Origin of the sequence: uncultured Alistipes sp. (genome assembly GCF_963931675.1) — a bacterium.
Lineage (GTDB): Bacteria > Bacteroidota > Bacteroidia > Bacteroidales > Rikenellaceae > Alistipes.
The window spans coordinates 1,295,358-1,353,028 of record NZ_OZ007039.1; the positions used below are offsets into that span (position 1 = coordinate 1,295,358).

At 55.1% G+C, this 57,671-nt stretch carries 44 protein-coding genes and 1 pseudogene (2 of these 45 cut by a window edge); 27 read left to right on the plus strand and 18 right to left on the minus strand.

Going from position 1 to position 57,671, the window contains the following annotated elements; translation table 11 throughout:
* The 7 genes from ABGT65_RS05595 to ABGT65_RS05625 all read left to right on the plus strand — a co-directional run.
* Positions 1-540, plus strand: the 3' portion of a protein-coding gene (locus ABGT65_RS05595; protein ID WP_214445787.1) for a hypothetical protein. Its footprint begins 120 nt before the window's first position; only the last 540 of its 660 coding nucleotides appear in the window; the start codon falls outside the window, past its left edge; the stop codon is at positions 538-540.
* A gap of 14 nt (positions 541-554) precedes the next feature.
* The gene (locus ABGT65_RS05600) at positions 555-3,170 is read left to right on the plus strand and encodes a UvrD-helicase domain-containing protein (RefSeq protein WP_214445786.1); all 2,616 of its coding nucleotides are present in this window, start codon (positions 555-557) and stop codon (positions 3,168-3,170) included.
* A 228-nt stretch (positions 3,171-3,398) separates the two neighbouring features.
* The gene (locus tag ABGT65_RS05605; protein ID WP_346700419.1) at positions 3,399-4,553 is read left to right on the plus strand and encodes a glycosyltransferase; all 1,155 of its coding nucleotides are present in this window, start codon (positions 3,399-3,401) and stop codon (positions 4,551-4,553) included.
* Positions 4,544-5,107, plus strand: a complete 564-nt coding sequence (locus tag ABGT65_RS05610; protein WP_346700421.1) for an RNA polymerase sigma factor — start codon at positions 4,544-4,546, stop codon at positions 5,105-5,107. The genes ABGT65_RS05605 and ABGT65_RS05610 overlap by 10 nt, the downstream gene beginning before the upstream one ends.
* A 48-nt stretch (positions 5,108-5,155) precedes the next feature.
* Positions 5,156-5,779, plus strand: a complete 624-nt coding sequence (rsmG, locus tag ABGT65_RS05615) for a 16S rRNA (guanine(527)-N(7))-methyltransferase RsmG (RefSeq protein WP_346703060.1) — start codon at positions 5,156-5,158, stop codon at positions 5,777-5,779.
* A 32-nt stretch (positions 5,780-5,811) separates the two neighbouring features.
* On the plus strand, positions 5,812-6,309 hold the full coding sequence (locus ABGT65_RS05620; RefSeq protein ID WP_346700422.1) for an HXXEE domain-containing protein: 498 nt from the start codon (positions 5,812-5,814) through the stop codon (positions 6,307-6,309).
* Between the two features lie 259 nt (positions 6,310-6,568).
* A complete protein-coding gene (locus ABGT65_RS05625; RefSeq protein ID WP_346700424.1) occupies positions 6,569-6,808 on the plus strand; it encodes a hypothetical protein in 240 nt (79 codons plus the stop codon).
* Between the two features lie 25 nt (positions 6,809-6,833).
* Here ABGT65_RS05625 and rlmN read toward each other — a convergent pair whose 3' ends face one another.
* Positions 6,834-7,865: a 23S rRNA (adenine(2503)-C(2))-methyltransferase RlmN gene (rlmN, locus tag ABGT65_RS05630; protein WP_346700426.1), complete on the minus strand. Its 1,032-nt coding sequence runs from the start codon at positions 7,863-7,865 to the stop codon at positions 6,834-6,836.
* A 242-nt stretch (positions 7,866-8,107) separates the two neighbouring features.
* On the opposite strand from rlmN, the gene ABGT65_RS05635 reads away from it, so the two are divergent.
* The 6 genes from ABGT65_RS05635 (at position 8,108) to ABGT65_RS05660 (ending at position 14,594) form a co-directional block, all read left to right on the plus strand.
* The gene (locus ABGT65_RS05635) at positions 8,108-8,794 is read left to right on the plus strand and encodes a TonB family protein (protein ID WP_346700428.1); all 687 of its coding nucleotides are present in this window, start codon (positions 8,108-8,110) and stop codon (positions 8,792-8,794) included.
* 132 nt (positions 8,795-8,926) lie between these two features.
* Positions 8,927-10,147 (plus strand): GTPase HflX, encoded by a 1,221-nt coding sequence (hflX, locus tag ABGT65_RS05640; RefSeq protein WP_346700429.1) that lies wholly within the window; start codon positions 8,927-8,929, stop codon positions 10,145-10,147.
* A 20-nt stretch (positions 10,148-10,167) separates the two neighbouring features.
* A complete protein-coding gene (upp, locus tag ABGT65_RS05645) occupies positions 10,168-10,824 on the plus strand; it encodes a uracil phosphoribosyltransferase (RefSeq protein WP_346700430.1) in 657 nt (218 codons plus the stop codon).
* Positions 10,825-10,830: 6 nt separating this feature from the next.
* Positions 10,831-12,672 (plus strand): sulfatase-like hydrolase/transferase, encoded by a 1,842-nt coding sequence (locus ABGT65_RS05650; protein WP_346700432.1) that lies wholly within the window; start codon positions 10,831-10,833, stop codon positions 12,670-12,672.
* Between the two features lie 76 nt (positions 12,673-12,748).
* Positions 12,749-13,675, plus strand: coding sequence for a helix-turn-helix transcriptional regulator (locus ABGT65_RS05655; protein WP_346700434.1), 927 nt, complete (start codon positions 12,749-12,751; stop codon positions 13,673-13,675).
* 7 nt (positions 13,676-13,682) lie between these two features.
* Positions 13,683-14,594 (plus strand): cation diffusion facilitator family transporter, encoded by a 912-nt coding sequence (locus ABGT65_RS05660; protein ID WP_346700436.1) that lies wholly within the window; start codon positions 13,683-13,685, stop codon positions 14,592-14,594.
* Between the two features lie 229 nt (positions 14,595-14,823).
* Here the strand turns inward: ABGT65_RS05660 and yidD are convergent, their stop codons facing one another.
* The 10 genes from yidD to ABGT65_RS05710 form a co-directional block, all read right to left on the minus strand.
* Positions 14,824-15,084 (minus strand): membrane protein insertion efficiency factor YidD, encoded by a 261-nt coding sequence (gene yidD / locus ABGT65_RS05665; RefSeq protein WP_346700437.1) that lies wholly within the window; start codon positions 15,082-15,084, stop codon positions 14,824-14,826.
* Positions 15,041-15,409, minus strand: a complete 369-nt coding sequence (locus ABGT65_RS05670; protein WP_346700439.1) for a ribonuclease P protein component — start codon at positions 15,407-15,409, stop codon at positions 15,041-15,043. The genes yidD and ABGT65_RS05670 overlap by 44 nt, the downstream gene beginning before the upstream one ends.
* 58 nt (positions 15,410-15,467) lie before the next feature.
* On the minus strand, positions 15,468-16,334 hold the full coding sequence (locus ABGT65_RS05675; RefSeq protein ID WP_346700441.1) for a uroporphyrinogen-III synthase: 867 nt from the start codon (positions 16,332-16,334) through the stop codon (positions 15,468-15,470).
* Between the two features lie 34 nt (positions 16,335-16,368).
* The gene (locus tag ABGT65_RS05680; RefSeq protein ID WP_346700442.1) at positions 16,369-17,370 is read right to left on the minus strand and encodes a DUF4271 domain-containing protein; all 1,002 of its coding nucleotides are present in this window, start codon (positions 17,368-17,370) and stop codon (positions 16,369-16,371) included.
* The gene (locus ABGT65_RS05685) at positions 17,367-18,542 is read right to left on the minus strand and encodes a HAMP domain-containing sensor histidine kinase (protein ID WP_346700444.1); all 1,176 of its coding nucleotides are present in this window, start codon (positions 18,540-18,542) and stop codon (positions 17,367-17,369) included. Before ABGT65_RS05685 ends, ABGT65_RS05680 begins: the two co-directional genes overlap by 4 nt.
* 23 nt (positions 18,543-18,565) lie before the next feature.
* Complete coding sequence (locus ABGT65_RS05690) at positions 18,566-20,224, minus strand: S41 family peptidase (RefSeq protein WP_346700446.1); 1,659 nt, start codon at positions 20,222-20,224, stop codon at positions 18,566-18,568.
* Positions 20,217-20,690, minus strand: a complete 474-nt coding sequence (locus ABGT65_RS05695; RefSeq protein WP_346700448.1) for a hypothetical protein — start codon at positions 20,688-20,690, stop codon at positions 20,217-20,219. Before ABGT65_RS05695 ends, ABGT65_RS05690 begins: the two co-directional genes overlap by 8 nt.
* A gap of 118 nt (positions 20,691-20,808) precedes the next feature.
* The gene (locus ABGT65_RS05700) at positions 20,809-21,675 is read right to left on the minus strand and encodes a 4-hydroxy-3-methylbut-2-enyl diphosphate reductase (RefSeq protein ID WP_346700449.1); all 867 of its coding nucleotides are present in this window, start codon (positions 21,673-21,675) and stop codon (positions 20,809-20,811) included.
* A gap of 189 nt (positions 21,676-21,864) precedes the next feature.
* Positions 21,865-22,581, minus strand: a complete 717-nt coding sequence (gene cmk / locus ABGT65_RS05705; RefSeq protein WP_346700451.1) for a (d)CMP kinase — start codon at positions 22,579-22,581, stop codon at positions 21,865-21,867.
* Positions 22,568-23,245 (minus strand): LysE family transporter, encoded by a 678-nt coding sequence (locus tag ABGT65_RS05710; RefSeq protein ID WP_346700453.1) that lies wholly within the window; start codon positions 23,243-23,245, stop codon positions 22,568-22,570. The genes cmk and ABGT65_RS05710 overlap by 14 nt, the downstream gene beginning before the upstream one ends.
* Before the next feature lie 496 nt (positions 23,246-23,741).
* Here ABGT65_RS05710 and ABGT65_RS05715 point away from each other — a divergent pair, with 496 nt between their 5' ends.
* The 7 genes from ABGT65_RS05715 (at position 23,742) to ABGT65_RS05745 (ending at position 35,073) form a co-directional block, all read left to right on the plus strand.
* A complete protein-coding gene (locus ABGT65_RS05715; protein ID WP_346700455.1) occupies positions 23,742-25,277 on the plus strand; it encodes an exo-alpha-sialidase in 1,536 nt (511 codons plus the stop codon).
* A gap of 499 nt (positions 25,278-25,776) precedes the next feature.
* Positions 25,777-26,988, plus strand: coding sequence for a glycoside hydrolase family 99-like domain-containing protein (locus ABGT65_RS05720; protein WP_346700457.1), 1,212 nt, complete (start codon positions 25,777-25,779; stop codon positions 26,986-26,988).
* Positions 26,989-27,019: 31 nt separating this feature from the next.
* Entirely contained in the window at positions 27,020-30,199 is a 3,180-nt protein-coding gene (locus ABGT65_RS05725; RefSeq protein ID WP_346700458.1) for a TonB-dependent receptor, read from the plus strand.
* 12 nt (positions 30,200-30,211) lie between these two features.
* Positions 30,212-32,140 carry a RagB/SusD family nutrient uptake outer membrane protein gene (locus tag ABGT65_RS05730; RefSeq protein WP_346700460.1) on the plus strand — a complete coding sequence of 643 codons (1,929 nt, stop codon included), beginning with the start codon at positions 30,212-30,214 and terminating at the stop codon, positions 32,138-32,140.
* A 52-nt stretch (positions 32,141-32,192) separates the two neighbouring features.
* Positions 32,193-33,347 (plus strand): DUF5000 domain-containing lipoprotein, encoded by a 1,155-nt coding sequence (locus tag ABGT65_RS05735; RefSeq protein WP_346700462.1) that lies wholly within the window; start codon positions 32,193-32,195, stop codon positions 33,345-33,347.
* An 18-nt stretch (positions 33,348-33,365) separates the two neighbouring features.
* Positions 33,366-34,595: a DUF4998 domain-containing protein gene (locus ABGT65_RS05740; RefSeq protein ID WP_346700464.1), complete on the plus strand. Its 1,230-nt coding sequence runs from the start codon at positions 33,366-33,368 to the stop codon at positions 34,593-34,595.
* Positions 34,596-34,767: 172 nt separating this feature from the next.
* On the plus strand, positions 34,768-35,073 hold the full coding sequence (locus ABGT65_RS05745) for a DUF3467 domain-containing protein (protein WP_346700466.1): 306 nt from the start codon (positions 34,768-34,770) through the stop codon (positions 35,071-35,073).
* Positions 35,074-35,129: 56 nt separating this feature from the next.
* On the opposite strand, the gene ABGT65_RS05750 is transcribed toward ABGT65_RS05745, so the two are convergent.
* The 7 genes and pseudogenes from ABGT65_RS05750 to ABGT65_RS05780 all read right to left on the minus strand — a co-directional run bounded on the left by ABGT65_RS05750 (position 35,130) and on the right by ABGT65_RS05780 (position 47,136).
* Positions 35,130-36,182, minus strand: coding sequence for an endonuclease/exonuclease/phosphatase family protein (locus ABGT65_RS05750; protein WP_346700468.1), 1,053 nt, complete (start codon positions 36,180-36,182; stop codon positions 35,130-35,132).
* A 52-nt stretch (positions 36,183-36,234) separates the two neighbouring features.
* A pseudogene (locus ABGT65_RS05755) lies at positions 36,235-36,363 on the minus strand (galactokinase); the annotation flags it as partial.
* Positions 36,364-36,473: 110 nt separating this feature from the next.
* On the minus strand, positions 36,474-38,426 hold the full coding sequence (locus ABGT65_RS05760; RefSeq protein ID WP_346700470.1) for a sialate O-acetylesterase: 1,953 nt from the start codon (positions 38,424-38,426) through the stop codon (positions 36,474-36,476).
* A gap of 3 nt (positions 38,427-38,429) precedes the next feature.
* Complete coding sequence (locus ABGT65_RS05765) at positions 38,430-40,826, minus strand: alpha-L-rhamnosidase C-terminal domain-containing protein (RefSeq protein WP_346700472.1); 2,397 nt, start codon at positions 40,824-40,826, stop codon at positions 38,430-38,432.
* A gap of 13 nt (positions 40,827-40,839) precedes the next feature.
* Complete coding sequence (locus ABGT65_RS05770; protein WP_346700474.1) at positions 40,840-42,846, minus strand: glycoside hydrolase family 97 protein; 2,007 nt, start codon at positions 42,844-42,846, stop codon at positions 40,840-40,842.
* Positions 42,843-44,666, minus strand: coding sequence for a sugar-binding domain-containing protein (locus ABGT65_RS05775; RefSeq protein WP_346700476.1), 1,824 nt, complete (start codon positions 44,664-44,666; stop codon positions 42,843-42,845). The genes ABGT65_RS05770 and ABGT65_RS05775 overlap by 4 nt, the downstream gene beginning before the upstream one ends.
* A gap of 7 nt (positions 44,667-44,673) precedes the next feature.
* Positions 44,674-47,136 (minus strand): glycoside hydrolase family 3 C-terminal domain-containing protein, encoded by a 2,463-nt coding sequence (locus ABGT65_RS05780; protein WP_346700478.1) that lies wholly within the window; start codon positions 47,134-47,136, stop codon positions 44,674-44,676.
* A 104-nt stretch (positions 47,137-47,240) separates the two neighbouring features.
* On the opposite strand from ABGT65_RS05780, the gene ABGT65_RS05785 reads away from it, so the two are divergent.
* The 7 genes from ABGT65_RS05785 to ABGT65_RS05815 form a co-directional block, all read left to right on the plus strand.
* Positions 47,241-47,393: a hypothetical protein gene (locus ABGT65_RS05785; RefSeq protein ID WP_346700480.1), complete on the plus strand. Its 153-nt coding sequence runs from the start codon at positions 47,241-47,243 to the stop codon at positions 47,391-47,393.
* A gap of 132 nt (positions 47,394-47,525) precedes the next feature.
* Positions 47,526-50,654 (plus strand): TonB-dependent receptor, encoded by a 3,129-nt coding sequence (locus tag ABGT65_RS05790; protein ID WP_346700482.1) that lies wholly within the window; start codon positions 47,526-47,528, stop codon positions 50,652-50,654.
* Between the two features lie 19 nt (positions 50,655-50,673).
* Positions 50,674-52,680: a RagB/SusD family nutrient uptake outer membrane protein gene (locus tag ABGT65_RS05795; protein WP_346700484.1), complete on the plus strand. Its 2,007-nt coding sequence runs from the start codon at positions 50,674-50,676 to the stop codon at positions 52,678-52,680.
* A 22-nt stretch (positions 52,681-52,702) separates the two neighbouring features.
* A complete protein-coding gene (locus ABGT65_RS05800) occupies positions 52,703-54,175 on the plus strand; it encodes a BT_3987 domain-containing protein (RefSeq protein WP_346700485.1) in 1,473 nt (490 codons plus the stop codon).
* 59 nt (positions 54,176-54,234) lie between these two features.
* On the plus strand, positions 54,235-55,299 hold the full coding sequence (locus tag ABGT65_RS05805) for a family 43 glycosylhydrolase (RefSeq protein WP_346700487.1): 1,065 nt from the start codon (positions 54,235-54,237) through the stop codon (positions 55,297-55,299).
* Positions 55,300-55,322: 23 nt separating this feature from the next.
* On the plus strand, positions 55,323-56,648 hold the full coding sequence (locus ABGT65_RS05810) for a phosphodiester glycosidase family protein (RefSeq protein ID WP_346700489.1): 1,326 nt from the start codon (positions 55,323-55,325) through the stop codon (positions 56,646-56,648).
* Positions 56,649-56,924: 276 nt separating this feature from the next.
* Positions 56,925-57,671, plus strand: the 5' end (the start) of a protein-coding gene (locus ABGT65_RS05815) for a two-component regulator propeller domain-containing protein (RefSeq protein ID WP_346700490.1). The gene runs 3,243 nt beyond the window's last position; 747 of the gene's 3,990 nt are visible here — the first part of the coding sequence; its start codon is at positions 56,925-56,927; its stop codon lies beyond the right edge, outside the window.

Below are 57,671 nucleotides of genomic sequence, written 5' to 3' on the forward strand. Positions count from 1 at the left end.
GGCGAAATACAACAAATTCAAGATGATGGTCAGTCTTGGGAAATTTGTAGTGCGAGAGAAATTTTAGGAGATAAAGAAGGACGATTTCGCCTTTATGAAACACAGAATATGTGGACATTCATAATGCTTGATACATATACAGGTAAGAATTGGCAAGTCCAGTTTAGTGTCAAGGGTGAGGATTACATGTTTGCTGCACCAATCAACATATTTTCTCTTGCATATCCTGAGAAGTCGTCAAATTGGACTAATAGATTTCAGATGTTTGCCACTGACAACATGTGGACATTTATATTGTTGGACTCATATAATGGACGACTATGGCAAGTTCAATATAGTACACAAGATTTAGACAACCTATTTTGTATTCCTATAAATAAATACGAATTAGTAGAAAATAACGAAAGGTGTATATTCTCTATTCAGCCACTGACAAGTATGTATCAATACTATCTTATAAACGATAATACAGGTGATATGTGGAAATTTCAGTGGAGTACTAAGGGGGATGATTATAGATGGATTGAAAGATTCAGATAAATATTACTTCCAATATGCAGCCATTGTTCATTTGGGTAATTTGTATAATTGCTATTTCGGTTATTGTAATAGCGATGGTACGAACACGCCTAAAAAACAAATCCAAAGAGCTTGCAGAAAAGCTAAACCATATATCTGCATATAGCGAGAAATCAAATTATGAGCAAGCAAAAGAGAGATTATCGGCTCTTAAGGAGGGGGCGTTTATAGATATTCCCTCAGACTTAAATAATGGCTTTTATGGCAGGGTAATCTCCGCAACGCAAGAAAAAGATTTCATCAATCATTATAAGGTACATTTCCAAGAGGCATATTCACTTCTGAAGAAACTTAAAGCCTTTAACATCACTCCATCAGAAACCATATCCAAATTCATTAACGACTTTGGAAGAATCAACAAACTTGTAAAACAACATAATGATGGTGTTATAACCTTTCTACTTGACACGCACAGGGACTTTTTCGACCATTGCCTAAAATACCCATTAGACAAGCAACAAAGACGCTCAATTGTTTCAGAAGAGGATAATTGTTTAGTAGTCAGCAGTGCAGGTAGTGGTAAAACCTCTTCAATTGTCGGTAAGGTTAAATATCTCACCGAAATCAAGGGTATAGCACCTGAAAGAATTTTACTTATCAGTTATACCAACAAAGCAGCAGCCGAACTAACCGAAAGAATGGCGACCAATGGATTGAAAGGTTACACATTCCATAAGTTAGCCATTGATATTATAGGCAAAACGACAGGTACAAAACCATCTATTTACGACAATACAGATTCATTGTTTGTAGATATATATCACAAATTGTTAGATAAATCGTCTTTCAAGAAAAGTATAGTGGAATACTTTATTGATTACCAAACGAATGAAGCTGATTGGGAACAACGCAAGAATGAAAGACGGGAGCAATTATCAGGACTAAAGAATGTGCAGCTAAAGGCGATGTTCCCCGATATGGACGGCAGAGCCATATATGTGAGAAGTGAACAAGAACAAAAAATATGTTTTGCTTTGTCCTCGCTGGGAGTGAAATTCAGATATGAAGAACCATACGAACATCAATTAGCAGATGAGATGCACTCACAATATCGTCCCGACTTCTCAATATATTTTAAGCAAGGAGGAGTAACCAAACGCATCTATCTTGAACATTTCGGAGTTGATGAACACGGGCTTGTTCCTGCTTGGTTCGCAAAAGATAAGGGTATAACCTACGAAGAAGCCAATCAGAAATACAATGATGGTATAACTTGGAAGAAAACTGCTCACGAGAAATTTGGCACACAACTTTTAGTAACATCAAGTGCAGATTTCCATTATTCTGATATTAGGGATAAACTCCGTAAACTATTAGCTGAAGCAGGTGTACCAATTCAAGAAAAGACCGATGAGGAGTTATACGATTTAGTACTACCCAAAGGCAGCAAGCAGGAAAAGGCGTTTATACGACTTGTTGTTACTTTCGTTACATTGGTAAAATCAAGTTGTAAATCAGTTAAAGAGGTTTTGAAACAAGCCAAAAATGCAGATGATGAACGAAGTGTGTTTATCATCAAGAATATATTTCAACCTGTATATGAACGCTACATAAATGCGTTAAGCGATAGTAACCAAATTGATTTTACCGATGCTATTCTTCAAGCCACTGAGATATGTCGTACTTCACACCCTGTTGAATATGATTATATCATAGTGGATGAGTTTCAAGATATATCTGTTGACCGTTACAACTTCTTGAAAGTATTGCGAGAGGGTAATCCTCCTGCAAAGTTGTATTGTGTGGGTGATGATTGGCAGTCTATTTATCGTTTTTCGGGAAGTGATATGGCTCTATTCAATCAATTCCCCGAATATTTTGGAGCAACGGAGATAAACAAGATTGAAACTACATACAGGTTTGGAGAGCCTTTGGTTTCTTTATCGTCGAACTTTATACAACGCAATAAAGCCCAAATACAAAAGAATATCCATTCGTTCAGCTCAGAAATGAGAACCGAGTTGGAATTCTATGCTTATGATAGACGAGATTACTGCAATACGATAGGGCAACTTGTGGCTTCTATTCCATCGGATAAATCAATATTCCTATTGGGGCGTTACTCTTTTGATGATTACTACCTCTCTTTTATGTACCAATCAATTAAAGAGGGTAATAGATTCTACTATGTGATAGGAGGACGAAAAATAGAGTTTTTAACCGTACATAAGTCAAAAGGTCTTGAAGCGAATTATGTAATACTCTTACAATGCAATAAAGATACATACGGTTTCCCATCACAGGTGAGTGACGACCCTGTGCTTAACTATGTGCTCACTAAGAGCGACCAATTCCCATACGGAGAAGAAAGAAGATTATTCTATGTTGCAATAACAAGGGCTAAGATAAAAACGCTTGTATTATACGATAAGCGTTTCCCGTCTGTATTTGTGGATGAATTCTTGCACCCCGAAAAGGTGTCAGAAGAAAGCTATGTAAAGCACCCTAACGCCAATAAAAGATGGACAAGAAGTGCAGACCAATTTTTATTGAAACTGCACAATGAAGGTAAGAGTGTCAAATATATTGCAAACAAAATGGGTAGAAGTCAAACTTCGATTGTAATGCGATTAAACAAACTAAAAAAATAGTCGAACTTTTTCTTTGATGTACCTTGTGTGCATCGGACTATTCTATTATTTTTGTACACAGAAACGAGTTACTTGAAAGCAATTCAAGGTAGAACGCAGCAGATTGTACCGTTGCCAAGTCATTACCTCAAAAACGGGTAATTATCCCAAAGTCCTTTGTATAAGGTACTAACAGAAGTTTTCCAGAATTACACAAAATATTCGTATCTTTGCGCATATTTTGTCAATATGCGATTCTTCGAACAAATTCTGGTCTCGTATGGCTGGGAGGGGCTTTCGCTTGCGGGGTCCCTGCTTCTGATGTTCGGCGTACAGCTCTACTACTATATTTTCGTTTACGGGAGGATCTCCGCTTACAAGAACAACCGCCGGGCGGTGACGCTGGACGTGGAGCCGCCGGTTTCGGTGATCGTTCCGCTGTTTTCGGAGGACTATTCGTTCGTCGAGGAGCGTCTTCCGCTGATTCTGGCCCAGGCCTACCCCGATTTCGAGGTGGTGATCGTCTATGTGGGGCACGATACGGATTTCTACGAGGACCTTACGCGCCTGAAACAGTCGTTTCCGCAGATCACGACCACGAAAATCCACCTGGACCCGCGATTCCCGATTTCGCGCAAGATGGCGCTGAACGTGGGCATCAAGTCGGCGCATTACGAACACCTGATCTTCACCTCGACGGACGCCGTGCCGCAGACGGACCGGTGGTTGTCGCTGATGGCCAAGGGTTTCATGCGCGGGGAGATCGTCGTGGGCTACTGCGGGATCGAGCGCGGGAAGGGTTTTGCGAACTACCTGATACGGACGTGGCGGCTGATGCACTCTGCGGCCTGGATTGCGCGGGCCGTCCGGCGCCGGGCCTACCGGGGAACGCTCCACAACTTCGGTTTCACGAAGAGGCTCTATTTCGGGGCCAACGGCTTCGACCACCTGAACATGAATATCGGCGAGGATGACCTTTTCATGCAACGGGTCATGACGCGCGACAACGTGAGCGTGATTCTTTCGCCGCGGGCGACGCTTCGCGAGAAGACATGGGGCGGTCTGGGCTGGTGGATGAGCCAGTTGCGCTACTACGGGTCGTCGTTCCGGTTCTACCCGCAGTCCGTGAAGACCTATGTCCGTTGGGAACTGGGCTCGCGGGTTCTCTTCTTCCTGACGCTGCTCTGCGCCCTGGTTGTCATGCCCGTGGAGTATAAACTCGGGGCGGTGCTGATCGCGCTGGTCCGTTACGGTTTCGTCCTTTTCGGGGTGCGCCGTGTGGCGCGCCGCCTGGGTGAAGAGGGGATTCTGGGCCGCTACTTCCTGTATGATCTGCTGAGCCCGCTGTGGTCGGCAATATTGGGCGTGCAGCTGCTGCGCCGGGACGGACGGGTATGGAGATAGCCGACTATATCGTAGCCGAGGACCGGGAGCTGGTCGGGCTGGTGCTTCAGGGCGACGATACGGCCTTCGAGTACCTGTTCAACCGCTACCGGGATGCGATCCACCGACTTTTTGTGCAGCGGCTCGGGGGTACGAACGACGCCGACGATCTGTTGCAGGAGACCTTCATCAAGGTCTATATCAACCTGCACCGCTACAGCCGGGAGTATACGTTCGGGCAGTGGGTCTATACGATTGCGCGGAATACGTTCATCGACTTCGTGCGTCGGCGTCAGGAGGACCTGTCGATCGATGACCGCTTTGCGGCTCCGGCATCGAGTGCCCCGACTCCGGAGGAGAGCGTGATCAACCTGCAGCAGCGGACGCAGATCGAGCACTACCTCGAACGGCTGGCCCCGCGTTACCGGCAGCTGATCGTGATGCGCTTCTTCGACGAATACTCCTACGAGGAGATTGCGGCGAAGCTTTCGCTGCCGCTGGGTACGGTGAAGACGCAGATCCACCGGGCGCGGGAGCAGATGTGCCGCCTGATTGCCGAGGGCGAGAACCGTTGAGGCGGTCCGGCGGCCCCCCCCTAAAAAATCGAAACGACCATGAGCGACCTGGAGAAGATATACGGATATTTCCCTGAACTCGATGCGGCGCAGCGGGAGCGCCTTGCCGCGCTGTACGGCCTTTATGCCGATTGGAACGCGAAGATCAACGTTGTGTCGCGCAAGGATTTCGACCAGCTTTACATCCGGCATGTGCTGCACTCGCTGGCCATTGCGAAGGTTTGCCGGTTCGAAGCCGGAGCGCGGATTCTGGATGTGGGGTGCGGGGGCGGTTTCCCGTCGGTTCCGCTGGCGATTCTCTTTCCGGAGGCGCACTTCACGGCGGCGGATTCGATCCGCAAGAAGATTACGGTGGTCGAGGGGGTCTCGCAGGGCCTGGGCCTGACGAATCTGACGCCGCGCTGCGTGCGGGTCGAGACGCTGCCGGAGCGCTACGACTACGTGGTTTCGCGGGCCGTGACGGCGATGCCGGAGTTTGTGGAGTGGATCTGGTCGAAGATCGACCGGGGCCAGCGGGGGACGCTTCCGAACGGCATTCTCTACCTGAAGGGCGGGGATTTGGCCGAAGAACTGGCCCGCACGGGCAAACGGTGGAATCTCTACGACATCCGTACGTTCTTCGACGAGGAGTTTTTCGAGACGAAAAAGGTGGTCTATACCCCGAAAAAATAGTGTCGGTTTTGCTCTCCGAAACGCTTCTATGGTTGTTTCCTGCGGTGTTCGTGCTGCATGAGGCCGAAGAGGTTCTCTTCCTGCCGTCCTGGCTGCAACGCCATCGGGGGCGGCTCTTGAACCGTTTTCCGCGCGGGTTTTCCCGCCTGCTTCCGTTTTTCGACGGAATTTCCCGTACGACCTTTGCCGGGATCGCAGCCGAAGAGTTCGTGCTGGTGCTGGGGGTCACGGCGTTGGCGGCATGGGCGGATGTTTGCTATCCGTGGCTGGCGTTGTTCCTCGCCTTTGGCGTGCACCTTGTCGTTCATCTGCTGCAGGGGCTCTTGATCCGGCGTTACGTCCCGGTTGTCGCCACCTCCCTGATCGGTTTGCTCTATTGCGGATGGGGATTGCGGACGCTGCTTCAACTTGGAATGTTCTCCCTCCGGGAATACGTGCTTTGCGCCGTGGCGGGTTGTCTGATCGCCGGAGTCAATCTGCTGGCCATGCACGCTTTGGCTGCAACGCTCCGCCGCCGTCCGCGGAACTGACCCCCCCCCGCTTTTTCTCGGTCTTTCTCTGTTTCTGTTGCCCTTCCTCTGCCTCTTTCTCTGTCTTTTCCCAGTCTGCCTCCACCCCCCCCCTCCTGTCTCTCCCCGCAGAACGGGGACCGAATCCGAACAAGTCTCCTTTCGCTCTCTGAGCCCCGCTTTTTATATTGCTGAATCTCAAAAAGAAATGCTGTTCATTATAGACAAATGAATGGCATTTTTTGTAATTTTGTACAGCTTATAATGAATATCTTCGCATATGAAGAAATGGCAGAAAACAGTCGGTATTATTGCATTTGCGCTGATTGTCATATATGAGTTATTGATATGGGTAAATGCCTATGTAGATATGAAGTACATAGTAGAGCCCAATGGAAATAACTTTTTGGCAGAGCGTATGTATATGCGTATTGGCTCATTATCCTTTGGGATGTGGCTGAACTTTGCCTTGACGATATTCCTGTTCATATGCCTTTGGCATAAGGGAGGCAAGCGATGAAAAGATTGGGTAAGCTGATTGCGTATTAAGCGGGTTCGTTTTTCATTCGGGTGCTCAACAGCCCGCAGGCGGCCTGAATATCCTCGCCGCGGGAGGCGCGGATGGTGGTCTGAATGCCGCGGGCGGTGAGTGCGTCGCGGAAGCGGATCATGGCGTCGGCGTCGGGCGAGAAGTAGGGAGACCCGGGAATCTTGTGGAACCGGATCAGATTGATCCGGCATTTGATTCCGTTCAGCAGCCGCGACAGCTCGCGGATATGGCGGGGCGAATCGTTCAGCCCGCTCATGACGATGTATTCGAACGAGACGCGGCGCTGGTGGGTGAAGTCGTACTCGCGCAGGATCTCGACGACCTGGGCGATGGGCCAGGCCTTTTCGACGGGCATGATCTCGGCGCGCTCGTCGGGGAAGGGGTTGTGGAGACTCACGGCCAGATGGACCTTCGATGCGTCGAGGAAGCGCCGGAGCTGTGGCACGACCCCGGCCGTGGAGAGGGTGATGCGGGTCGGGGACCAGGCGAATCCCCACTCGGCGGTGAGGATTTCGAGGGCCCGCAGGACGTTGTCCGCATTGTCGAGGGGCTCTCCCATGCCCATGAATACGAGGTTCGTGAGCCGGTCGCGCTCGGGGAGCGAGACGATCTGGTTGAGGATTTCGGCCGCGGATAGCGACTGCTGGAGTCCCTGCCTCCCGGTGGCACAGAACCGGCATCCCATGCGGCATCCGGCCTGCGAGGAGACGCAGAGCGTGGCGCGGTCGCCGTCGGGGATGTAGGCCGACTCAATGAAATGGCCCTGGAGGGTCCGGAAGAGGTATTTTTTGGTTCCGTCAGCGGAGCGGCTTTCGTGTTCCGGAGCGCGGAGTGCGGGAGCGAATCGTTCGGCGAGGCGCTGCCGGTGTGCGGCGGCGATGTCGGTCATGCGCAGGGGATCCTCGACATGGCGGACATAGAGCCATCGGGCGATCTGCCGGGCGGCGAACCGCGGCATTCCCAGTTCGTTGCAGAGTGTGGCGAGTTCCTCGGGATTTTTTCCGTACAGGTATTCCGGATCGGTCATTTTGCAGGTTCGGGGTTTGTTCCCGGAGACAAAAATAGGCAAAAAATAAAGATTTTTGGTGCCAGGCGCACGATTTTGAATTTTTATCCCTATATTTGTGGTGCATAGCGTGTCTGTGTCCGTCTGATGGTGTCGGAACGATCCGGGGGGGGGAGGAATGGAGACGGAGGGATGGAGTTGGAAGGATGGAGACGGACCGGGGCGGAGTAAGGAAGACGAAACAATTAAAACCAGAAAAATAGATGGAAATCAAAAAAAATCCTAAAGCAGACCTTAAGAACAAACGGGGTCTTTTGTTGGAGATCGGCCTTGTGATATCGCTGCTGCTCGTGATTGTGGCTTTCGAGTATACGCCGGAAGAGAAGCGCATTGAGAAGGTAGACCTTCAGACGGCTATCGTTGAGGAGCAGATTGTCGAGATTACGCGTCAGGACCAGAAGCCGCCCGAGCCCCCCAAGAAGGTGGAGGTGAAAGTGATCGCCGACCTGCTTCAGGTCGTGACCAATGACACGAAGATTACCACGGAGGTCGACTTTACGGAGTTTGACGAGGATGTGGATGTCGTGCAGACGGTCGGTGTCGTCGAGGAGGAGGTTGTCGAGGAAGACCAGCCGTTCCTGATTGCCGAGACGATGCCCTCGTTCCAGGGCGGTGACCTCAATACGTTCCGTGCGTGGGTTCAGCAGAATGTGAAGTTCCCGCAGATTGCCCTGGAGAACGGTATTCAGGGCCGAGTGGTTCTGTCGTTCGTGATTGAGAAGGACGGCCGTCTGACCAACATCCAGGTGCTGCAGACTCCGGACCGTTCGCTGTCGGAGGAGGCCGTCCGCGTGCTGAGCAAGTCGCCGAAGTGGACGCCGGGCAAACAGCGTAACCAGGTTGTACGTGTGAAGTATACGTTGCCGGTGGATTTCCGCGTACAGAACTGATGCGATTTTTCGGATCTTTTATATAGGGTATCCTGCTTCGTGGAGGATACCCTTTTTGTAGCATGAAATTCAGCCGCCGCCGGGATACAGGGCATCTGATCCGGGATCGGGGCGGCACAGAACGAACGGATTTTGGAAGAAAAGAGACAAACGAATAACCCGACGGAGGCATCGCCTGCGGATTTGCAGGAGCGTGCCGTACTGGTTGCCGTCGTCCGGGACAACCAGGATGCCCGTCAGGCCGAGGAGTACCTCGACGAACTGGAGTTCCTGGCCGAGACGGCGGACATCCGGGCGGTGAAACGCTTCACGCAGCGTCTTCCGCAACCGTCGTCGCGCATCTACGTAGGCCCGGGCAAACTGGAGGAGATCGTGACGTACTGCAAGGAGGAGGAGATCGACGTGGTGATCTTCGACGACGAACTCTCTCCGTCTCAGACGCGCAATATCGAGAAGGAGCTTCCGTGCCGGTTGCTGGACCGCACGCGGCTGATCCTGGACATCTTCCTCTCGCGGGCCCAGACGGCCTATGCGAAGACGCAGGTGCAACTGGCCAACTACGAATACATGCTTCCGCGCCTGTCGGGGCTGTGGACGCACCTCGAACGGCAGCGCGGCGGTACGGGAACGCGTGGCGGTGCGGGAGAACGGGAGATCGAGACCGACCGCCGTATCATCCGCAACCGCATCGCCAAACTGAAGGAGGACCTGAAGAAGATCGACCGTCAGATGGCCGTACAGCGTTCGAACCGCGGGTCGCTGGTGCGTGTGGCGCTGGTGGGCTATACGAACGTGGGGAAATCGACGCTGATGAACCTGATTTCGAAGAGCGACGTCTTTGCGGAGAACAAGCTATTCGCGACGCTGGACACGACGGTTCGGAAGGTTGTTTTCGACAATCTGCCGTTCCTGCTTTCGGATACGGTAGGTTTCATCCGCAAGCTGCCGACGGAGTTGATCGAGTCGTTCAAGTCGACGCTCGACGAGGTCCGGGAGGCCGATCTGCTGGTGCATGTGGTGGACATTTCGCATCCTCAGTTCGAGGATCAGATTGCAGTGGTCAAGCAGACGCTGCAGGAGATCGGGGCCGGGGACAAGCCGGTTTATCTGGTTTTCAACAAGGTGGATGCCTACACGTGGGTCGAGAAGTCCGAAGACGACCTGACGCCTGCGACGCGGGAGAACCGCTCTCTGGACGATCTGAAGCAGAGTTGGATTGCGCGGGCCAATACGCCGTGCATTTTCCTTTCGGCGCTGCAGAAGATCAACCTGGAAAAATTCCGCTCGGATTTGTATGGAATGGTGCGAGAGATTCATGCCGGGCGTTATCCGTTCAACAATTTTCTCTATTGACCAACCAACAAACCGAAAATATGACACTTCACGTCCTTTCCCAACAGAACACCGTACTGAACAAGTTCATTGCGGAGATCCGCGACCGTGAGATCCAGAAGGATTCGATGCGTTTCCGACGGAATATGGAGCGGATCGGCGAGATCACGGCCTACGAGATTTCGAAGGCGTTGCACTACCGTCCGCAGGTTGTCGAGACTCCGTTAGGCGAGGCGACGGTCCAGGCGATCGACGACCAGTTGGTGATTGCCACGATTCTTCGTGCGGGGCTTCCCTACCACCAGGGTTTTCTGAACTATTTCGACGATGCGCAGAATGCCTTCGTGTCGGCCTACCGCAAGAGCACGAAGGACGGGAAATTCAAGGTGAAGGTGGAGTATATCTCGTGCGGGAGTCTGGAGGGCAAGACGCTGCTGCTGGTGGACCCGATGCTGGCGACGGGTTCGTCGCTGGTTCTGACCTACAATGCGTTGTGCGAGAAGGGCGGGACTCCGGCGCACACGCATGTGGCGGCTGTGATTGCCAGTGAGCAGGGCGTTGACTATGCGATGAAACACATGCCGTATCAGACGACTACGATCTGGACGGCGGTTGTCGACGAGGAGTTGACCTCGCGGTCGTATATCGTTCCGGGTATCGGTGATGCGGGCGATCTGGCCTACGGTGAAAAGATCTGACGGGCGATGAAACGGAAGATCGGGTTCGTTTTGGCGACGTTTGCCGCCACGGTGGCGGTGATGGCGGTCCAGAAGCCGGTTTTCATGGCGTGGTACGCTTTGGAGGCTTCGGGTGCGGGATTCGGGGGCTGGCTGGCGGTGTTGTGGCACGGGCTGTCGCTGGACCTGACCGTAGCGGGCTATGTGACGGCCCTGCCGCTGCTCATAACGCTTGCCACGCTGTGGGTGCGTCTTCCGGAGCGGCTCTGGCGGGGTATCCTGACGGGTTATTTCGTGCTGGTAGCCATTTTCACGGCGGTGATCTTCTCCGTGGACGTGGCGCTCTACGAACATTGGGGCTTCCGCCTGGATTCCACGATCCTGATCTATCTGGCCGATCCGAAGGAGGCGATGGCGAGTGTGGATTTCTGGCTCGGGGTGCGTCAGACGCTGTTGGCGGCAGTCTATGCGGGTCTGATGATCGTGCTCTACCGCCGGGTGCTGCGGCTTTTCGACGGCGAACCGACGGGCTGGCGCGCGGCAATCCCCGGAAGCCTGGCATTGCTCTTGCTGGCGGGTTTCGACTTTCTGGCCATCCGCGGCGGCACGGGAGCCTCGACGGCCAATGTCTCGAAGGTTTACTTCAGCTCCACGATGTTCCTGAACCATGCGGCGACGAACCCCGTTTTTTCGTTTCTTTCGAGCCTGGGCGACCAGAATACGGACTACGCTTCGGAATATCCCTTCTACGGGGAGGCGGAGCGTGCGGCGCGCTTCGAGGCGCTGCGGGGCAATGCCCCGGGAGCTGCCGGCCCGACGGAACGGCTTCTGAAGAGCGATCGTCCGAACGTGGTGCTGGTGATCCTGGAGAGCTTCGCCCGCACGGTGATGGACGAGACGGTGGAGGGTGAGGCGGTGATGCCGAACATGCAGCGTTGGAAGGAGAAGGGCGTCTGGTTCGAGAACTTCTTTGCCAATTCGTACCGCACGGACCGCGGGGAGGTTGCGATTCTGAGCGGCTTTCCGGCCCAGACGCACCTGTCGATCATGAAGCTCCCGGCGAAGAGCCACAATCTGCCGTCGGTGGCGCGCACGCTGGGTGCGGCGGGTTACGCGACGAGTTTTTCGTACGGCGGGGACCTGAACTTCACGAATCAGGCCTCGTACATGTACGCGACGGGCTGGCAGGAGCTGATCTGGCAAAAGGACCTCCGGTTCGACGCGCGGCCCTCGGACTGGGGCTATGACGACGCGCTGATGTGCGATTGGTTTGCCGATCGGGTGATCTCGCTGGATGCGGCGGGCAAACCCTTCCTGGCGGGTCTGCTGACGCTGAGCAGCCATAAGCCCTTCGACGTTCCCTACTCGAAGTTCGAGGATCCGGTGCTGAACGCCATGGCCTTTTCGGATGACTGCGTGGGGCGGATGCTCGACCGGCTGCAGGCTTCTCCGGCATGGGAGAACCTGCTGGTGGTGCTGGTTGCCGACCACGGCTATCCCTACCCGCGGACGCTGACCTACAACGAGCCGCTGCGGCATCGGATCCCGATGATCTGGACGGGCGGTGCGGTGTCGGAACCCCGGGTGGTGGAGACCTACGCTTCGCAGATCGACCTGGCAGCGACGCTGCTGGGTCAGATGGAGCTTTCGCACGCCGATTTCGATTACAGCAAGGATATTTTTGCCCCGGCGCCACCCCGGAAATTCGCCTACTATACGTTCAACGAGGGTTTTGGCGTGGTCGATTCGCTGGGTGCCGCGGTTTGGGACGCCACGGGCGACCGGGTGGTGACGGCAACGAATCCCGAGCTGCTGGACGTGGGCCGGGCGATGCTGCAGACGACCTATACGGACATCGGGCGGCGTTGAAAATACCGTATTTTAGGTATTGCCGCACAGGGATTGCGGCGTTATATTTACGGTGGACGAAAAAATACCTGTTTTTATGTATAAATCCGGAGGATATGGCGGCGATGACCGCATGTGTGACCTGGTCTGCGACCGCTATGCGGTGCTGCAGGTGATGAGCCGTTTCGGCATTGCGCTGGGCTTCGGGGACAAGACGATCGCGGAGGTCTGTGCGGATAACCAGGTCGATACGGCGACGTTCCTGGCGGTTGTGAATCTGCTGATGAACTTCGGCAACGGCGAGGAGCTGGCCGGCGAGGTCTCGGTGCGTGCGCTGACCGACTACCTGCACAATTCGCACGGCTATTTTCTGGACTTCCGGCTTCCGACGATCCGCCGCAAACTGATCGAGGCGGTGGATTGCTCGCAGAGCGACGTGTCGTTTGCCATCATGCGCTTTTTCGACGAATATGTGGCCGAGGTCCAGCGTCACATGGCCTACGAGGAGCAAACGGTCTTTCCGTATGTGGAGTCGCTGCTTGCGGGGGAGAAGAATACGACCTATTCGATGGATATCTTCCGACGGCAGCACGACCAGGTGGATGCGAAGTTGCGCGAGTTGAAGAACATCATCATCAAATACTACCCTTCGGGGAGCACGAACCAGCTGAACGGCGTGCTGTTCGACATTTTCACGTGCGAACAGGAGCTGGCGTCGCACAACGCCGTGGAGGATGAGATTTTCATTCCTGCGGTGGAGCGGTTGGCGGCAACGGGCCCGCGTCTGGCGAAACCCGAACCGCTGAGCACGCGGGAGAAGGAGATCATCGTCTGCGTGGTGAAGGGGATGACGAACAAGCAGATTGCCGATACGCTGTGCATTTCGGCGCATACGGTCATCACGCACCGGCGGAACATTGCCGCGAAACTGCAGATCCACTCGGCGGCGGGTCTGACGATCTACGCCATTGTGAACAAACTGGTCGAGCTCTCCGAAATCAAGGAGACGTTGCCTGAATCATAAACAAGCCATGACACACGAATCGGAACTTCATTCCCATCACCACCACCATCACCCGGCGGTGTCGTCACTGAACAAGGCCTTTCTGTGGGGGATTGCCCTGAATGCGGGCTTTGTCGTCGTGGAGTTCGCCGTGGGGCTCTGGTACGGTTCGATGGGGCTGCTCTCCGATGCGGGGCACAACCTCTCGGACGTGGCGAGCCTGCTGATGGCGATGCTGGCCTTCCGGCTGGCGCAGGCGCACGCCACCCCGAAATATACCTATGGCTATAAAAAGAGCACGGTGCTGATTTCGCTGCTCAACTCGGTGATCCTGCTGATTGCCGTGGGGGTAATTATCGCCGAGAGTATCGGCCGGATGCTGCACCCCGAGCCGGTCGTCGGCGGGGCGATTGCCTGGACGGCCGGCATCGGCGTTGTGGTCAACGGCTTTACGGCGTGGCTCTTCCTGAAGGACAAGGAGCGGGATCTGAATGTCAAGGGCGCCTACCTGCACATGGCTGCCGATGCCCTGGTATCGATTGGGGTGCTGGTTTCGGGCGTCGTGATTTCCTGGACGGGCTGGACGCTGATCGACCCGATCGTGGGCCTGGCGGTTGCGGGGGTAATCGTGGCTTCAGTGTGGTCGCTGACGCGCGACAGCCTGCGTTTGTCGCTCGACGGGGTCCCTGCGGGGATCGACGTCGCGGAGCTGGAACGGCGGATGCGAGCCGTCCCGGGCGTGCAGGCGGTCCACCATATCCATGTCTGGGCGCTCAGCACGACCGAAAATGCCTTGACGGCTCATGTTGTTCTGTCGGACTTCTCGGAACTGGAACGGATCAAGCGGGATCTGAAGGCGCTGGCTGCCCATTCCGGCATCTCCCACGCTACGCTGGAGTTCGAGACCGCATCGGAACGCTGTGCCGATCTTTGCGACTGAAATCCTGTCAGAGGATTGCCATCCGCCGGGGCGCGGAGCGATTCCGATCCGAACAGTTGGGGTTGGATTTGTTTTTCTCGGGGGAGGCACCGATCTTTGCACTCATCAGGTGATGAATTCGAATTTGTGGGTGTGACGCAACTTTTCAGGCCGGTCTGTCTTCAGGTCGGCCGTTTTTGTGTCTCTTTTGGCATCATTACCTCTCTTTTCGGACCGGGTTTCTCGGGGATTACGGAACGGGATCGTACCCGCTTCCGCCCCAGGGGTGACACTTTGCCAGTCGGCGCAGGGTGAGCCAGAGACCCTTGAGGGGTCCGTATTTGCGCAGGGCTTCGAGTGCATATTGCGAGCAGGTGGGGGTAAAGCGGCAAGAAGGCGGCGTGAGGGGCGATATGCAGAGCTGATAGAAGCGCACGAGCAGAATCAGCGGCCAGGCACAGATCCGTTTACAGACTCCCGGCAATCGATTCCAGAATCCGGTGGACGGCATGAGCGATACTTTTTGCGGAGAGGGGTTCCTTGGAAGCGTAGATGAGAGCGAGATCGAGATTCAGGGGACGACCTTCTGTGAGGATCTGCTTTTGCAGACGGTAGGCCTCCTTGGTTCTGCGGCGGAGGAGGTTCCGTTTGTTGGCTCGTTTGTGGAACTTTTTGGGGACCGAGAAGAGCACCTCGACGCTTCGTTCCGTATCGGGTTCTGCGAACCAGACGTATCGGAACGGGAAGATGAAGCCGCTCTCTCCGGCCTCGAAAAGTCTGCGCACTGCACCCAGCGAGCGCAGTCTTTCATTGCGGGGGAGCGAGTGCGTAGCCATTTTCGTGGGGGGGGGGTGCGTCAAGGGCCGGCTCTTCGGGGTTGGGTTTCCGGGTCTTTTACTTTTTGGTTTCCGGGGCCGGGGCGCGGCGAGCCCGGTTTTTTTTGGCGAGTTTATGCTGCTGGGTGCGGATAAACTCCTCTTTGCGGGCGTCGGTCACCAGCTCCACGGGGGCGATCTCCTCTCCATTGCGAACCTTCTGGAGGAAGAGGTCGATGGCCTTCACCATCGAGGGCGCCTCGGGCGTGGGTGCATTGGCCAGGACGGTTATTCCGGCTTCGAGCGCAGCCTTCAGGGTCCCCTCGCCGAAAACGGCGACGGGGGGCAGACCCTCTGTCCCGAACTTTTCGACGAGTGCCTTCACATCCGACGGGGAGTAGAGGGCCAACAGGTCGTACTCCTCCATTTTGAGGGCTTCGAGGTCGCTGGCGACGGTCCGTGCGAGGATGACGGGATCGACGGCGAGTTTGAGTTTTGCGAGCGTTTCGGGGAGTTCGGGTTTGTGGGGTTCGCTCAGGGCGAGGAGGAATTTCTCCTCCTTGTGTTTGATGATGAGTTCGACGAGGGAGGTAAATGATCCGTCGGCGAATGATATTTTACGTTTCCGGTAAACGATGTACTTCTGGAGATAGAGCGCCACGGCTTCGGTCTGGCAGATGTACTTCATGGTTTCGGGCACGGATATGCGGGCCTCTTCGCAGATGTGGAAGAAGCTGTCGACGGTAGTCCGGGATGTGAAGATGACGGCGGAGTGGGACAGGATCTCGACTCTTTGGGCGCGGAATTCCTTCAAGGATACGCCTTCTACCCGGATAAACGGTTTGTATGCCACCTCGACCTGGTATTTCTGGGCCAGTTCGTGGAACGGGGACTTTTCGATGACAGCGGGCCTGGGCTGTGAGACCAATACGCTCTTTACTTTCAACGTTACGGATGTTTAGGGTTGTCTTAAGTGGTGTTCATCTTGCCGCAAGGAGCCATAAGAGACTGATTGGGAAGACTTCCACGGTGCAAAGGTACAAAAACCAATGCAAAATCGAAATTTTTTTAGAAATAAAGAGGTTGAGGGATTCTCTAAGGTATAAAACGGCCGTAATGATCAATTCCACGGCCCCGACGAAGAACCAGACATCTCCGGTACCGCGAGGGCACAGGGCGAAGAGGAGGAGTGTCGGGGATGTGATGATGACGGCCAGGGCGAAGTAGCTCCTGCGGAGGAGGGCGAGATGGGAGGTGAAGGGTTGCGAGAGGGTGATGGCTCCGGAGATCCGGATCAGGGAGGACTGGAAGAGCACCACGGCGCACCAGGCCGCCGTAGCGAGGAGACTGAGTGCGAGGACGGCGCCGTGGGAGAGAGCCTGGCCGAACCGGGGTGTCATGAGCGTATCTCCGTACTTGACGGCGATGACCCCCATGAAGAGCATTCCGATTGCCGTTGTGATGTTCAGGAAGCGGGAGAAACTGTTTCCTCCGGGCTCTTCGGAGAGCCGTTCTCCGGAGGTATTGTCGCGGGAGATCCGTTTCAGGAGAGTTTTTACGTCTCCGAGATTCCGGTACAGGAGTGTGGCGTAGGTTGCGGCGAGCAGGAGCACGAAGCCCTGGAATACGGCATTTTCGGTCAGGGACGTCCCGACATGTCGTTCGAAGCGTTTGGGTTGTACGGTATAGGATTCCCGGCCGAAGAGGGCCGTTTCCGTCGTGTCGCGCCAGGGAGAGGGGATGGGAGCCTCCGCATCGGCAAACGCTCCGCCGTCTGCGCCGCAACGCAGCGAATCAACCGACGCGGGGAGGATGGAATCCCCTTCGCAACACAGCGAATCCGCCTCCCCGTATCGGATCGAATCCGCGCCGTTCCGCGCCGAATCCGGCTCCGGTATGACATTCGCCGGGCCGTGTGCCGAATCACCTCCGATCCGGGCGTCCGCAACTTCGGGCCGAATATGTTCCTGAGGTTGGATCATCCTGCAAAGGTGCGTTTGAGGGTAATCCGAATGGTGGTACCCTTCCCGATTTCGGAGTCGATGACGGCGATCTTACCCTGGTGATACTCCTCGACGATGCGGCGCGAGAGCGAGAGCCCGAGCCCCCATCCGCGGGTTTTGGTGGTGAATCCCGGTTCGAAGATCCGTTTCCAGTTGCTTTTTGGAATCCCCTTTCCGGTATCCTTGACGTCGATCATGACATGCTTGTCGTCCGAGGAGATGCGCACGTCGATGGCTCCGTGGCCCTGGAGTGCGTCGAGGGAGTTTTTCATGAGGTTTTCGACGACCCATTCGAACAGGGCGGCGTTGATGTTTGCCTGTACGGGAGCGATGGCCAGCCCGTTGTAGTCGAGCGTGACGTTGCGTGGTATCCGCTTGCGGAAGTACATGACCGACTCTCCGACCACCTCGTTGATATTTGCGGGGGTGAGGGGAGTTTCGGATCCGATTTTGGAGAAGCGGTCTGTGATCTTCATCAGATGGGTGAGGTCCTTGTTCATCTCCTCGACGGCCGTCTGGTCGATATTCTGGGAGCGGAGGTACTCGATCCACCCGAGGAGCGACGACGTAGGGGTTCCGAGCTGGTGTGCGGTCTCCTTGGCGAGTCCGATCCAGACGCGGTTCTGCTCGTCGTGTTTCGACGAGCGGAAGGCGATGAATCCCAGGGCGATGAACGCCGTGAAGACGAGGATCTGAACATAGGGGAAGTAGTAGAGCGACTTGAGGAGAGCCGATTTGCCGTAGAAGATCAGGTGGTAATGCTCCGAGGAGAACCGGAACCGCACGGGAATGGGCTGGTTTTCGGCCATGAACTTGTCGATCTGCCTGCGGAGGCGGTCGGGATGGTCGATGATCTTTTCGGGAACGAGGTGAGAATTGACGACTTCGAGATTTTCGTTGGTGATGATGAAGGGGATGTTGTTTCCGTTGGACATGATGTCAGCGACGAGCGGGTCCTGGATGGTCCCCATGATGTCGCGGCTGATACGTTCCATGGCGTGGGCCCAGAGCGCGACGTCATGCTGCTCCTTCTCCTTGAGTTTCCGGGCCATGTCGTTGGTGTAGAGCAGGGAGAGGACTCCGAGCAAGACGCCGATGACGATGACGACGAGCCGGTTCCGGAAAGCGAATTTCTGGGCATGGAATTTCATCTCTGCGAACGTTTTGTTTCCGGTTATTTCCGGGCGGTATCCTGTTCGGTGGTGATCCGTTTATACTCCTGCGGGTTGTTGAGGATGCCGATGGCGCGTTGCACTTCGGTATCTTCGGGGAGCGAGTGTTCGATCACGCCGGCCTGGTATCCGTGGCGCATCACGATGTCGTTGTTGATCGTCTCGATGACCTGTTCGCGGTAGGTTTCGAGATTGGTCCGGGTGTCGTCCTTCAATTCGGCCTCGACTTTTTCGAACTTCTCTTTCAGGTCGGCGAACAGATCCTCGTCGGCCGCTTTTTTCAAGGCTTTGAGGGCGCGTCGGGTATCCGACTCATAGGGAACCTTTTTGTCCTTCATGAACTCCGCGAAGTCGGCGTAGTCCTGGTCGGAGATCGAGAAGGTGCGGATATCGATGGTTTTTCCGGGATTGCGGCGGGTGTATTCGTCTCCGAAATCCTCGATAAAGCCCATGGCGTACAGCGTCATGGCGAAGCGGGAGATGTATTCGGGTTCGGTGCGGATGTCGGGCATGATCCCGCCACCGTCGTAGACTTTTCGTCCGGCGCGGGTCGAGAACTCCGAGATCAGCGAATCGGGGACCGTGCGGATGTCTCCCTCCTGCGAATGGGAGTAGTCGATGGCCTGGATGCAGCGGCCCGAGGGGATGTAGTACTTGGCGGTGGTGAGTTTGAGCATGGTGTTGTAGCCGAGGGGCCGTGTCGTCTGCACGAGGCCCTTTCCGAAGCTGCGCTGTCCGATCAGGACGGCGCGGTCGAGGTCCTGCAGGGCTCCGGCGACGATTTCGGCGGCCGAGGCGGAACTTCCGTTCACGAGGACGACGAGCGGCAGGTCCGGCAGCACGGGCTCGGTATTGGTTCGGAATACCTGTTTCGAGTCTTCGGAGCGGCCTTTGGTGCTGACGACCTCGGTGCCTTTGGGAACGAACATGCCGAGGATCTTGACGGCCTCCTGCATGATTCCGCCACCGTTCGAGCGGTAATCGAGGATGAGTCCCTTCAGTTCGCCCTCCTTCCGGAGGCGTTCGACGGCGGCCCGCATCTCCTCGTAACACCCTTCTGTGAAGTCGTTGTGGCGGATGTATCCGATTCCGTCGGCCACCCATCCGGCATAGGGCACCCCGGGGATAGCGATTCGTTCGCGGCGGATGACGGCGGTCTGTTTCGAGCCGTCGAGGTGTTCGACCTCGACACGGACCTTGCTGCCGGGTTCGCCCTTGAGGCGGGAGGAGACCTCCTCGGTGGTGAAACCCTTGGCATCCTTTCCGTCGATGGCCAGGATCTTGTCTCCGATCCTGAGACCTGCGAGGTCGGCGGGCGAGCCCTGATAGGGCTGTGCGATGCGGACGTAGTCCTCCTTCTGCCGGATGAGGGCTCCGATTCCGCCGTACTTGCCGGTGGTGAGGAGCTCGAAATTCTGCATCCCCTTTTCGGGGATGTATTCGGTGTAGGGGTCGAGGTCGCTGACCATGCCGGCGGCAGCCCCCTCCATCAGTTTGTCGGGATCGACCTCGTCGACGTAGTTGAGCGAGAGTTCACGCATCATGTTGACGGTGATCTCCATGTTCCGGCCGAGCCCGAAGTCGTTCCGGGCGGCGAAGATCGTGATGGCAGCTGCGGCGACAAGGGCTGCGGCGGCCAGCGTGCGGTATTTTCTATTCATGGTGTCTGATCATATTGAGATACGAATCGAGCCTGTACTGTACGCGGGCCACGCCGCGCCGGATACCCTCGATCCGGATCCATTGTCCGTATTGTTCGACCTTGATCTCATCCTCCCAGAGCAGCGAGAGTTTTTTGCCCCAGTTGTCGGCCCGGAAGGTCATCACGCCGTCGACTTCGCTGCGGAGCGAGAAGCCCTCGGATCGGAAGGCGTTGAGGATCTGTTCGCGGTTTTCGACGACATCACCCTCGACCTGCCGCACGATGAATCCGAATTTGGGGTAGAACGCTGCGAGCAGGAGTATCGCTCCGGGCAGCAGCATCCCTCTCGGGGTGTGGAACATCACGTAGAGGGTCTCCGGGATGGAGAGTCGTGCGGTTCCTGCGAGGCGGTTCAGATACATGATCGCTGCACAAAGAACGCACAGGGCGCAGAAATATTTTAACGAGCGAATGAAGTATTTCATGACAAGTGACGTTTGTTTGTTGTTTTTCAGGTTTTTCGTGCGGCGGCCGTCCGAGCCTGCCGACCTTTGTCTATTTATTGACCGCCTTCGGATATCCGGATCGCGGGCTTGGGACCGTCTATTTTTTTGCATATGCGGCGATTCGGTCCGCGACCTCGCGCATGAGCCATCCGGGCGTGGAGGTTGCGCCGCAAATCCCGACGCTTTCCGCCTCCTCGAACCAGTGGGGTTCGATCTCCGCGGCCTCTTCGACGACATGCGTCCGGGGGTTGGCCCTGCGGCACACTTCGGAGAGCACCTTTCCGTTCGAGGACTTGCGCCCGCAGACGAAGACTACGACGTCGAACCGCCCGGCGAACTGCGTGAGATAGTGCTCGCGGTTGGCAACCTGGCGGCAGATCGTATCGTCGATCCGTACCTGTTCGGGATCCGCGGCCCGTCGTTTCATCTCGGCGCCGAGCGCTTCGAAGAGCGCGATGCTCTGGGTGGTCTGGGAGAGGAAGTGGATCGGGCGGTTGAAATCGATGGTCCGGAGGTCGTCGGTGCTTTCGATCACGATCGTGGGGTCCTGAACCTGCCCGGTGAGTCCTACGACTTCGGCGTGTCCCCGCTTTCCGAGGATGACGACCTGCCCGCCGAGAGGCCTCATCTCCGCATGGGCCTGCATGACGCGGCGCTGGAGCCGGGCCACGACCGGACAGGTGGCGTCGATGACGCGGATTCCCAAATTCCGTGCCTCTTCATAGGTGGTCGGGGGTTCTCCGTGGGCGCGGATCAAGAGACGTCCTCCGGCGATTGCGGGCATTCCGGCATGGGTCACGGTCTTCAGCCCGAGGCGTTCGAGGCGCTGGACCTCGATCCTGTTGTGCACGATATCCCCGAGGGAGTATACCGTTCCGCCGTCGGCCAGGGCCTGCTCGGCCTGCGTGATCGCGCGGACCACCCCGAAGCAGAAACCCGATTTATCGTCTATTTCAATGCGCATGTTTTTCGATTTTGCGTTAGTCTCTCCGCCTTCCGTCTCTCCAGTCTTCCTGTCTTCCAGTCTTCCGTCTTCCGGCCCTCTGCTCTCTGCTCTCTGCTCTCTGCTCTCTGCCCTTTCGGCCTTATCTTGCCCCTCCTCCGGCTCCAATCTGATCCTCAACGCTCTCCTGGACCATGTTTCCGCCGCTTGTTACGCCTGCAGCCTCTCCGTTACTTCGGCGAATTTCTTGAGAAACCACGCCATCTGCTCCTCGACGGTCATGTGGCTGTTGTCCAGGACGATGGCATCTTCGGCCTGTCGGAGCGGCGAGACGGCGCGGCTCATGTCGGCCCTGTCGCGTTCGCGGACGTTTCGTTCGATTTCTTCGAGCGAGACCGGCATCCCTTTCTCCTGCAGCTCCCTGTATCGGCGCTGTGCCCTTACGGCGGGATCTGCGGTCATGAAAAGTTTCAGTTCGGCATCTGGGAATACGACGGTTCCGATATCCCGGCCGTCCATGACGACGCCTCGGCGTTTTCCCATCTCCTGCTGCATGGCGACGAGTTTCTGCCGCACTTCGGGGATGGCGCTGACCTGGCTTACGCAGTTCGAGACCTCGATGGTCCGGATCTTTCCTTCGACCAGATCTCCGTTTACGTAAATATCGCTGGCCCCGCGTTCCGGGTTGAAGCGGAAGGAGATGGCGATTTCCGGGAGGAGTTTGACGACGGCCTCTTCATCGACGATTCCGGATCGGATTGCCCCGTGAGCGAGGGCATGGAGGGTTACGGCGCGGTACATGGCGCCGGTATCGATAAAGATGTATCCGAGCCGGGCAGCGATAGCCTTTGCGAAGGTGCTTTTCCCGCATGAGGAGAATCCGTCGACGGCGATTATGATTTTACGTTTTTGTTTAGTGTCCGACATTTGGGAATATGTCAAAGAAGGTGGATAATATGGTGTAAATACCGAGTATTCCGATGATCAGCCCTGCGACATGGTTGATTGTGAGCATGTGCCGGGGCCTGAATCTTCGGCGGAACAGGTTGATGACGCAGGCGAGGAAAGTCCACCATGCCGCGGCCCCGCAGAAGAATCCCGCGATGACGAAGACTGCGCGGATGAATCCGCCGACGGTATGGTCTGCCATTTCGCCGCCGGATATTTTGAATACGGCGAAGAATGCGAGGATGTAAGGGACCACCATGATGAAGTTTGCGATGGTGAGTCCGAAAATGGAAACGAAGTCCTGCCAGAGGGATGTTTTTCCGGCGCGGTTTCTTCGGATCTGAGGGACGGGGTTCTGAGCGAAGATGAAAACGCCGACGATAACGACGAATATGCCTCCGATGACGCGCAGGAGCGTATCGTACTGTTCGATCTGGTTTTGGAGCATGGAGTAGAAGAACAGGGCGATCATGGCCATGAATGTATCGGCACAGGCGACGCCGATACCGGAAATGATCCCTGAGCGTCTGTTTTTCGATAGAGTCCGCTGGATGCACAGCACGGCGACGGGGCCGACGGTAATTGAGGCGGCCACGCCGACGCAGATACCCCGGAACAGGGTTTCAAGGATCTCGAATGCCATTTTGTCGGAGTACAGGTTTTTAGATGACAAAGATACGAAGATTTCATGAATTCGGAGAAAAATCCGGGACAATAATATGGCGGGGGATGCTCTGTTGGATGGAATATCCGTCGTATTGTCCGTCTTGTCCGGAGGGCCCGGACCGTTGCGAGATTGGATTTGCATATGGCTTTTTGTTGTACGATTGAATCATTTTATAAAAGGGGCTGTATGCGGCGGTTTGTACTTTTATTTTTGAATAATCGAAGTCTTTTGTGGTATGAATACGAATTTTATTACATTTACATGTCTGCCGATCCTGTTGGTCTTGTCCGGTTGCGGACATGCGGAAGAGAAAGCGGCTCCGGATCCGGTCCTTCCGCAATCCCCTGTACATGTAGCGAGCATTTCGACGCGGAATCTCCAGCCACATGGAATAAATTCGCATGTGGGGGATCTCGATCGTTCGAATCTTGAGTTGAACTATCGGTCGTATGTAGAGATAAAGCCGGATCTTTTGGGTGCAAGTCAGGTTACCTATCCCCGAGTCAAGCAACTTTCGGACGGTCGTTATATACTGTTTTATCAAGACGGACACATCGGCTGGAACATCTACTACTCCCAGAGCAACGACGGGAAGGTGTGGAGCCGTGGTCGGGAGCTTTTTTCGAGTTATCGGGTCGAAAACAATACGGATGACCGGTGCTTTGCGACATGCGACGCGCTGATTCTGCAGAACGGGGACATTCTGGCCGTGAGCTCGTTCCGGACGAATATGGGATTTTATACGAATCTGGCGGGTAACGGAATCATGATGCGACGGAGCCGAGATAATGGACGGACCTGGGATGCGGAGCAGATCGTTTATCAGGGTTCGAACTGGGAGCCGTATCTGCTGCAATTGCCGGATGGGAAAATCCAGCTCTATTTTACGGATGCCAATACGGCGACATGGAGTTCGGGGACCTCATTGATCGAATCGCAGGACAACGGGCAGACGTGGAGTCCGGCTTTGGGAAGTGCTCCCTATAAAATCATCCGTCAGATCACCAAATACGAGGGCGGTGAGCCTGTCTATACGGATCAGATGCCGTGTGCGATTCTGCTGAATGACGGTCATACCCTTGCGGCGGTGTTGGAGTCGTGCCTGGCGGACGGCTCCTATTGGATAACGATGGCCTATGCGGAGGATGACTGGGTCCATCTTTCCGGGACTGAGGAGGGGCCTGCGGACCGCCAGTCGAATCTGTTTGTCGGAGCCGGGGGTTATCTCGTGCAGTTCCCGTCCGGAGAGACAGCCGTTTCGTATAATGATTCGGAATCGCTGTTGAGCATCCGGATGGGAGACGAACAGGCCCGGAATCTTCGGGAGCCCTACCGACCGTTCAAGGGGTATGGCTACTGGGGAACGATGGAGGTTACGGGCGGTCATACGGTGATGGCCTCGATGCATGCTTCGATGGCTTCATCGCAGAATATGATCATGGTGGGCGAATGCGTACTGAACCACGGTGTGGAGGCTCCGTTGCAAAGCATCCGGGTGGATGGCGACAATTCGGATTGGGATGGCGTGGACCAGGCGCTTTTTATCGGCAGCAACTCTCCGGTTCAGGGCCTTTTCCGATTTTCTCACGACCGGGATCATGTCTATGTCTGCGTGGATCTTTTGGATGAATCGGTCTCTGCTTCGGATTATGTCGTTTTGGAATTGGATCGGCTTTCTTCGAGCGAACGGCCGTCGGAGAACGCGCTCCGGGTCCGGCTCAACTCCCGGAACGCACGGACTGTCAGTCGATTTTCGGACGGAGCATGGACCGAATCCGCAGATTTGTCGTTGGAAAGTGCCTGTAGACAGAGCGATGAGCAGGCAACCGCACCCGAAGATCGGGGATGTATCTGGGAGTTGTCCGTTCCGAAAGCAGTTTTGGGCTTGTCGGATGGCGACCGGCTTCTGTTCCACGCGACCTTGTCGGATGCGCAATACGGGATGGATACATTCTCAAATACTTCAGACGTTGCCGCGGATACATGGCTTCCTGTGACCTTAAAATAGGAATTGTGACGGATTACATGTGTACTTGATAGGCCTGTCTCATGCTGAGAATTGAAGATCTGTTTCAAATCAAATAAATATATTTAGCGTGCAGGTATTGGGCTTATTTTTGCCAAAAGGTTAATTTTGGCAATATCTGTGCTGTCAGAAAATATAATCTTTAAATCAATGGCTGAAAGTTGCCGGGCCGGGTGTTTTCTAAATTTGTAAAAAGAGATCATTCGCGGCAATATCCGGAACCGGGCAGGTTCGGGTCTTTTGTTTTTCCGAATGGCGAGTTTCGGAATCGTTCGCATCTCCCGTCGTGAGGCGTTTTGAAAGAGATGATCTCCGGCCTGTTCTGAAGACAGGAAAATATCCGGTTACGGCGAGAAATTAACCTCTTAATAGTATGATTATGAAGACACCTATCCGATCATTTGTTTTCAGGCTGCTGGTATTTGGCCTTGTGTTGTGTGGGGGTGCTCCCGGGATTTATGCATCGTCCCCGACATCCCGGATGTCGTTGCCGGAGGATCTGCTGACGATTGTCGGGGATTCGGCCTTGTTGCGGAAACCGGAGAATCTGACGGTTGCCTGCTACACGTTTCCAAACTACCATCCTTCGGCTTTCCACAATAAACTTTACGCGCCGGGTTGGACGGAATACAACCTCACGCGGAGTGCGCGTCCGTGGTACGAAGGACATGCCCAACCCCGTACACCTCTTCTCGGAGAACTGGACGAGAGCCTTCCGTCGACATGGGAGACCTATAACGAACTTTGCAAGGATAGCGGTATCGACGTTCTGATCTGGGACTGGTACTGGTATGACGGGAAACCGTGTTTGCATGAAGCGTTGGAGAACGGTTTTTTGGAGTCGCGGAATTGCGGGGATGTGAAGTTTGCCTGCATGTGGACGAACCACCCGTGGTATATCCTGTATCCGACCAAGCTGACGAACGGATACAACGCCTATCCGCCCAGTTACGATTCTCCGGATTTTTCGTATGAGGAGGCATTCCGGAGCCTCTCTTATATTATTTCGCGTTATTGCCATTTGGAGAACTACTGGCGGATCGACGATAAACCGGTTATTTGCATCTGGGACCCGAACCGCCTGGAGCAGCGTCTCGGCCTGGAAAATGCGAAGCGGTTGTTCCGGGAACTCGAAGCTTTTGCCCGTTCGTTGGGTCACAAGGGGCTTCATTATCACTCGTCGGGATTCTACACACCGAATTCCCGGGAGATGGGTTACAGTACGGCGGGTTCGTACAACCCTCTGACGTGGGTTGCCGACTACTATCAGCCTCAGGATGTAGAGTTGCCCGATTACGGGGATGTGGTTGCGGATGTCGTGACCAAGCTCTGGCCGGAACATTACAACAGGTTTGAGATTCCGTATTTGCCGTCACTCTCTCCGGGCTGGGATTCGACACCGCGTTATATCGCTCCGGACGGCAAACGTCCGACGACTCCGGAGCGACGCAAATGGCCTGCGTGCGTGATTTTGGAGAATGAGAATCCGGGGGCTTTCAAGGCGTTGGTTCAGGCGTCGTTCGCCTATCTCAACCAGCATCCGGATGTTCCGCCGATCATTACGATCGCCTGCTTCAACGAGTGGAGTGAGGGACACTATCTGCTGCCCGACAACCGCTTCGGGTATGGGATGCTCGATGCCTTGGGCGAGGCTTTGGGCAAGGAGAATTTGCATCAGAAACGCGGGAAATAAATCCGTATGAACCGACCTAAAACCAAGAGTTATGTCCGGATTTCAAATTCGAAGGGTAATATTTTATTGCGGCATTCTGTGGGTGAGCCTTTTGGTGGGTTTGTCGGCAGTTTCTGCCGCAGACAATGATTTCTATGCGTCTCCGGTATCCGTGGTGACGGGTAAGGTGACCGATGCCGAAGGGCGCCCACTTACCGGAGCCGTCATTCAATTGAAGGACAAGCAGGGCGGAGTGATTGCCGATGCGGAGGGTTCGTTCCGTATTGAGGCGAGCCCGGAAGACACGCTGATTTTTTCGTTTCTCGGGATGGAGAATGTTTCGATCGTGGTCGGCGCGCAGAGTGTGATCAACGTGGTGATGCAGGAGAAGCCTTCGAGTCTGGAGGAGGTGACGGTTGTAGCCTTTTCCCGGCAGAAGAAGGAGAGCGTCGTGGGTTCGATTACGACGATTAAGCCGGGGGACCTGAAGGTTCCGAGCAGCAATCTGACGACCTCGTTTGCGGGGCGGATGTCTGGAATGATTGCATACCAGCGCAGCGGTGAGCCCGGGAGGGACAATACGGAGTTTTTCATCCGCGGCGTTACGACGTTCGGTTACAAGAAGGATCCGCTCATTCTGGTAGACGGGATGGAGATCGGTTCGGATGATCTGGCGCGTCTTCAGACGGACGACATCGAGAGTTTTTCGATCATGAAGGATGCCATTGCAACTTCGCTTTATGGTGCACGAGGTGCGAACGGCGTTATTCTGGTAACGACGAAGGAGGGGCGGGAAGGTCAAGCTCGGGTATCGGTCCGCGTAGAGAATTCATGGTCGATGCCGACCCAGATGGTGGAGCTTGCCGATCCGATTACATACATGCGGTTGAACAACGAGGCGGTATTGACCCGCAATCCGATCGGAATACTTCCGTATCCGGAATCCAAGATCGTTGCCACGCAATCTCCGGATCGGAATCCGTATGTTTATCCGGCGGTGGACTGGCTGCAGGAGATGTTCAAGGAGTCGGCGATGAATCAGCGCGTCAACTTCAACATCAGCGGAGGAGGGAAAGTCGCACGCTACTATCTGGCGGCGACCTTTAACCAGGATAACGGTCTGATGCGGAATGAAGGCATGAACAACTTCAATACGAATATCAACTTGAAGCAGTACAACGTGCGTACGAACTTCAACGTGAACGTAACGAAGACAACGGAGGTTGCTTTCAAGTTCCAGGGTAATTTCGATGATTACCGGGGGCCGATTGATGCGGGTAATATTCTGTTCGACTATGCGCTCCATGCTTCGCCGGTGGACTATCCGAAGGTCTACGCTCCGGATGAGGGCCATCGGAATTCGAGCCATCCGCTGTTCGGTAATCTGGAGGGTGCCAATCACATCAATCCCTATGCTTTGATGTCGCGCGGATACAAGGACTACAGCCGGACGCTGGTGTTGGCGCAGGTGGATCTTTCGCAGGATCTGAAATTCATAACTCCGGGCCTGAAGGCCCGTGCCCTGCTGAGCACGACACGCTATTCCTATTTTGATTCGGCGCGGGGTTACAAACCGTTCTACTACCAGATCGGCTATTACAACCCGGAGTTGGATGTTTACAACCTGACGGACCTGAATGCCGATACGGGAAGTGAATACCTGGATTACAGCGGAAGCAAGGATATCAACTCGAAGGTCTACCTTGAAGCGGCGGTCGATTACGCCCGGACGTTCGGCAAACATGCGGTTACGGGACTCCTGGTCTATCAGAATACGCAGCAGGTGATCGGCAATCCGGCTTCGGTTCTCGAATCACTGCCTTATCGGAATCAGGGCTTGTCGGGCCGTTTTACCTATATGTACGACAACCGGTACGGCGTTGAACTGAACTTTGGTTATAATGGTTCGGAACGTTTTGCAAAGCATGAGCGTTACGGATTTTTTCCGGCCGCGGGTGTTACGTGGAACATCTCCAACGAATCGTTCTGGGAGAATTTGCGCCATGTGGTCGACAAACTCAAGTTCAAGGTTACGTATGGCTTGGTCGGCAACGATGCCATTTCGGACAGCCGTTTTTTTTACATGTCGGATGTGAACATGAACGACACGAGCAAGAGCGTATGGTACGGGACAAATTTTGCGGTGAGCCGTCCGGGCATTACGGTTCTGCGCTATTCGAACAACGACATCACGTGGGAGATTGCGCGTAAGTTGAATATCGGAACGGAGATTCGCCTGTTCGACAAGGTGGAGCTTCAGGTGGATTACTTTACCGAGGATCGTTCGAACATTCTGATGGACCGGACCAATCTTCCGAGTTCGATGGGCCTGGAGGCGACAGTCAAGGCGAATGTCGGGCGTGCGGCCTCCCGGGGAGTGGATGCCTCGCTTGATTACCAGCACTCCTTCTCGAAGGATTTGTGGATTACGGCCCGGGCGAACTTCACCTATGCGACGAGCGAATTTTTGGTTGCCGACGAGCCGGACTATGCGGCTGCGGGGCTGCCGTGGCGGTCGCGGATCGGCTACAGCCTGAGTCAGTCGTGGGGATATATTGCCGAACGTCTGTTTATCGACGAGGCGGACATTGCGAACTCTCCGACGCAGACTTTCGGGCCCTATATGCCGGGAGACATCAAGTACAAGGACATCAACAACGACGGGAAGATCGACGAATCGGACCTGGTTCCGATCGGTTATCCGACGGAACCGGAGACGGTCTATGGTTTTGGAGCCTCGATCGGCTATAAGGGTTTTGACTTTTCGTTCTTCTTCCAGGGCCTGGGGCGCGAGACCTTTTTCATCGATGCGGAGCAGGTTGCGCCGTTCGGGAATCCGCCGGTCGAGACGTCGGGCGTGGGAAGTTACACGCGGAAGACGGCGTTGTTCGATGCATTTGCGAAGAGCCATTGGTCGGAGAGCAATCCGGATATTTATGCGACGTGGCCGCGATTGTCGACGGATTCGTACGACAACAGCAACAATTACCAGCAGAGTACGTGGTGGATGCGCAATGGTTCGTTCCTGCGTCTCAAGTCGGTTGAGATCGGTTATACACTGCCGCGTCATCTGACGAACAAGATCCGGATCGAGGCGCTTCGAATTTATCTCAGCGGTACGAATCTGTTGACGTTCAGTAAATTCAAGATGTGGGATCCGGAGATGGGCGGATGGGGCATCGGCTATCCGCTGCAGAAAGTCTATAATATCGGACTTCAGGTTAACTTTTAATCAGGAGCAATCATGAAAAGGAAATTATATCTATTTCTGTTGGGTTTGGGCCTGTTGTCGGTTCCGTCATGCAATTATCTGGACGTGATGCCGGATAACATCGCCACCATCGAGATTGTTTTCAACAACCGGTCTACGGCCCTCAACTACCTGAGTACGTTGTACTGGTATATTCCGGAGACCGGCAAAATCGGCTCGGATCCGGGTATGGATGTGGGTGACGAGATCTGGTATTACAGCGACAAGTCCACGGATTTTCAGAATACCACGACCTTCTGGCTTGCAATGGGGCGGCAGAATACGGGTAATCCGCTTCTTGATTTCTGGAATGGAACGAATTACGGAAAGCCGCTCTTCAAGGGCCTTCGTAACTGCAATATTTTTCTGGAGAATATTGATAATGTGCGGGACATGACGGTTCAGGAGAAGAACCAGTGGAAAGCGGAGGCGAAAGTGATCAAGTCGTATCTTCATTTCTATCTGATGCGTCTGTACGGTCCGATTCCGATCATGAAGGACAACATCCCCATTACAGCTGACGAGTCGGAGGTGATGGTAACGCGGGACGGGATCGATGAGATCGTTGACTACTGCGTGGCGTTGATCGATGAATGTTACGAGGATCTTCCGTTGCGGATTACGAATCCTTCGGCCGATATGGGACGGCTGACGCGCCCTGCGGCTCTTGCCATCAAGGCGAAGATTCTGGCCTATGCCGCGAGTCCGTTCTATAACGGGAATGTGGAGTACGCGGACTTTACGGACGAGGACGGAGTGCCGTATTTCAACCAGACCGAGGATATCGGGAAGTGGCAGAAAGCCGCCGATGCCTGTTTTGCGGCGATTGAATGTGCCGAAGAGGCGGGGCATGAACTTTACGAATTTTTGAACACCACGTCGTTTGACCTGAGCGACCAGACCATTCTGGAGTTAACGAACCGTTGTAAGGTTACTGAACGCTGGACTCAGGAGTTGATTTTTGCGATCGGCGGCAATGGTATCAAGGATCTGCAGATCTACAGCCAGCCGTGGCTTGAGTCGAACTATTCGACCGACGACCGTTATTACCATGCGAAGAACGGTACGGTTGCTCCGACGTTGGCTGTTGCGGAAACTTTTTATACGAAGAACGGAGTTCCCATCGACGAGGACAAGGATTGGGCCTATGCGGAGCGTTACGAGACGCGGCAGGCGACCGAGGCGGAGAAGTTCTACATCAAGCCGGGCTATACGACGGCGAAGCTCCATTTCGACAGGGAGCCGCGTTTCTACGCGACGCTGGGGTTCGACGGATCGAGTTGGTACGGGATCGGGAAGATGGATGACAACGACATGTGGTACCTCCAGGCGAAGGCGAAGCAGACTTCGGGCAAGAAGAGCAACCGGAACTACTCCATTACGGGTTATTTTGCCAAGAAGCTTGTCAGCTACCAGAATTCGATGGTTCCGGCCAGCATCCAGATCGAGACCTATGCGTTTCCGATCATCCGTCTTGCTGATCTTTACCTGCTGTATGCGGAGTGTCTTAACGAGGCGAACCGAAATGCGGGGGCTCCGCCTGCGGACTGCTATACCTATATCGACAAGGTCCGTCGTCGGGCCGGTTTCCCGGATGGGGTTCGGAAGGACTGGGCGGACCATTCGAATAATCCCACGAAACCGGACAGTTACGAAGGTTTCCGGGACATCGTCCGTCAGGAGCGGATGATCGAACTGGCTTTGGAGGGTCAGCGTTTCTGGGATCTACGGCGCTGGAATCTTGCCGTGGAGTACCTCAACAAACCGATGCGGAGCTGGGATATCGAGCAGGAGAAGACGGAGGACTACTATAAGCTTCGCACGTATTATATTCGGGATTTCTTGAAACGGGACAATTTGTGGCCGTTGAAGACGAACGATCTTATCGTGAATCCCAACTTGAAACAAAATCCAGGATGGTAATCAGACTATGAAAACAATCAGCACATATACGGTTGTCTTGACCGGCATTTTGATGGCACTTGGCACTGCGGGGTGTAAGGAGGAAAACCACCTGCATCCGTGGGGCGAGGGGACGCTTGTCGGCGATTTGGGACAGGTTGTTGTCACGCAGACCGAAGGTATTCCGGGCGGGGCCGTGATCCATTACGAATTGCCTGATAGCAAGGATTTGCTTTATGTCAAAGCGCTTTATACGGTGGGGCAGGACACACCGATGGAGGCCCGAGCTTCGCGTTACGACCATTCGGTGACGCTCGAAGGATTCGGAGATACAGCCCCCAGAGAGGTTTCGTTGTATTGTGTGGACAAGATGGAGCATGTCGGGCCGTGCGTGACCACACAGGTGACGCCGCTTACGCCGCCGATCCAGACTGTTTTCAACAGCCTGGATGCAGGGGCGACTTTCGGAGGTATCTACGTGGATTTCAAGAACGAGGACAAGGGCGATATTGCGATCCATGTCCAGACCGAGGATGAACAGCATTTTCTGTACGAACCGATGGTCCATTACACCAGTGCGGAGAGTGGCCGTTTCTTCGTACGGGGTTTCACCGCCGAACCCCGCACATTCGGGATCTATGTCACGGATCGCTGGGGGAACCGGAGCGAGACGTTCAGCGAGAGTTATGTACCCTTTGCCGAGACGCTTCTCGATAAATCGAAGTTTGCGGTTTACAAACTGCCCAACGATATCGACTGTGATGCCTGGGCCGGGAACTTGGCATATGCTTGGAATGACGACTTCACGCCGGAATTGTTCGTTCACAGTCCGGGAGGTGATACCTTCCCGATGTGGTTTACGTTCGACATGGGACAAGTTGCCAAGTTGAGCCGTTATAAGTTTTATCACTTGTTCCGGGAGGATTATGCGTTCCAACGGGGCAATTTGAAGACTTGGGAAGTGTGGGGACGGTCCGATACGCCGCCGTCGGACGGTAGCTGGGATGGTTGGATCAAACTCATGGATTGCTCGTCCCACAAACCTTCGGGCCTGCCCGTTGGTGAAATCACGGGTGAAGACTGGGAGTACCTCAAGGCTGGTGAGGATTTCGAATTTCCGCCCGAGGCTCCGGCCGTGAGATACATCCGTTTCAAGGTTCTGGAGACCTGGGGCGGCGATGATTTCATCCATTTCACGGAGTTCACGTTCTGGGGCAACCCGGAGTAATCCATTAAAACAAAAGATATGAAAAATAGAATCATATTGGTGGTTGTTCTCTCCTTGCTGTTGTGTGGAGGCTGTACGGACATGTTCCACTCCATACAGGGGTATCTGGATGAGGGCGAGCGGCACTATGCGTCGAAGATTGACTCATTGAAGGCGCTGCCGGGGAATGAACGGGTTTTGATCAAGGGGTTGCTGATGTACGGTTACGATACGCGGGAGTGCCTGATTCGTTGGACGCCGGGGGATGGCGAGGCCCTGATTCCGATCGAGCGCACGGAGCCGGTCCAGACTTTTGAATACAGCGTTTCGGATCTTACCGACGGTTACTATACGTTTGAGGTCACGACGTTCGATGGGGACGGAAATCCGTCGCTCGTGCAGACGGTCAATGCACGCTCCTATGGATCGATCTATGCGGAGAGCCTGCGGGCCCGGGGTGTCGAGAGTTCGAAGCAGGAGGATGAACAGGTTGTGATAACTCTGACGGGCGTCCTGCAGGACTCCTATAAGAGCGTGCTGGTGTATCCGGATAAGTCGGGAGCGATGCAACGCCTGGAGGTCGCCGTCACGGATCTGAGCGTGACGCTGGACGACTGGAAGTCGGAAGGTACCTATTGGTTGGAGACCTATTACCTGCCGGCGGAGAATGCCGTCGATACGTTCATGGTCGAGTCGGAGCATTACCGGTTCCCGAAGTATGAAAACATCGCAATGGTGCCGAAGTCCGGCTTTGTGCCGCTTGTTCTGGACAACGATTTGCCGTTGAATCAGTTCGGCGGCAGTCTTTCGAATGCGTTCGACGGACAGATCAACAACGATAATTATGCGCACAGCTGGGGTGGTTGGACCTCGGGTCCTGCGTGGTTCACGTTCGACATGGGCAAGCTTGCCATTCTGCACTCTTTCCGGCTGAACGGCATAGCCCGTTCGGACCGAGCCTTCACTTCGGGCTATATGAAGCAGTGGGAAATTTGGGGCCGTGCCGATGCTCCGTCTCAGGACGGGAGCTGGGACGGCTGGACCAAACTGCTGGACTGCGCATCAGTCAAGCCTTCGGGACTCCCGGACGGGGAGTATACGGACGAGGACCTTGCGAAAGCGGCGGAGGGCGAGACATTCCTCTTCCCGGAAGGGCTTTCCGAGGTCCGTTATATCCGGATCAAGGTCAATGAGGTGTGGAGCGAGTCGGCCGGTCGTTTCCTGACCTTTACGGAATTGACTTTCTGGGAATCCTTGCCTCAGGAGTGATTGTTTTTTTACTGTTTCTGCGGCTCTTCGGATCGGATTTGGACCGGTTCGGAGGGCCGCAGGGCTTTTTGGGAGCGGGTATTGTTGATAAAATATCGAAAACTTTGGCTTCAGACTTGCATATCGGAGCGTCAAAGCGGTTAATTTTGCAAAAAACAATTTACCGAAGGAGATGGCAGAGATGAAACAATTCGGCATCGATCTGGAGTTGGACGATGCGGTGGCCCAGGGTCACTACTCGAATCTGGCGATCATATCGCACTCGACCTCGGAATTCATCATCGATTTTGCGACGGTGCTTCCGGGGGTGCAGAAGGCGCGGGTCAAGAGTCGCATCATCCTGACGCCGGAACATGCCAAACGGTTGTTGCGTTCGCTGCAGGACAACATCGTCCGTTACGAGAGCAACGTGGGCAAGATCGAGATTCCGACCCCGACCCCGATTCCGGATACGGGTCCCAAGATGGGCCAGGCCTGACGCAAAGGGGGCTGTCTAAAACTTGTTAGACAGCCCCCTTTAGCATATGAAAAATCCTAATTTTTCCGAACCGATTTGAATGTCACCAAAACGCCCTTGTGATCCGTGGGCCATACACCGAGCGGTTCGATGAACGTATCGTTGCCGGCGTCCTGCACCCGTTCGTTTCGCACGATCGATGACGACGGTCCTACGAGCACTGCATCTTTTGGAGCAAACGCTCCGTCTGACATGTAATAGACGAAATCAATACGCTCCCGCTCATCTGCTTCGGGAGCCCATGTCAAGTCTTTGATCTCTTTTTCCGGATTATCGGACGGATAGGTAAAGCCCGGGTACATCGTCGGATCGGGATGAATAACTCTGTATGCATCGCGAAACCCGGCCTCGTAGAGCTGCATGGAGCAATCCCAGGGTACGACACATCCGTTGTGATCCCATTTCTCGCGTGTTGCCTCATTCCAATCCAAATGCGACGGTTCATTGAAATCCCCGGCCAGCAGAATCAGATCGGCCTGCTCGCAGGAAACCTCTTCAAGAAACACAGCGATAGCCTCGTCGCGCGTAGATTCCCGATTCATCTTCAGCACGGTAGCAGGTTCGGTTTCCGAATCCGAAAGTCGCTGCCATGTAATGCCGTCATAGCCTCGCGGCAGATAACAGGCATAATGCGTATAATCCAGATGGGCCGGATAAAGCAGTACGTCATATCCTTCGACATCGATGCGCACTTTCATGTCGACGCCCCCCATGACCGTGGATAATCCCGTTGTAATCTCCTCGATCGGATATTTCGACAACACACAGACATCGGTTCCCTGAATCCCGTCACAGCGTCCCGAGGCGCCATGCCACGTCTGCCCGCGCCGTTTCAGCGCTTCAACCAACCGTTCGGAAGTCACGCCGTCACGGTTGTTGACTTCGCACAGGGCGACGATATGCACATCGAGACGTGCGATTTCGTCGACCAAGGCCTCGAAAGCTCCCGGGACAACCGTGGCATCACACCAAATATTGAGTTGAAGAATCCGTAATTCACGGATTTTTCCGTCATTGCATCCCAGACAGGAAAGGACAACCAATAGGAAAACAATTATATTGCGATACATATTTTATGCTTGCTTTCGTAATTACAGTATCCGGAAAATCAAGGATATTTCTTTATAGCCGGCGCGAACCGTCGGAGATCACCACGTCGTAAACTTTGGGCTTGTGGCCGTACTTGGCGTTGAACTTCTCTTTGGCCGCAGCGATGGAGTTGTCGCAAAGGTCGGTCTTCACCTTGTTGATGCGATCCGGAGAAGTGAAGAGGATAGCTCTGGAGCCGTAAAGCCCTCCGAACTTCTTGCGGACTTGTATTTTCATAATCGAGTTGTTTAAAATTTTATCGCATTTCAACATTACTTCGTAATTCCGGGCCACTCGTCGGTCCGGAACGGCGAGGCCAGCAGCCCCGATCCATCCGTCAGGTCGTCATCATAAGGGTTGTTCGCCCAGCCGTAACGGACGGCTACCGGTTCCGATACCTCGTCGCTGAAAACCACAACCGTTTTTTCGTCTCTGACATATGCCTTGGCCCATACGAATTTCCGGTCGGCACCGGAAATCGTAAAGCCATGCAGATAACCGTAACGATTGCCGTCAACCGGTCTCAGGGCGTCCGTGGCGTCGAACGTCAGCACGATACGATTGCCGTCACGTTTCATCGATCTGTAAATCGGTCCTCCTGCCGCGATGTCGGTACGGCCATAGGCTACGTTCAGTGCCGCGCGGCTCAGACGATAGCCCACGTCACGCTTGTTGCGCGGATGAATGTCATTCGCCTCTCCTATATCGGTGATGACGGCCTGTCCCGTCGCCGGCAACGCGAGCGTCCTATTCTGCGCTTCGCGCAACTCGGCCCACGCGCTTTCGCACGGCTGCGGCTCCACAGCCATGAAGTTGGCCAGTTGCACCCAGAAGAAGGGGAAGTCGTATCCCCAAAGCGCACGCCAGTCGCGGATCATCGCGGGGAATAACTCCCGGTAGCTGCGGGCCCGGTCAGCGTTGTTCTCGCCCTGATACCAAATGGCACCCTTGATACCGTATCCTGCGAGCGGTGCGATCATGCCGTTGTAAAGCAGCGAAGCGAAACTGTTGGGATTGCTATACGTTCCGCGGCCGACAAGACCGTACATCGTCGTTGTGACCGAAGGCCTGTATTCCCATTCCCCGGCAAGGTCGTACCGTTTACCGTCAACCTCCAAATACAACTCTTTCGCATCGCCCCAAATGCCACCTTCGCCGCCCGTATCCTCGACGCGGATTACAATGAGATTCTCGCCTTCGTGCAACGTCGCCGCAGGGATTTCATAGTGTCTCGGGCTATTATAACTTGCATGTGTTTCGCCGATCTTGTAACCGTTCATGTAGGAAACATCGCTGTCGTCGACTGCCGGAAGATGCAGCACACCCGCCTTTCCGGCCGCCGAGGCCGGCAGCATCACGCTCTTCCGAAACCAGATATGGCCGTCGACATGGCCCAATGCGTTTTCCCAAATCTGAGGCAGTTCCATCTTCTGCCACTCTTTCAACCGGGTTTTGCTCGTCGGGGCATACCACCGTTCTCGATCCCCGCGGTCATTCTTCAAGGCGGCCTGATAGGCACGATAATTTTTCATTCCCGCGCCGATCGCCTCGAGGGGCGAACGGGCGTCCGCGTATTGTGCATAATCCTTCGTCGTGCGCATTATGTCCCAGCTCGTCCATGTTTCGATGTCGGTTCCACCCCATGAACTGTCGATCAGCCCCACCGGAACACCCGTTTCGGCATGGATGAACTTGCCGAAATAGTATCCCACGGCCGAGAATACGCGCGAGGTTTCAGGCTTACATTCCACCCATTGTCCGGAATCGATATCCTCTTGCTCCTCGAAAGCGATTTTGTCGCCGACAGAAAGCAGCCGGATATTCGGGTTGGCCGACGATGCGATTTCAGTTTCGCAGCCAGTCGTTGGATCGAGCCGCCACTCCATATTCGACTGTCCGCTGCAAAGCCATACGTCACCCACCACGACGTTCGTGAAACGCACGGTGTCCGTGCGACCCGCAACGGTCATTTCACGCGGGGTGGCGTCGGCCTCCATAGCCGGGAGCACTGCCTCCCAGCGCCCCGTGCGGTCGGCCTTCGCCGAGGCTTCAGCCCCAGCGAAACGCACTGTGACCAGTTCGTTTTTTGAAGCATGCCCCCATACGCGGATCGGCCGTTCGCGCTGCAACACCATGTTGTCGCTGAAAAATTTCGGCATCTGTACCTCGGCTTGTGCCGATATGGAAATGGCCAATGCCGTTGTTAATACTAAAAGTCGTTTCATTGTCTATTCGATTTTCAGAATCTGTTTGCCTGCTCGCAGAGCAAAGGTTCTGCCCTGCCATACAAATTCGCCCGTCATGCCTATGGGCAGGGCGATTTTCGCCGTAAGACGGCCTTTGCTGTCAGTGCGGCAATCGACAGCAATCTCGCCTGCAGGATGCGGTACTGCGCCCGACACATGCTTCAGCCCGCCGAGTGACGGCGCAATACGTACCTGTCGGAATCCCGGAGCGGCGCTTTCGATTCCCAGTATCATGCGGAAAAGTTCCACATTAAGGCTTGCGCTCCACGCATGGCAGTCCGAGCGTGTCGGATCGGGCGTTTCGGCCCAAGTGGTCAACCCGGCGGCGAGTTGGTCGTACCACGGCTGCAACTCCTCGAACAGACGGTCGCCCAATCCTGTCACGGCCATTGCCCGATGAACATAAAATTTGAAATAAAGCGTCGCCTGAATCAAATCCGGTTCGTCCACTACGCGCATCATCACGTTGCGGGCTTCGTCGTCCGTTACGATTCCGGCCAGTATCGCAAGGGAATTCACATGTTGCGAGAAGACCCTCCGTTCATGCGTATCTGCGAAAAGTCCCCGCCGCACATCCCAATATGCGTTGCGAAAAGCCTTTCTAAGCGCATTGCCAATCTCCTCGTACTTCGCGGCTATTGCTGTGTTGCCGAATGTTCGTTCCATCTGTGCGGCATAACCCAGTCCTAACAGATAGACCACATCCTGATAGGCTGAGGTGCCGTCTGCCGAGCGGCGCGGCTGTCCGAAATCGAACTCTTCGGGCCAGTCGATGAAGAACCAATAGGGCACGTCGTGCAACAGGCCGTCCGTGCCCCGATACCTCTCGAACCAGCCGAGCACCCGCCGGAAAGCCGGCAATAATGTCTGCAGATACGCCTCGTCACCCCGCATCATCCAGTAATCGTACGCCGTGCCGAGCCACCACACCGCAAAGGGCGGAATGACCTGCGGCAGGTCGGAAGGATAGCGGCTCTGCGGAATTCCCTCGGGCAACATCGACTGTCGGCACAGATCCAACAATTGTCGCACCATGCAGGTGTCGCGTGTGTTGTAGAGCGTGATGAGCGCCTGAATACGCGCATCGCCGAAATACTGCATCTGCTCATAATAGGGGCAGTCCATGTAGGTTTCGTTGGCGCACAGACGCGCCGTGCGCCAACCAACGTTGAGCATGCGTTCCAGTTCGGGCCGTTCCGGAGCCGAAAAACGGCTCACAAGACGAAATGGATACGCCGAAAAGACCCCGCTCACGTCATCCAGTGACAACGGTTCATCCTGCGTTTCGACAGTCAGCCGCACGTAGCGCCAAGTCCGCCACCATAGCGGCTCGAATGTCCGTCCGGGACCACCATCGGCGACGATACGGTCTTCGTAACCCAGAAACAGCTTGCCTGTGGGATCGTTGCGATCCCCCTTGTCATACCCCTCGGCACCCGTATAAAGCGCCTCGGCATATCCCGCTGCAATTACAGCGCCGTGTCCGCCGCTGAACGAAAGTCGCAGGTAGCCCGTCGTTTCCTCGCCTTGGTCGAGCAGAAGCACGGCGCGGGTGTGCGCCGGAACAACCAAGACGGCAGGCTTCGCCGGAAACCCCTTCGGAAGCTTCACGCCCTCGGCCAGGACGACTTGAGCGAAACGCATTGGAATCCGCTCCGACATCGGAACTGGCGATGGCACAAGCTGCCGTTCGCCCGAACGGGCTGCGCCTTTCGGCCTGCCAAGTGCACCGCACGAGGCAGTATGCCAGTTGCTGTCGTCGAAATCCGGCTCTGTCCAGCCCCACGGATAGCGCGCGGCGGTCAATATTTCACCCGGTCCCGCGACGTAATAACCGCGAAGTCCCGTGACGGCGAGTGGTGCATAGGCGTCGTTCTTGATACACCGCCACGAAGAATCGGTATCGACAATCCGTTCGCGCTCCGTCGCACCCTGCATCAGAAACCCCGTTTCGCCCAGCGTTATTTGTGCCGCAGGTTTCAAGTCGGCATAGTTCCATACTACGGCGGTCACCGCATTCCGCCCGGCATGCAGCCACGGCGCCAGATCCACCGTCTCGTAGTTCCAATGCGCCCCGTCGCATCGCGAGGGCCCCTGCGCCGCGAGCACGCCGTTTACATAAAGTTTATAGCGGTTGTCTGCCGAAACATGCACCGCAAAGTGCCGTGGACATTTTGCCAACTCGAATACCTTGCGAAAATGGTAGACGCCATAGGCATCCGGGGACGCACCGGGCACCGAGATCCACCGTGCGGACCATGGAGCCGCCATCAACTCCGGTGCGACCGACGACTGCCGATAGCCCGGCAGCACCGGTTGTCCGATCGTAATTTGCACGGCAAATACGAGTGCCATCTCCAGCAATAGAAAACGTTTCATCGGCTATTTGCTGTCAGCGTTTTTTCATTCCTCCTGTTTTCTCAGGCTTGAGTTTCATCGCGAACCCGCCTCCGGGCGCAAGATGCACCGTCAGGGATTTGGATGTGTCGATGCGAAACGTTTCGCGCTTGTAATCCGAGGCTTTGCGGTCGGCGTTCACACCGTCGCGAAACAGCATTGCCTCGCAGTCGCCCAGAAACGAAAGATCGACATCCACTTCACGTGCCGTCCAATCCGTAATACCACCGACGTACCATATATCTCCGCTGCGGCGCGCCGTGACGATGTATTCGCCCATCCGTCCGCCGAGGATGAGTGTTTCGTCCCATACGGTCGGGATCGAGGCGATGAAATCCGTACATTCCGGTTCGCGCATGTAATTCGTCGGCGAGTCGCACAGCATGTTCAGCGGCGAGTCAAGCACGACATAGAGCGCCAGCTGGCGGCAACGCGTACCCTGACTCATCGGCTCTGAATTGCATGGATAATAATTTTGCTTCGAAGCGTTGCGCATCGCGCCCTGCGTGTAGTCCATCGGCCCGGCAACCTGACGGATGAAAGGGATTTGCACATCGTATTTTACCTGATCGACAGTCGCAGGGCTCCACTTCATCTGCTCAAGTCCATGCACGCCCTCGAAATTCAATACATTGGGCCACGTACGGTTCAGCCCCGCGGGTTTGTGCGTGCCGTGCAGGTCGAGAATCAGCTTGTATTTGGCCGCCATCTCCGCCGCACGGTAGTTAAAGTCGGTCATCTGCTGGTCGTCGCGATCCATGAAATCGACTTTGAACCCTTTGACACCCATCTCCGAATAATGCTTGCAGACGGTTTCCATATCACGGGCGAAGGCCCAGTAGCCCGCCCAGAGGATAATCCCCACGCCTTTTGCTTTACCGTAGTCGACGATCTGCGGCAAATCGATCTCCGGTATCACCTGCATCAGATCAGCTTGGAGATTTACGGCCCACCCTTCGTCAAGAATCACATATTCGATTCCTTTCGATGCCGCGAAGTCGATATAGTATTTATAAGTTTCGGTATTGATTCCCGTACGGAAGTCCACACCCGAGATGTTCCACGCATTCCACCAGTCCCAAGCGACCTTGCCGGGTTTGATCCACGACGTGTCGGCGAGCTTCGAGGGGGCGGCCAACAAGAAACTCAGGTCGCTGGCGGCGATCTGGGTGTCCGTGCCGACGATCGCCACGCGCCATGGGAATGAACGGGCTTTATCGATTCGGGCAATGAATGGTTCGCGTTCTTCGACGATCATCTGCAGATTGTTGTAACCGCCCTGTTCCATGCGCTTGGGATAAGGCGCGAAGCGTGCAGTCAGATGCTGCCCGCCGTCGCCGTTCCAGAGATACATCCCCGGATAGTCGTTCAGATCGGTTTCCGTAAAACAGATGTTTACTCCGTCGGCTACATGCACGATTGCCGGAAGGAAAATCAGACGTCCGGCATCCAGCCTCGAGAGTGTCGTTTCTGTATAGGTATTTTCGAAGGAGTTGCGCCATTGCAGGTCGATGTTGCCGGCATGGTCGCGCACGTAGGGAACCGTCACGGCACAGTCGGCGGGGAAACGGTATTCCGCCTGTTCGTTCATAATCTCAAAAGGTTCTTTCGATGTCGTGGCGAAACGGTAGGCCACACCGTCGTCATAGACCCGAAACTCCACGGACCAACCACCTCTCATGCGTAGCGTCAGAGCGTTGTAACGGTCGCGGATCTTGCTCGCCCGGTAAAACGGTGCAGAAACAGTTTCATCGACAGTCGCACGCAGTGCCTTCTGGATGTGTGCCGCAGGCCCCCACTTACGGCCATCGGAGAGAATCAGCGAAATCGGCGAGGGCATCATCAATGTCTTCCCGTCACGAACGATATCGTAAGTCAGTGTTTCTCCTGCGGTGATGACTGTTGCCAAATGTCCGTTCGGTGAAGTCAGCGTATAGCTCTTCTGTGCCTGTACTGCAAAGGTACAGGCAAAAAGGAAGGGTAGAATCAGTAGTTTTTTCATCGTTTCTCTTCGTTCAGTGAGTTGCATATTTTTTCGTTGATCTTCCGGATACGCGCTTCGTCCACCTTCACCGCTTTACGGTCGTAGGTCATCAGGCCGTTGACCTCGATCTCCACGTCCGTGGTCTGCGTATAGACTGCTGCCGAGAAGCCCCTTCTGATCAGTTCGCCGAGTTTCGCGGCGTACTTCTCGTATTCGTCGGTCACCTCCTCCGGAGAGTTGAAGCTTACATAGCCCCAGTTGCGGTCGGGCTCCCAGAGGTGCTCCTTCATCACGAGGCCGATACCGCCGAACTCACCCAGCACCGTGGCGCGGTTCGCGTCGTAAAGATACAACGAAGGTTCGGGATAATTGTGCAGATCCAAAATGTCTCCCGTCAAATAATGATTGCCGCCGCTGGCCGGATTCACCAACCGCGTAGGATCGTAAGCCTTCGTCCACTCGGCGATCTCCACGGTCTTGAACTGTCCCCACGCCTCGTTGAACGGCACCCACACGCCGATCGAGGCGAACCCCCGCAGCGCGTCGATGATCTCGCGCCACTCCTTGCGGTAGCACGCCTCCGACGTGGCCGAGCGCTGTTTCTCCTCGCCCGTGAAGTAGGTCTTGTTCTGCCATTGGGGATTGAAACCCGCCTGATCGCCGATCGGCATGTCCTGCCAAACGATCATTCCCAGACGATCGCAGTGCCAGTACCAGCGCGCCGGTTCGACCTTGATATGCTTGCGGATCATGTTGAATCCCCACTCCTTCGTCTTCTCGATGTCGTAGGCCAGCGCCTCGTCCGTCGGAGCCGTATAGAGTCCATCGGGCCACCACCCCTGGTCCAGCGGACCGAACTGGAACAGCGGTTCGTCGTTCAGGCAGAGCCGCACGATGCCCTTCCCGTCCTTCGCCGTCGAGAATTTACGCATCGCCGCATAGCTCGTCACCCGATCGACGACCTTTCCGTCGCGTACGAGCCTAATATCCAGATCGTAGAGATGCGGCGACGAGGGACTCCACAACTTCGGCGAAGCCACGTACAGCTCCGCGTCGGCTCCGCACAGGGCCGTCGCCTCGGCGACTTTCCCCCCGTCGTCGAGCAACGTCACCTCCACCCGGTCCCCGGGCTGCGTCCCGCACGTAGCAGTCGCGATGCGGAACGTGCGGCGGTCCAGATCGGGAGTCGCAACGACGTTGCGGATGTATTGCTGCGGAACGGCTTCGAGCCACACCGTCTGCCAGATACCCGTCACGGGCGTATACCAGACCACCTCAGGACGCTTCACCTGCTTCCCACGCGGTTGGTAACCGTCGTCCGTCGGGTCCCAGACCCGCACGCGGAGCGTGTTGACGCCTTTTTGCAAAACAGATGTGATATCGAACTCAAAAGGCGTATAGCCGCCCTCGTGCCGGCCCAGATTCACGCCGTTCACCCACACGTCGGCACGCCAGTCTACGGCTCCGAAGTGCAGCAGTACCCGGTGCCCGCTCCATTTCGCAGGAACCGTGAACGTCCGTTCATACCACAGCTCCTGCTCCGCACCCACGCGGCGCCCTACGCCCGAGAGCGATGATTCGGCGGCGAACGGCACGAGGATTTCACCGTCCCACGTCCCCGGCAACTCCCCGGCAGGGCGTATGGCATAGTTCCACAGTCCGTTCAGATTCTGCCACTCCGCGCGGACCATCTGAGGCCGTGGGTATTCTGCAAGGACATTTTTGGTGTCGAGCGTTTCGCCCCAGGAGGTTTTGATTCGGTTTCCGGCAGGACGCCATTGGGCCGTGCACGGAAGAGTCAGCGCAAATGCTGCAAATAAGGTCAGTAGTCGTTGCATTTCCTATTCAGTGTTTGATGTATATCGTATCTTTCAATCGGATATCACGCGACGACGCGCCCACCGAAATCGTAAATTCACCCGGTTCGATGCGAAACTCGTGACGGTTTATATCGTAATAGGCGAAGGCATTGCCGTCAAGCGCAATCTCCACACGTTTGCATTCTCCCGGAGCCAAAGCAATGCGCTCATAGCCTTTCAACTCCTTCTCAGGACGCGGCACGCTCGCCGTGCAGTCGCCGACATAAACCTGCGGCGTTTCCGTACCGGCACGTTTTCCCGTATTCTTTACGGTAAAAGAGACTTTCCAGCCGTCGCCCGCAGGCGTCAATTCGAGATTGCCGTATTCGAACGTCGTATAGCTCAGTCCGTAACCGAAAGGGTACATCGGTTCAGTACCGTTGCGGTCATGGCCGCGGTAGCCTGTGAAAACGCCCTCGTCGTAGCTGATACGCCGAAGCGGACTGTTCTGAAACAGGAAAACATTCGGATAGTAGCTTCCGAAAGTCGGGTTCTCCTCCGCACGCCGCTCTATACTGATGGGCAGACGACCGCTCGGGTTCGTGCGGCCCGTGAGGATGTCGGCGACAGCCGTACCTCCCTCCTGCCCCGGATACCATGCCAACAGTACGGCACGCGCCTTGTCGGCAACGGGCGCATAGTCTATGCCTCCGCCGGCGTTGACGACCACGACGAGATTGGGATTCAGAGCCGCAGCCGCAGCAATCTCGTTCAGTTGACTTTCGGGCAGCGAGAACGGACGGTCGAAATTTTCACTTTCGGTCGTTTTGTCGAACCCTGCACAATAGACTACGGCATCCGCTGCCGCAAGCATCCGCTTTTGTTCCGTGGGCGAGTAGCCCGCATATTGCAACTTTATTTCCGCCGTGCGCACATTGTCATAGAATTCGAGCCGGAGGTTATAGGTGCGGCCTGCCTCGACATCCATTTCCGCCGACAGGGTCGAAACCCCGTGGTCGGACCAGTGCCCCAACACCTCCTCATCGTCGACAAAGAGACGGTAGCCGTCGTCGCCGCTGACCGTAAAGACAGCACGTTCCGACTTCGAAGGACGGAACACGCCCGTCCAGCGGGCCGAAAAATGGTCTTCGGGAAGCCCCTCGGCAGGAGCCCCCGCCCAAAAGAAATCCACGCCCGAATCGGCCGTCGTAACAACGGCAGGCCCCTGCAAATCCCTGTTGGCGTAAAACTCGCCGCGCAGCCCCGGCTTCCCGTCCGGTGTGAAGAACAGGCCCGATGATGCCAGTTCGGATGTCGCCGCAGGGATAAGGCAGGTTGTCCTGAAACCCTTCTCTGCCTGCAGCCCCTGCGCAATCGTAACAAACTCGAAGGGAGAACCCTCACCCGAACCGCCGCCCATCGGGAGTTTTGCGGCGTTCGGCCCCAGGACGATCACTTTGCGTATCCTGCGCCCGAACGGGAGCAATCCGTCGTTTTTCAGCAATACCATCGAATTGCGGGCCACCTCCAACGCCGTAGCATCCGACTCCGGATCACGCTCCGGAATCGACGGGTCCTTCTGCTCCCGGTCCAGAAAGCCGAAAGCTATGAGCGTCTGCAAAATATGCCGGCATTTCCCGTCGATCGTCTCCTCGGTGACGACACCCGTTGCAAGGAGTTTTTCCAGATTCTCCGGATTCATATACCGTGCGCCCGGCATTTCGAGGTCCAGCCCGTTGTTCGCCGGACCGGCGACCGAATAGGTCGCATCCCAGTCCGACATGAAGATGCCTTCGAAGCCCCACCGTTCGCGCAGAACGCCGACGACAAGGTCGCGGTTCTCGGTCATGTGCTGTCCGTTCACGAGGTTGTAACTCGACATCACGGCGCCGACCCCGGCCTCTTCGACCGCCTTGCGGAACGTCGGAAGATAGATTTCATGCAGCGTCCGCTCGTCGATGTCCGACGATACGTGGTGGCGGTCGTATTCCTGGTTGTTGCCGCAAAAATGCTTGACCGTAGCCATAACGCCCTCGCCCTGCACTCCTTTTATATATTCGGCAGCCGTTTCCGATGCCAGATACGGATCTTCGCCGTAATACTCGAAATTGCGGCCGCACAGCGGCGAGCGGTAGATGTTTACGCCCGGCCCCAATAGGATATGGACACCGCGGGCCCGGCAGTCACGCCCCAACGAGCGGCCGTAGGCACGCGCAAGGTCCCGGTCCCACGTAGAAGCCAGGGCGACACCGCACGGATAGAGCGTGCTGCGCGTATCGTTGCGCACGCACTGCGGGCCGTCGGCCATCCGGATCGCGGGAATGCCCAGACGCGGGACCGGACGAATATAGAAGCCGTCGCAACCCCCGATATAGGCGAGTTTTTCCTCCAAAGTCATGCGGGAAACCAACTCCGCGGCTCGTGCCTTGGCTTCCGGAGTGATTGCCTGTCCGAAAAGAGCGGAAGAGATCCCGAAAATAAAGATTGAGAGCAAACAAAGATATTTCATGCGGACAATTATTTTACTGGAAACAAAAATACAGGTAATATTCGCTCCTCACTTTAAGAAATAATGCAAAACCATTAAGAAATCTTGCAAAAATCGCTTGCCGCATGGTCGAAAAATGGATGGCCGCGGAGATGAAACAGGCGGGCAGGCCATTCAAAAAAAAGTCCAAAGGCGGGATTGGCTATTCCTTTACAGCCCGCAATCCATCCGTAATTTTGCAAGATTTCTTTATCATCTTGCAAGATTTCTTTAAGTAGGCTACAGCACAAAATCCTAATTTTGTATCATCAAAATTGTAAAGACCCAAAAACGATTTTATGCCTATGATGAACCCAAGAAAATGAATCACCGGAAAATTCTTTATCGACAATCAACTCAAACTTTTTTCTATGAATCTTAAACATCTACTATTTGCCGGTCTGATATGCGCTTTGAGCGGCATGCTCACGACCGCATCTGCCAATTCTGTGAGGGGGGGGGTACAAAATGACGCCCAGCAGTCGGAGAAACGCACTGTAACGGGAACCGTCGTCGATGCGACCACCGGCGAACCGATCATCGGAGCCACGATCATTGAAAAAGGCTCGACAACCAATGGTACGACATCGGATTATACGGGTGCATTCAGCATAAAACTGCCCCGGGGTGCGCAACTCGACGTTTCCTATGTAGGTTATAAAACCCGCACGGTCGATGTAGGGGCCCTGGGTGTCGTCGATGTGGAACTCGATCCCGACGATGCGCTCGAAGCCGTTGTCGTAGTCGGTGCCGGCACCCAGAAAAAAATCTCCGTGACAGGTTCCGTGGCTGCGATCGCCGGAGATGATCTGCGCTTTCCGTCCTCATCGCTCACGTCGGGACTGGCGGGCAAACTGGCCGGCGTGATTTCGATGGCCAAGTCAGGTGCTCCGGGCGAAACCACGGATTTCTACATCCGCGGCGTCGGGACTTTCGGAGGCCGCGCCACGCCGCTTATCCTTTTGGACGACATCGAAATATCGGCTTCCGATCTGAACAAGATTCCTGCTGAAACGATCGAAAACTTCACGATTCTCAAGGATGCATCCGCAACGGCCATTTACGGCGTACGCGGTGCCAACGGCGTGATGATCGTCACGACGAAGAAAGGCCAGGAGAACACCCGGGCCAAGATCGGTGTGACCATCGAGAACTCATTCGTCCAGCCCACCCACATGATCGAATATGCCGACGGAGCTACCTGGATGGATGTCTATAACAAAGCCTATATGGCCCGCGGCGGCACAACGCCGATCTATTCTGCGGAGGTTATCGAATATACGCGCAGCGGCAAATATCCCTACGCCTATCCCGACGTCGACTGGCAGGACCTGCTGTTCAAGAATTTCAACATGAACCAGCGCGCCAACGTCAACATCCAGGGCGGCGGCAACCGGGCGACGTATTACATGAGCCTGAACGTCAGCCACGATTCAGGAATTATCGATGCGCCGAAAGACTACATCTTCAACAACAACCTGAATCGCTTCGACTACAATTTCCAGAACAACATCTCCTACAAACTTTCAAAGTCGACAACGCTCGATCTGCGTCTGAACGCCCAGATTAACGAAATCTCGGGTGTAGGTGAAAATGTCAACGACCTTTTCTCGTATGCAATTCAGGCCAATCCCGTTACTTACCCGGCATTTTACCCTTCGCAGGAGGGAGATGACCATATCCGTTTCGGTAACGCGATCAAAACGGGAAAGACCATGTATGTGAATCCCTATGCCGCAATGCTTGACGACCACAGCATCGTCAAGGAGAACAAGCTCAACGTTTCGCTGAATCTGGACCAGCAACTCGACTTCATCACCAAAGGCCTGTCGGTCAAGGGACTTGTAAACTGGAGCACCTACTCATGGACGAAATTCTCCCAGTCCATGACTCCCTATTATTATACGCTGGACAAACAGTCGTACGACACGGCCTATCCGGATTTCTACAATCTGCAGCAATTGCAGACCGGGGATGAATACATTCAGGAAAGCTACTCAGAGCCATGGACCGAACAGACTTTCTATTTCGATGCACGCCTTATGTACAATCGCCGTTTCGGACGTCATACCGTAAGCGGTCTCTTGATGTACATGATGCGCGACTATCGCCCTCAAAAGTCGCTTTCGCAGCGTAATCAGGGACTTTCGGGCCGTGTGACCTACGACTTCGACCAGCGTTATTTCGCTGAATTCAACTTCGGCTACAACGGAACGGAGCGTCTGGCCGCCAAAGACCGTTTCGAGTTCTTCCCCGCCATGTCGCTGGGCTGGGCAGTCAGCAGCGAAAAATTCTGGGAGCCGGTCCGCAAATATGTCGACTTCTTCAAAATCCGCGGTTCCTACGGTCTTGTCGGCAGCGATGGATTCAACGACGATGAAGGACGCCGGCACTTCCTCTATCTGAATTCCATCAACCTGTATGACGGTGATGCCCAATCTTCATTCGGGCAATCTACCAAGCAAGGCTATGATTATTACGGACCTACCATCACTGTTTATGCGACACCCGACGCATCATGGGAACGAGTGAAAAAGCTCGATATCGGTGTCGACATTTCACTTTTCCGCCAGCTGAATATTACCTTCGACTATTTCTGTGACAAGCGCGACAGAATCTTCATGGCCCGGGGTTCATGGCCCGATATTATGGGTTACCAAAACGTAGCGCCGTGGGGGCAGGTCGGACGTGCCGAGAATGAAGGTTACGAGTTGAGTGTCAACTGGAACAAACAGATAGGAAAGGATTGGGCCGTAGACTTGCGTTTCAATTTCTCCTACAACCGGAACAAATACACCAACTACGACGACCCCGACTATGCCTATACGTGGCAGAGCCATGTCGGTCGTCCGCTGGACGGCTACTGCTGGTATGGCTACGTCGCCGATGGACTCTTCTCGTCGCAGGAGGAGATCGACAACCATGCCACGCAGCTCGTGGGCGGAACCCCTATGGTCGGCGATATCAAATATCGGGATCTTAACGGCGATGGGGTCATCAACAGCGATGACCAGTGCGTTATCTCGGACTATGGTACGACACCCCGTATTCAATACGGTATCGGACTGAACCTGCGCTGGCGCAAATGGGATCTTGGTCTCTTCTTTAATGGTTCGGGCATGCGCACGCAGATGCTCAATCGTTACTCTGCAATGGATCCCTTCGGCGCCGATCTGCACAACCTCACGCAGTTCGTGGCCGACAACTACTGGTCGGAGGAAAATCCGAATCCCCATGCGAAATATCCGCGTTTGGGCACCAACGAGAACGACATCTCGAATAATACGGGAGTCTGGAGCACTTATTGGATGCGCAATGCTCGATTCTTACGCTTCAAAACCCTGGAGGTGGGCTATTCGTTCAAATACGGCCGCGTCTATGTCAACGGCGACAACCTCGCCGTCTGGAGTCCTTGGGACTTCTGCGACCCGGAGTTGGCAGAGTGGGTGAAATATCCTTTCCAGCGAACTTTCACGCTCGGATTGCAACTTAAATTTTAACTTAAATTGAGATAACAACATGAGAACCTCGAATATAATCGGTATTGCGGCATCGGCTCTGTTTCTGGCGGGCTGCGAGTTCCTCGATGTCGTGCCGGCCAAGCGTGCCGACTTCGAAGACGCGATGAAAAACAAGGATGCAGTGGAAAACTGGATCTACGGCCGCGGCTATCATGAGATCCAGTGGCAGAATCCCTTTTACTACTGGACGATTGAACAAACCACCGACGACTTCGTTTTGCCGGAAGGACAGGCTCAGGATGAAGCCCGTGTAAATAATTACCTTATGTCGCACGGTATGATAACGAGCGGCAATGTTCCCGATACATGGTGGGCTTTGTACGGAGCAATCGGTTATATCAACCTCTTTGAGCAGCAGCTTGAGGAGCAGAATCCCTCCTTCCTCACCGAGGCGGACAAATCGCTCTACCGGGCGCACGCCAAATTTCTGAAAGCCTACTATTATCTCCGTATTCTGCAAAAGTTCGGTCCGATGGCCATTGTCGAGCGTTATGCCGATCCATCGACCGATAAGAGCTCTTTTCCCGGGCGTTCGCATTTCGACTACTGCGTGGAATATATCTGCAAGTTGCTCGACGACGCATGCGCGGACGGCGGTCTGCCCGTTGCGAATTACAATGAACAGTCGGGCTACGGAAAGGGCAATCAGGTGATTTGCGCTGCGTTGAAATCGCGTCTGCGGCTGCTGGCTGCTTCACCCTTGTGGAACGGATCGTTCCCTTTTCCACAGTGGCAGAACACGAATTTCGAGACACCGGGTTATGGCAAGGAACTGGTAAGTTACACATTCGACATCGAGAAATGGCGTAAGGCCAAGATGGCGGCGCAAGAGGCTATCGATATTGCCGAAGCCAACGGACGCCACTTGGTAACCATGAGCGAAATGGAAACGATGGCCGCAGCCGATAAGATCTCGACGACCGAGGCCGCCTATTGGATTCCGGGCCTCGACACTTCGACTCCCGAAGGCTTGGAGTTTTATAAGCGTGTGCTGCTGATGCGTTACGCCATGGCTTCGGACGAAACAATGGGCAACCATGAACTGATTTGGACCGTTTTAGGCAGAGGCCAATGGTATCTGACGACCAAGTCTCATGTTTGGGGCTCGCTGCCGCGCCGCATCATCAAGAAAAACGACGGGAACTGGCAGTATTGCTATTCGCATATCAACCCGACTTTGGAAACCGTCGAGGCCTTCTATACTAAAAACGGCAAACTGCCCAAAAACGACCCTGATTTTACACCCCAGTCCGACTGGCTGAAATCCGCCAATCTGGAGCGTCCCGAGGTTATCAACCTCAATGTGAATCGTGAACCGCGCTTCTATGCATGGATCAATTTCGACGGCTGCGACATCGGCCCTTATCTGGTAGCCGGGAAGCCTCTGCGGCTCGACCTGCGCAGCTACGAGGCCTGCGGATATTCGCCCGACTATGCTCAGGGCGACCTTCCGCAGACGGGCTACCTGAACAACAAGTTCATTGCCCCGGCCGAGCGTTACGATTACGATGGCTCCTATACCGACTTCGACTATCCTACGCCGCTCATTCGTCTCAACGAGATGTATCTCAACCTGGCCGAGGCGTGTGCCGAGCTCTATATGAACGGGGATGGCAGTGAACTTCAGAACGCTCTCGATGCCGTGAACGTTATTCGCGAGCGTGCCGGCATTCCCCTGCTGACGCCTGCCGACTGCGGCGACGGAGAGGGCCAGATGTCGATCCGCGACTGGGTCCGCAATGAACGCCGTATCGAACTCTATGCCGAAGGATATCGCTATTATGACCTGCGCCGCTGGTGTATCGCAGCGGAACATCTCTCAGCCGGCTGCCGTACAGGGCTCGACTGTTTCGTATCGAAGCGTGTGAATCCCACGATCGAGGAGTTCAATACCCGGGTGACCGTTGATGGCAATTACCAATGGTTCGACCGTATGTACCTGCTTCCACTCGCGGCAGACGAGGTCTATTCCAATCCACAAATGGTACAGGCTCCGGGATATTAACCGATAAACAGTGAATTATAGCATGAAACGACATATCAAACAGTTCTGGCTGCCGGTGCTCGCGGTGCTGGCGGCCGCCTGCTCGGATTTCGACTTGCAGGATCAGTTCGACGCCAAATTCCATAAGGTGGTCGGCGTTGCCGAAAACGCTTTTCAGTCCGATGACGTGCAGTCGTTCTACGACCTCGGCGTTGGCGCCAATGTACGGTTTCACATCAGCCGCGGCGGCAGCGATCCTTCGCTGACGGCCATGGTGTCGCTGACACCCATGACCGCCGAGGAGATTGCCGAATACACCACCTATTACACGGCGCTGCCGGCCGAATACTTCACCCTGCCTGAATCGGTCACTTTCGCACCGGGCGAAGAGCGGAAAGCCGTTGACGTGAACTTGACAGGCGATCAGATCGCAGCGCTCAAACGCGCTCTTGACGAGCGCGAGCCCGATGCGCTGCCTTATGCATTGGCTGTTAAACTCTCCTCTGAAGACGGCACGACGGTCAAAAGCGACAAAGCGTATTTCATACGTCCCGTTATCGTGAACGACACGCCCGATTTCACCATAGGCTCGGAGGATCATACCTATAAAGCCACCGACGAGGAAACGATTCTCTTCTTCAAACGGGGTGAAACGGAATTGACTGTCGACATGGCTCTTGCGGCGGCACTTCCTGTGGATGTGAAAGCCACGGTGGAGATCGACGAAACGCTGCTCGACGCCTTCAACACCGCCCACGGCACCCACACCAAGGCCATCGTGAACATGGAGCGAACCGAGCTTGAATACCCGGCCGGCACGACCTCGGTCGGTGTGAAACTCACGGCCGACGACAGCGGTTTCGACCGTAAAGAGGACGTGGTCGTTCCGCTGCTCGTGAAACTCGACTACCTGGGTATCGAACGGAAAGTTTTCGTCGTCTTCGGCAACGCTATTCCGTTGAGCAAGGAGATGATTCGGTTCGCAGACGGCAAAGCCAACGACTGGTCGTTAGGCACTTTCCCCGACAATCTGATCGACGGCGACCGCGAAACATGGATCACGACCGGCGGCAACAACAATAACTGGTGGTCCACCGGAGACAAAGACTACGGGCAGAGTCTCATCATAGATTTGGGTGAGAGTTACAACCAATTCTGCCTGCGCTACCAAACCCGCACTTCGCTCCAAACGCTTTCGCAGGGCTTCTACGACACAGTGACACAGGATGGACGCGCCCGTCCGCACGAGATCGGTCTGGGCGTCGGTTCCGACGGCAACGCCTGGACATTCCTCGGCAAAACGCTCGTGGCGGATTACATGACTGCTCCCGACGACTGGACTTCCAAAGTTTACGAGTTGGACGAGGCCGCCCGTTACATCCGCTTCGGCATTGTCCGCACGTGGGAGCCCGACCCGAACAACGAGCAAAAGATGATCTACCCCGGTGATGCCGGATGGTGGAGCGAGTTGAGCGAACTCTATATCTACGACGGGAAACGCAAGTTCTTCGAATAGCTCATTCGGTGTGCCGGAACGGCCACGGGTCGTCCGGCGCACCTTTTTTCCGAATCATCATGTCCCATAGAAAGCATCTTGCGACTTTCACGCTTCTCGCGCTTGGCTTCGGCCTTTTCCCTGCCTGTTCGCAAGGCAACCGCAGCTGGTCGCCTTCGGATAATGGCACGGTAAAGACCTATACGAATCCCGTGATCGGCCAGGACGGTCCCGACCCTACGGTATTGCGCGATGCGGATGGCACGTTCTGGCTCTACAATACGGCCGACCTGCTCTCGATCTGGCATTCGGACGATCTGGTGACGTGGCAGCGCGCAGGCTCGGCGTTCACCGAGCAGACGCGTCCTGCGGAATCGCGTTACGGTTACGGCAAGGCTGCCCTCTGGGCCCCCGAAATCCGCATCATCCGGGGCAAATACGTCCTCTTCTTCTCGATGTGGTGGGGCGACGTGGGAACCTACGACGGACATTCCGTAGCATACGCTGTCGCAGATGCTCCGAGCGGCCCTTTCGCATTCCGCGGGCAGATCATAAACAGCGATCCGGACTATCCGCCGTTCTACGGTACGTATCACTCTATCGACCAGTTCTACCTCGAAGACGGGGGCAAGCCCTATCTCTTCTGGGGCAGTTTCCGCGGTATCTATGCAGCGGAACTCGACATCGATGAAGAACTGAACATCGCCGTGAAGCCCGAAACGCTCGTACAGGTAGCAGGTAGCGCCTACGAAGGTTCGTGCGTTTACAGGCGCGGAGCGTATTACTACCTCTTCGCCTCGGTGGGCGACTGGACCGGAGGCATGTCGAGCACCTACCGTACCGTCGTGGGACGCTCGAAGAATCTCTTCGGCCCTTATGTCGACCGGCAGGGCGGACGGATGCTCGACAACTGCCACGAAGTGCTTATCTCGGGCGACGACCGTTTCGCCGGAACGGGACACAACTCCAACATCATCGAGGATGACAAGGGACAGACTTGGATGTTCTACCATGCCTACGACTCCACGGCGCCCGACAAAGGACGGCAGACGATGCTCGACCGCGTGTATTGGGACGACGAAGGATGGCCGGTCGTTTATAACGGTCATCCCTCCAAAGTGTTCGGAGTACCAACGATTGAATAAACAAAATCACAGAAAACAAGACCATGAAGAAATATCTATTGCTAATCAGCACAGCCATTCTGGCCTCCTGTTCGCAGGGCAACCGCGACTGGGAACCCGACCGAAGCAATTCGTGCCAGATCATTATTTCCGGCGATCCTGCCATCTTCGAATGTGCCGTTGCCGTGCCTTACAGGATCACGAACGAAGCCGCAAGCAAAATGAGCGCCCACGGTTTATGCTGGAACACCTCGGGGAGTCCGACGCTCGACGACAATTTCGCGCCCGGGCCCAATATGCCTGAAGACGGAGGTGACATCCGGCAATATATCTCCGGCGCCGATCTCGACAACGGTCAAACCTATTATTTTCGCGCTTATGTAACTGCAAACGGGGTGACGCAGTATTCGCAGGAGGTTTCGGCGAAGTTCGGCAGTCCGGCACTCGATCCCATCGAACTGGAATGGACACGCCGGTCGGAAACTACGCTGCCTGCCGGTATCGAGGTGTACGAAACAACCTCACAGCTCGACGGGCATGAGTTCCAGGCTTGGTATGCCATTGCCGACTGTACGAACGACATCGAATTGCGCATGCAGAAACCTGACGGCAATGCGCAGCGTCTCGCAGATCAATTCACCGATGACTGCTACGTCCTGCTCAACGGCGGGTATTTCGATTTCAACACGTCGGCTCACGACGGAATTTTCATTGCCGACGGAATCTCTGTCGGCACGATCTCCGCGCAATGCGGCGATTGGGGCGGCGGTCCTGCCAAAGATTACTGGTACAACGTAACGCGCAGCATCTTCGGGGTAGATGCCGACGGTCATCCTGCATTCTACTGGGTAGGAACTGCCGGAACGGGCCAGAACCATTTCTATGACCGTCCTATGACTTCTGTCCGCTACGAGGCGCAATATCCCGCACCCGACGAAAACTGCCCCTCGGCACCTGTGGCATGGACGCCCCGTTATGCCTTGAGCTGCGGCCCGATGCTGCTCAAGGACGGCCGGTTGATGGTCGGTTCCGATCTGGACAAGGATCGGTACCCCGTCACGGATTGGGAGATGTGGGACTGGGCGCTCGCATCGGCCGATTACTGCCGTGCGCAGAGCGCTGTAGGCTGCACAACCGACGGCCGAATCGTACTCTTCACCTGCGGACTGAACAGCGATTACGGACCTGCCAGCGGCGGTGCGACGCTCAAACAAGTCGCTGCGATTCTGAAAGGGCTGGGCTGCGTCGATGCCATGAAGCTCGACGGCGGCGGATCGTCCGGTATGCGCCTTTCGGATGGAACAGACTCTTCGGTTTCGACACGCGCTGTCGTCACAACGCTCGGTTTCTTTAGAAGAGCCGAACAATAAATTACGGTTTCCGTTCCCAACCGTCTTCGAGAAAATCTCGAAGACGGTTTTCCTTTCCAACAGACGACATTGCGATTCAAATGAAGACGCCCGATTCGATAAACCGCTCCGCATCGAAGTTTTTGATGTTGATTTTGCAGGATTTTTTAACCATTTCGCAAGATTTTTTAAGGTCTTCTACGGTACAAAAAACTATTTTTGTATCATCGGGGGTTCATAAATACAGGAGCGACAAACAGAATTACTAAAAAACAATATCTTCCAATAAGAATACACATGAAATTCCGAATACTCGTCCTGCTGTCTGTATTGTTGCCGTTCTTGGTCTCAGCCGAAGAGAAACAGCCTGCTTTCCGGTCTCTGAATGCTGATGACGGACTGACGCACAATGCGGTTCTGGCGATTCTGCAGGATCGTACGGGATTCATGTGGTTCGGAACGAAGGATGGACTGAATCGTTACGACGGCACCGAAATACGTATCATAGCCGTGGAGGATGCCATTCCGGGTAACAATTACATCACGACATTGTGTGAAGACGGCGACGGGCGCATCTGGATGGGAACCGATGCCGGAGTTTGTATCTATGACCCCGGTACGGAACGTGCCCATCGCTTTCTGGAGCGGAGTGATGACGGCAGCACGATTTCAGGCAGCATTCCGAACATCGTTATGGCTCCCGACAGCACGATATGGATCTGCGGTGGAAATCAGGGTTTCTTTCGCTATGATCCTGCAATACGGAAACTGACACATATTGTAACGGATAAAACCGGGAAACGGACTTATACGGCCCGCAACATCTGTTTCACGCCACAGGGAATAGCCTGCATTGCCCTCGACGACGGAAACATCTACCTTTCGGAAGACGGGCTCGAAAGCGTGGCGCCGCTTTTCTCCGGAGATGCAACGGAAGCCTTTCGCGATATCTTCATCAACCGGCTCGTATCGGGCACTTTCAACCGGATTTATGTCTGCTCCTCACGGGGATTGTTCGAGGTAAATCTGGCACAAAGACAATTC

Bases quoted from the DNA above. Each gene is read 5' to 3' on its own strand.
- ABGT65_RS05635 (WP_346700428.1), top strand. From the start codon at position 8,108: ATGGAAATCAAAAAAAATCCTAAAGCAGACCTTAAGAACAAACGGGGT.
- ABGT65_RS05765 (WP_346700472.1), bottom strand. From the start codon at position 40,826: ATGAAACGTTTTCTATTGCTGGAGATGGCACTCGTATTTGCCGTGCAA.
- ABGT65_RS05610 (WP_346700421.1), top strand. From the start codon at position 4,544: ATGGAGATAGCCGACTATATCGTAGCCGAGGACCGGGAGCTGGTCGGG.
- ABGT65_RS05730 (WP_346700460.1), top strand. From the start codon at position 30,212: ATGAAAAGGAAATTATATCTATTTCTGTTGGGTTTGGGCCTGTTGTCG.
- ABGT65_RS05790 (WP_346700482.1), top strand. From the start codon at position 47,526: ATGAATCTTAAACATCTACTATTTGCCGGTCTGATATGCGCTTTGAGC.
- ABGT65_RS05690 (WP_346700446.1), bottom strand. From the start codon at position 20,224: ATGAATAGAAAATACCGCACGCTGGCCGCCGCAGCCCTTGTCGCCGCA.
- ABGT65_RS05625 (WP_346700424.1), top strand. From the start codon at position 6,569: ATGAAGAAATGGCAGAAAACAGTCGGTATTATTGCATTTGCGCTGATT.
- ABGT65_RS05680 (WP_346700442.1), bottom strand. From the start codon at position 17,370: ATGATCCAACCTCAGGAACATATTCGGCCCGAAGTTGCGGACGCCCGG.
- ABGT65_RS05660 (WP_346700436.1), top strand. From the start codon at position 13,683: ATGACACACGAATCGGAACTTCATTCCCATCACCACCACCATCACCCG.
- yidD (WP_346700437.1), bottom strand. From the start codon at position 15,084: ATGCCGTCCACCGGATTCTGGAATCGATTGCCGGGAGTCTGTAAACGG.
- ABGT65_RS05810 (WP_346700489.1), top strand. From the start codon at position 55,323: ATGAAGAAATATCTATTGCTAATCAGCACAGCCATTCTGGCCTCCTGT.
- rlmN (WP_346700426.1), bottom strand. From the start codon at position 7,865: ATGACCGATCCGGAATACCTGTACGGAAAAAATCCCGAGGAACTCGCC.
- ABGT65_RS05760 (WP_346700470.1), bottom strand. From the start codon at position 38,426: ATGAAACGACTTTTAGTATTAACAACGGCATTGGCCATTTCCATATCG.
- ABGT65_RS05795 (WP_346700484.1), top strand. From the start codon at position 50,674: ATGAGAACCTCGAATATAATCGGTATTGCGGCATCGGCTCTGTTTCTG.
- ABGT65_RS05725 (WP_346700458.1), top strand. From the start codon at position 27,020: ATGTCCGGATTTCAAATTCGAAGGGTAATATTTTATTGCGGCATTCTG.
- ABGT65_RS05650 (WP_346700432.1), top strand. From the start codon at position 10,831: ATGAAACGGAAGATCGGGTTCGTTTTGGCGACGTTTGCCGCCACGGTG.
- ABGT65_RS05805 (WP_346700487.1), top strand. From the start codon at position 54,235: ATGTCCCATAGAAAGCATCTTGCGACTTTCACGCTTCTCGCGCTTGGC.
- ABGT65_RS05700 (WP_346700449.1), bottom strand. From the start codon at position 21,675: ATGCGCATTGAAATAGACGATAAATCGGGTTTCTGCTTCGGGGTGGTC.
- upp (WP_346700430.1), top strand. From the start codon at position 10,168: ATGACACTTCACGTCCTTTCCCAACAGAACACCGTACTGAACAAGTTC.
- ABGT65_RS05600 (WP_214445786.1), top strand. From the start codon at position 555: ATGCAGCCATTGTTCATTTGGGTAATTTGTATAATTGCTATTTCGGTT.
- ABGT65_RS05775 (WP_346700476.1), bottom strand. From the start codon at position 44,666: ATGCAACGACTACTGACCTTATTTGCAGCATTTGCGCTGACTCTTCCG.
- ABGT65_RS05670 (WP_346700439.1), bottom strand. From the start codon at position 15,409: ATGGCTACGCACTCGCTCCCCCGCAATGAAAGACTGCGCTCGCTGGGT.
- ABGT65_RS05655 (WP_346700434.1), top strand. From the start codon at position 12,749: ATGTATAAATCCGGAGGATATGGCGGCGATGACCGCATGTGTGACCTG.
- ABGT65_RS05685 (WP_346700444.1), bottom strand. From the start codon at position 18,542: ATGAAATTCCATGCCCAGAAATTCGCTTTCCGGAACCGGCTCGTCGTC.
- cmk (WP_346700451.1), bottom strand. From the start codon at position 22,581: ATGTCGGACACTAAACAAAAACGTAAAATCATAATCGCCGTCGACGGA.
- ABGT65_RS05740 (WP_346700464.1), top strand. From the start codon at position 33,366: ATGAAAAATAGAATCATATTGGTGGTTGTTCTCTCCTTGCTGTTGTGT.
- ABGT65_RS05800 (WP_346700485.1), top strand. From the start codon at position 52,703: ATGAAACGACATATCAAACAGTTCTGGCTGCCGGTGCTCGCGGTGCTG.
- ABGT65_RS05780 (WP_346700478.1), bottom strand. From the start codon at position 47,136: ATGAAATATCTTTGTTTGCTCTCAATCTTTATTTTCGGGATCTCTTCC.
- ABGT65_RS05735 (WP_346700462.1), top strand. From the start codon at position 32,193: ATGGCACTTGGCACTGCGGGGTGTAAGGAGGAAAACCACCTGCATCCG.
- ABGT65_RS05720 (WP_346700457.1), top strand. From the start codon at position 25,777: ATGTCGTTGCCGGAGGATCTGCTGACGATTGTCGGGGATTCGGCCTTG.
- ABGT65_RS05710 (WP_346700453.1), bottom strand. From the start codon at position 23,245: ATGGCATTCGAGATCCTTGAAACCCTGTTCCGGGGTATCTGCGTCGGC.
- ABGT65_RS05750 (WP_346700468.1), bottom strand. From the start codon at position 36,182: ATGTATCGCAATATAATTGTTTTCCTATTGGTTGTCCTTTCCTGTCTG.
- ABGT65_RS05785 (WP_346700480.1), top strand. From the start codon at position 47,241: ATGGTCGAAAAATGGATGGCCGCGGAGATGAAACAGGCGGGCAGGCCA.
- ABGT65_RS05770 (WP_346700474.1), bottom strand. From the start codon at position 42,846: ATGAAAAAACTACTGATTCTACCCTTCCTTTTTGCCTGTACCTTTGCA.
- ABGT65_RS05745 (WP_346700466.1), top strand. From the start codon at position 34,768: ATGGCAGAGATGAAACAATTCGGCATCGATCTGGAGTTGGACGATGCG.
- ABGT65_RS05605 (WP_346700419.1), top strand. From the start codon at position 3,399: ATGCGATTCTTCGAACAAATTCTGGTCTCGTATGGCTGGGAGGGGCTT.
- ABGT65_RS05695 (WP_346700448.1), bottom strand. From the start codon at position 20,690: ATGAAATACTTCATTCGCTCGTTAAAATATTTCTGCGCCCTGTGCGTT.